The sequence below is a fragment of the Qipengyuania sp. S6317L1 genome, assembly GCF_023015615.1.
In the GTDB taxonomy this organism is placed as follows: domain Bacteria; phylum Pseudomonadota; class Alphaproteobacteria; order Sphingomonadales; family Sphingomonadaceae; genus Erythrobacter.
The window spans coordinates 112,117-167,382 of record NZ_JALKAJ010000002.1 but is presented as its reverse complement, the minus strand read 5'-3'; the positions used below and the strand labels follow the sequence as shown (position 1 = coordinate 167,382).

Genomic DNA, 55,266 nt, shown 5'->3' with positions numbered 1-55,266 from the left:
GAAGATTTCCCATGCGACATTGCCATGCGGTTTGGAATGGGTGAGGCCGGCGATGATCGCGCGGTGTTTGTAATCCCATTTGGCAATCGTAATGCCTGCGCCGTCGCGTGTGGGCGATTGCCGCCCTTCGGCTGCAATCATCAGGCGGCCTTTCAATTTGCGACCATCCTCAAGAACGGCGGCAACGCCAAATTCGCTGCGCTGACGCTCTGCGATTTCGGCCCTGGACACCCAATGGATCAACGGCTCCTCTGCCGCCGCTTCAAAAAGCGCCAGGCGCAAGCGCCGGTTCGGGAACATCCGCCCCAATGTGCCTTCGTGCGGTTCAGGCGTGAAATCGAGACGCCCCGGCTTGTTCTGGTCGGTCACCGCAATGCTCGCGATGTCACAGGCGAAGGGTTCAAGATATTCGGCAATCCCGATGTTTTCGAACAGGTGCCAACTCGCGGTCGAGATCGCCGTTGCGCGATCATCGAACCCTTCCTTGGTGAGTTCAGCCGGGTCCGCGCGGTCGATCACATGGCTCGAAATGCCTTGTTTCGCGGCTGCAAGCGCGAGCGCCATGCCGACAAGGCCGCCTCCCAGAATGAGGAGATCGCGGGTTTCGTTTTCTGCTGATGTGCTCATTGCGCCTTCGTGTAACTCTTCAAGTGGCTCTTGCGAAGACTATTTACCTCGCTAGGGACTACCATGGTCGACCACCTTTTGAGAGGCAAGCCAAACTCCGTGACATTCGCTGCATCCTATCTTGTGCGGGGCGCATGGGTAAATGCGTTTCTGCTCGCGCTTGCGGCGTTGTTCCTGCTTCCCGTTGCGGCGTTTGCGCAAGATACGGACGCAGAGCGGGAGCGCGCGCTCACGCGGATTGAGCGGGCCGGCGATGAACGCATTTCGGTCGATTTGTTTGCCGACGGGGCTCCGCAGGCTGGCGGGACATGGATGCTGGCCCTGCGCTTCACGCCAAGCGCGCCCGAATGGCATGGCTATTGGGAAAATCCGGGCGATGCCGGGCTGGGGATGCAACTTACGCTTGATCTGCCGCAAGGTTGGGAGGCGGGCGACCCGCTGTATCCGGTGCCCAAACGGCTGCTCATCGCCGATCTGATGAACCACATTTACGAGGGCGAATATGCGGTTCTCGTGCCTGTCGAAGTGCCAGCGGGTGCAGTGATCGAGGGCGTGCCGCAAGTGACCGGAGTGGTCGAATATCTTGCCTGCACCGATGAGATCTGCGTGCCGCAAGGTGCGGTCTTGAACGCGGGCCAGATCGGCACATCGGGCGGTGACTTTGCCAAATGGCGTGCGCAGGTGGCGCCCATGCTGGATGCAGCGGCACGTTTTGCAACCGATGGCGAGGTTGTGCGCCTTGGTATCCCGCTTCCTCAAAGCGTCAGGCTTTCCGACCCTTACGTCTTCATCGCGAACACGCAGCTGGTCGATTATGCCCCGTTCCAATACTTTTGGCGCGATGGCGACCGATTGGTGGTCGAAATCCCCCTGAGCGAATTTGGCACAGGTGAAGCTGACAGGGTCGAGGGTATCTTGTCCTTCGGCAGTGAGACAGGCGTGCGTTTCGTGGCACAGGCAGGAGAGGTTGCCATCGGTGGTGAGCGCATCGTCACCATGAACAGCGCCGATGGTGTCACGCCCCCGCTTTGGACTTTGATTTTGGGCGCGCTCCTTGGCGGGCTCATTCTCAATGTCATGCCGTGTGTTTTCCCGATCCTCAGCCTCAAGGCGCTATCGCTGGCCCGCGCTGGCGGGAGCGAGCAAAAAGCCAAGGCAGAAGGATTGGCCTACACCGCTGGCGTGGTGCTTGCCTGTGTGGCGCTGGGCGGTGTGATGCTCGCGCTTCGGGCTGCGGGCGAGCAGGTGGGCTGGGCGTTCCAGTTGCAAAGCCCCACTGTGGTCGTGCTGCTCCTGGTGCTGGCGACCGTCATCACGATGAACTTTGCAGGCATATTCGAGCTGCCCAGCGTCGACACCGGCAGTGGGCAAGGGCGCTCGGGTGTTCGGGGCGCCTTTGCCACCGGCCTGCTCGCCGCTGTCGCTGCAACGCCGTGCACCGGCCCGTTCATGGCCGCTGCCTTGGGAGCCGCGCTTCTTTTGCCGACGCCGCTTGCATTGATGCTATTTGCGACGCTGGGGCTGGGTCTTGCGCTGCCGTTTCTTGTAATCGGATTTAGCCCGGCGCTTCGAAAGCGACTGCCAAAGCCGGGGCCGTGGATGAACACCTTCCGCCGCGCGATGGCGATCCCGATGGGGCTGACCGCAATGGCTCTCATTTGGCTGACGGTGCAGCTTGGCGGGCGCGGGTTTGGCCTGTTTGCACTGGTGATGCTGTTCGGCATCGTGCTCGCGCTGTTCGTGGTCGGACGGCTGCAACAGGCAGGCAAGATGGCATGGCCGGCCTTTGGCCTTATTGCCGCACCGTTCCTCATTTTCGGTGCGTTCGCGCTGCCAAGCTCCTACGCGCCGGAGGCCCGCGACCTTTCCGCATCCCTGCTCGAACCCAAAGCCTTCAGTCGTGAGACACTCGCCGAGGCGCGCGCCAGCGGACAGCCGGTCTTCGTGTGGTTTACCGCCGATTGGTGCGTGACCTGCAAGGTCAACGAAAGCGTCGCTATCGAGCGCGAGGCGACCGCCGAGGCTTTCCAAAACGCGGGCGTGGTGGCCATTGTCGGCGACTGGACCGTGCGCGATGAAGAGATCACTCAGTTCCTGACCGAGCAGGGCGCAGCAGGCGTGCCGCTTTATCTGTGGTATGAACCCGGAGAAGAGGCGGAGCAATTGCCGCAGGTTCTGACCCCCGACATGCTGACCGAACGTGCCCGAAGAAATCGTTAGCCCGCGAGCGGTAGCGGTGCGGGTTCTTCTTCTGGTTGTTCGGGCTTGTCGGGCGATGCAGGATCAAACGCTTCGCCGCTGCGACAGGCCCTGATAAGCGCGCCGGGAAGAGGGCTTGCGTGAAGCTCCACCGTGCCAGCACCCGGAACCGTCGCGATCAATTCGCGCGAACCGGCGAGAGGCTCCCACACATCGCTTGATGCAGGTTCTTCACCGACCCAGAAGTAGCGCCCAGTCACTCTGGTCGCATCAACGGGAAGCCGCCCGATATGGCCATTGCCAACCATCGCCAGCATCGCTCCTGCACCCTCGTCAGCGGGCGAATGGCGGATGATCTGAATGGATGACCCCAGACATTCCAGCGCCAAGAGCGCAGGTTCGCTCGGCACGCCGTAGATAAGACGGCTCTCCGACCGCTGGCTCACCGCCCATAGCGCGCCTGTGGCATCGGGCGAGGGCAGAGGGGCAGAGGCGAAGTTTTCCAATTCCACCTCGCGCACCATATCCGCATCGGTCGGAGGTGGCTTGCACGCGGCCAGGGCCAGGAGCGGGAGAAGGGCGATTGTCCTCAAGGTTTCCCGCCCATCTTCTTGTAGCGTGTCTTGCCGTAACGGGTCTTGCGCGTGCCCGGCTTGCCCTCGTTCGAACGGCCAACGCGCGGCGCTTTCTTCTGCTCGTCAGGAAGGCCCAGCTCGTCATTCTCAAGCCGACGGATTTCATCGCGCAATCGGCCCGCTTCCTCAAACTCAAGGTTCGCCGCGGCGTTGCGCATCCGTTTTTCGAGGTCTTCGATATAGCTGCGAAGGTTGTGGCCGACGAGGTTGTTGACCTCGTCATCGCCCGTATCGACCGTGACGCCGTCCTGCGATGCGGTGTGCGCAACGATGTCGGCAATGTCGCGCTTGATCGTTTGCGGGGTGATGCCGTGCTCTTCGTTAAAGGCCTTCTGCCTTTCGCGGCGGCGGTCGGTTTCGGCCATCGCGCGCTCCATGCTGCCGGTGATGCGGTCGGCATAGAGGATCACGCGGCCATCAACGTTACGTGCCGCGCGGCCGATAGTCTGGACAAGGCTCGTCTCTGAGCGAAGGAAGCCCTCCTTGTCAGCGTCGAGTATGCACACGAGGCCACATTCAGGGATATCGAGCCCCTCGCGAAGCAGGTTGATGCCGATCAGCACGTCATAGACCCCCATGCGAAGGTCACGGATAAGCTCGATGCGCTCTAGCGTCTCGACGTCGGAGTGCATGTAGCGCACCTTTACACCTGCCTCGTGCATGAACTCGGTGAGGTCTTCTGCCATGCGCTTGGTCAAGGTGGTGACGAGCGTGCGATAGCCCTTTTTGGCCGTTGCAAGGCATTCCTGGATGCAGTCCTGCACCTGATCTTCGACCGGGCGGATTTCGACAGGTGGGTCGATAAGGCCGGTGGGACGGATGACCTGTTCTGCAAACACGCCGCCGGTCTGCTCCATCTCCCACGGACCCGGAGTGGCCGAGACGCAAAATGTCTGCGGGCGCATCGCGTCCCATTCGTTGAAGCGCAAAGGGCGGTTGTCGATGCAGCTTGGCAGGCGGAAACCGTATTCGGCCAGCGTGATCTTGCGGCGGTGGTCGCCTCTTGCCATCGCGCCGATTTGTGGCACGGTCTGGTGGCTTTCATCGACGAAAAGCAATGCGTTTTCGGGCAGGTATTCAAACAGGGTGGGGGGTGGCTCACCCGGAAGGCGTCCGGTGAGGAACCTCGAATAATTCTCGATCCCGTTGCACGAACCCGTTGCCGCAATCATCTCAAGATCGAAATGGGTGCGCTGTTCGAGGCGTTGGTGCTCAAGGAGTTTGCCCTCTGCCTCAAGCTCTTTCAAACGCTCGGCCAGTTCGAATTTGATCGCCTCGCTCGCCTGTTTCATCGTCGGGCCCGGCGTCACATAGTGCGAGTTTGCATAGACCCGCACCTTGTCGAGTTTCGCGCCGGTCTTTCCCGTCAACGGGTCAAATTCCGCTATCTCTTCAATCTCATCACCGAAAAAGCTGATACGCCATGCCATGTCTTCATAGTGGCTCGGGAAAAGCTCCAGATTGTCTCCGCGAACGCGGAAGCACCCGCGCGTGAAGGCGGCATCATTGCGCTTGTACTGAAGCGCAACGAGCTTGCGGATAAGCTCGCGCTGATCGACGCTCTCATCCTTCTTGATATCGAAAATCATCGCCGAATAGGTTTCGACCGAGCCGATACCGTAAAGGCATGAAACCGACGCGACTATGATCACGTCGTCGCGTTCCAGAAGTGCGCGGGTTGCCGAGTGGCGCATGCGGTCGATGGCCTCGTTAACGCTCGACTCCTTCTCGATGTAGGTGTCGGAGCGCGGGACATAGGCTTCGGGCTGGTAATAGTCGTAATAGCTGACGAAATACTCGACCGCGTTCTCCGGGAAGAAGCTCTTCATCTCGCCGTAGAGTTGAGCTGCGAGAATCTTGTTGGGCGCAAGGATCAGGGCAGGGCGCTGTAACTCCTGAATGACGCTCGCCATGGTGAAGGTCTTGCCTGACCCTGTGACACCCAGAAGCGTTTGCGTCTGCTCGCCCTCTTTCGTGCCCGCGACAAGTTCCGCAATCGCGGTGGGCTGGTCGCCTGCGGGCTTGTAATCGGAGACAAGCTTGAAGGGCTTGCCCGGCATCGACTTTTCAGGTCGGGCCGGGCGGTGCGGGGTGAAATCTTCGCCGGTTTCAGGCTCTTCCAGCCCGCGTCTTATGACTAGCTCGCTCATGAGCACAGATATGGGACGCGACATGCCGCTTGTGAAGCGTTGATGAGGGCACTATCCCTGCCGGACATGCAATGAGGGAAGGAATTATCCGAAATGTCGATCGTTAAATTCACTGGCGCAGCCACTCTGGCATCAGCAATCGCGCTTGCAGCGTGCAGCAGCGAGCCCGCCGCGGATGCCGACGGTGATGGCACCATCACCCAGGACGAGGTTGAAACCGTGCTCGCCAATTCGGACCTCACGCTTTCGCCGGGTCAGTGGGAAAACACGGTCGAGTTTGTCGATATCGAATTTGATGATAGCCAATTGCCGCCAGAGGCGCGCGGTATGATCGGACCGATGCTGGACGCGATGCGCGGGCAAAAGAACACGACCAACACCTGTATCACCGAGGAAGAGGCCAAAGAGCCTGCGGCAGAAATGTTTTCGGGCAGCGATGCCGCCGATTGCGAATATTCCAAGTTCGAATTTGGCGGCGGCTCGATTGATATGGCGATGACGTGCAAGGACCCCCAATCGGGCTCGGCGACGATCACCAACACCGGATCTTATGACGAGACAAGCTATTCGATGGAGATGAAGATTTCCATGGACGCATCAGAAATGGGGCCGATGCAGATCAACGCAAAAGCGGGCGGTAAACGCGTGGGTGATTGCGCCGAATAAACTTCACCCTGTGTTCAACCGTACTCTATAGCCTTTGGTGGCCATGTCGAAGATCGAACATTTCCTGGCTTCATCAAGGGCAGCTCTCACTCAAACGGAGCTTGCGCGCCGCATCCAGCTTGCCTCGGGTAATTACGCTGAAGAAGAGATGGGCAAGCCCAGCCTTCTGAAATTCATGGGCGAGGCCGATCTGTTGATCGAGCCTGCCCGTCGCCTGGTTCGCAGATTCGAGGTTCCCAAGGCTGAGCGCCCGCAAACCGTGATCCTGTTCCCCGGCTTTGGCCACGGCCCCTCGCGCATGCGCTATATGGCGCAGCTGCTCGAAGAGGCGGGGCACACGGTCAAGGATTGGGGGCAGGGCCGCAATTGGGGCGTCGCCGAGGAAACGTTGCAAGGGCTTGAGGACAGGTTGCTTCAGGTTTGCGAGCAAAGCGGCGGGCAGGTGGCCCTTGTCGGCTGGAGCCTTGGCGGGCTCTATGCGCGCGAACTGGCCAAACTGCACCCTGATTGCATTACCAAGGTTATCACCATGGGTTCGCCTTTTTCCGGCTCGCGGCGCAGCAATAATATCTGGCGGTTGTATTCGGTGATCACGGGCGAAAGCGTGGATGAGCCGGGCATCGATACGGACGCCTCGGAAAAGCCGCCGGTAGAGACAATCGCCTTCTGGAGCGCCAATGATGGCGCAATCGGTCCGCGCTGCGCTGCGGGCAAGCCGGGTGAGCGCGATCGCGCCATACCGCTGCGTTGCACCCATTCCGGTTTTACCTACGATCCGCAATCAATCAGTGCGGTGATCGGTGAACTCGATCGGCAACCGGTTTAGCGGATCGCGCCGGTTTCTCTTGCGATTCGTCGTTAACGCGTTTCGCAAACTCCGGTAAATCACAAGGCGTCCTTCTCGCAGAACACGGATTTCTCCGGAATGAAATGCTCGATATTGGACCAAAATACATAGGGGTAATCAGCGTTTTGGGGATTTCACGGACAGTATGACTCCATATCGGCGTTAGAGGTGCGTGAATTCAAACCGTGGTGGCTGCACCAAGATACGCATGTCACGCAAAGCCACCCTCCATTTCATCGATTCCAATAGCCGTCATCGCGCTGAATTGGCACGCATAGGGTTTTCCCTGGGCCACCATTCGGAAGTGTATGGCGACATTTCGGAATTATCCATTCACCCCCCACGCGAAGGGATCATTATCGCGCGCGATCTGCCCGATCAGGGCGGAGTGTCGATGATCCTCGACCGGCTCGGCCGATTGGGCATCTGGTTGCCCTTGATCGCGGTCGAAACGGACCCGCGACCGGGCCGAATTGTCGAGGCTATCAAGGCCGGCGCATTGGATTATCTCTCCCTCCCACTCGATCCAGATCGGTTTGAAAGGTGCCTTTCACGGATCGAAAAAGAAGCCGAAGTGTTCGGCGCAGCCCGCCGTCGCATGATCGAAGCGCGCGACCGTATCGCCAGCCTGTCGGTGCGCGAACGCGAAGTGCTCGAATGGCTCGCCGAGGGCAGTTCGAACAAGGTGATCGCCCGCGAGCTTGAGATATCCCCTCGCACGGTTGAAATCCACCGCGCCAATATGATGCACAAGCTTGGCGCGCGCCACGCAGCCGAAGCGGTGCGTCTCAAGCTCGAAGCCAAACTGGAGCCACAGATTGAACCGCAGATGAGTGCCTGATGGCGGCACGGTTTGAGAGCTAAGGCTCTCAACCCTTACTGACCCTTCGAAGGGCGATGCCATCCCGCCCTTGGTACCCGCGCGGCCTCGGCAACATTCCAGTTGCAGGGGCCGCGCCACCCATTGGCGAGCAATTCGCCGCCATTGCACAGCCGCTATCGCGCCGCGCTCTGCGTCAGGGCAGTTCCTCTGCCACTTGTTCCCAAAGTTCAATCTTCACCCCGTTGGGGTCAAGGATCCATGCAAACTTGCCGTAACCTTCGTCCGCTGTATCGAGCACTTCCACATCGCGCGACTTCAACTGCTCGACAAAGCCATCGAGATCGGCAACGCGCAGATTGATCATAAAGCCGCCTTTGCCAGGCTTGATGTACTCATCATCCTTGAAATGACTGATCAGCGAATAGGGGTTCGCCTTGGGCTCGTCTGACCAGGCAAACTGCGGCCCATATTCGCCATCCACACCCAGCTTGTCGCGGTACCATGCGCGTGTCGCTTCCGGGTCGCTCGCCACATAGAAAATCCCGCCCAATCCGGTCACCCGCGGACCACTGGCCGCCGCTTTGTTCGTGTCACTCATCGTCCCCGTCCTCCTCATCGCTTTCCGATGTACCTTGGACCCGTCCCCCATGCAAAACTGATCCTTTGCGAGGAGGCCAGAGCCATGCAATAAGCCGCGCATTCAAATTGACGATACTCAAAGGAACAGACCCCCATGACAAATACTCAGCGCTTCGCAGGCAAGACGGTAATCGTGACGGGGTCCTCGACCGGCATCGGCGAGGGGATCGCGCGGCGCTTTCACGCCGAAGGCGCCAATGTCGTCATCAACGCCCGCAACGCCGACAAATGCGCCGAGACCGCCGCGAGCCTTGATGCAGACCGCACTCTTGTGGTCGCAGGCGATGTGTCGAAACCGGATTTCGCGGATGAGATCGTTTCCAAGACGGTGGAGCGCTTTGGCGGCCTCGATTGCCTGGTCAACAATGCCGGCGTCGGCGGCGGGGGCATCCTTCACAAGACCGACGATGCAGAGATTGACCGCATCATCGACATCAATGTGAAAGGCGTCATCTATCTTAGCCGCGCAAGCATACCGCATCTGATCAAAAGCAAGGGTTCAATCGTCAACATTTCCAGCGTGTCAGGCATTGGCGGAGATTCCATGCTGCCGATCTATAACGCGTCGAAAGGGGCGGTGACGAACCTTACTCGCGGGCTCGCCTTACAGATCGGTGCGAAGGGCGTACGGGTCAATGCGATCAACCCTTCGATCACGCGCTCTGACATGGTGGATGGCGTATTGTCGAATGACGACACGATGAAGGCATTCATGAACCGCGTCGCGCTTGGCCGCATTGGCGAGCCTGAGGATATCGCCGCTGCCGCCGCCTTCCTTGCAAGCGAGGATGCAGCGTTCATCACCGGCGTCAACCTGCCGGTCGATGGCGGGGTCAGCGCGAGCAATGGCCAGCCCAATCTGGCGGGCTGAGCGAGCGCATTGCAGGGGGTGTAGTTGTGTCGGGAGAAGGGCCTGCGGCCCTCTTCGGTATCGTCTGGCCCTGATAAAGAAAACACAAGGCGCTCTTGCTTTCGTCTCAAATCAAGACTTCGCCGATGCAATTTTCTTCCTCAGGAGATCAATCGATGTCTGGATGTCACGGATATCCTTTTCAATAAGGGCAAACTCAGGATGACTAACGTTGAATTCTTTCAGTTCATCCTGAAGACCCTGAACGATTGGAAGCGCGTTTGCATAATCAGTTGGGTCAATGGCCACTCCCGCCAGCAAAGCCCTCGAGCGAATTGCCGCGATATGCCAGACCGCGTTATCTGGGTCTGCGTCCAAGAGTTGCTCATCTAGCTCGCTCGCTTCGGTGATTTTCTCTTTGGCCGCATCTAGCTCTCCAATAGTATGGTCCAAGGCGCCCAGCGATAGAAGTACCACAGATAGATCGCGTTTATATCGCCATTCATCCGGGTAAGACCGAACCAAATCTCGTCGCAGTTCAAGGGCTTTTTCCAAAGGTTCCCTGGCTCTGAAGATTTCCTTTCGTCCAGCATCATCATCTTCATTCTGAAAATGAACACCCGCACGCGTCAAGTGAACTTGACCAAGTCTCATCAGATCGATGGAATATCCACGCGCGATGACGGGATTTTCGCCATGCTCGGAAAGAAGCAACCGGCTTGTTTCTGCGCTTCTGCGGTGGTGCAACTCCGCCTTATCGAAATCACCGCGCAGAGAGGACAACTCTCCTAGCTTGCTATCGCTGATCGCCAATTCAAATTTCAGATCGGGGTCGTCGGGATTGGCTTCGATTTGCTTTTCAACGAAATCCAGCCCTTTGGTGTAGAGCCGCTCGGCTTCGTCAAAGTTTTGGCTCTCCAATGCGAGTGTGCCAAGGCCGTTATAGAGAGCCGTCTTTTCGAAAGGGTCCGTCGCTGATGGGACCGCTTCGACCAACAGCTTTTTTGCCACGGAAAGCCTGCCTTTGGAATAGAGAATTCGGCTAAGCTGTATCCGCGACCAAACCATGTGATCGCTTTGGCGAATCGCTTCAGCGAAGTGTTCTGCAGCTTTGTTCGGATCGAAGGGCAATGCAAGATAACCGGCCGATTCAAATGCGGCAGCTGCGCTTTCTTTTTGCTGTTGTAGGATCTTCTGGGCGAGTTCGGCTTTGAGGCTTGCGGCTTCGACGATCTTTCCCTCATCGAAGAGCCTTGCAATTTGACGCGATGCCGGATCTGAAGAATTTTCCGCCTCCTGTGCAGCAATGGCAATCTCACCAGCTTGTCGGTTTGAAAGCTCTGAGCCGTCAAACCGTTTAAGTCCCAAGGCCCGTTCATACCTCCTGCGCAATTTTTCTTCGGCGCGTCCAGCGATCAAATCGGCAAGAGCTTGCTCGTGTTTGTCTCGTCTGACAACTTCGATAATCTGTCCGCTGCGCGCGTCGTTTCGTTTGTCGAGAACCTTAAATGACGCGTTCTGGTGTTTTCGATCGCCTCTACCCTGCTTGGCAGTGTAAGGATCATCGAAGGCTAGCTGGTAGAAGGTTGCAAGGGTCCCGGCGCCGGCTACGACCGCTGCCATCAAAGCGCTAATATCACTGCCGCTCAATACCCATGTGATAACATCCAGGAAATCTGGGTTTCGTGGTTGCTCAATGGATGAGCGGGCCGTTTGATAACTTGTTATGCCACCCACGCTGGCTACGCCTACGAAGCTCAGTGTTTTTACAATCCATTTTGTCGCAATTTTTCGAATAGATCGCCCCCTCGATCAACTTGAAACCCTAAGCCATCCAAGCACCTTTTTTGCATCTAAGTCTAGTGCTCGGTCATGATGCATGGCCTAACCCCCAACAGCCCTCTCCCGCTCCAGCAATTCATCGACCAGTCCGTCGAACTTCTTCTTGCGATCAGCGATGCCGTTGGTGCCTCCGTTGATGCGGCGGGTTTCGTCGGCGATGCCGGGCGTGTCGGCCAGGCGGTTGATGTCGTTTTCATCCCAGAACCATGCGGCCGATTGAATGCCGCCTTCAACCGTAAGGATGAGCGCCTCGGCTTCCTCAAGCGCGATACCCAGATGATCGGCAAACGCGGTGAAATTGTCGCGACCCGTCAGCTGGATCGGGCCAGTTCCACGAAAACGCCAGCCATCACCTGACGACGCAGGGCCATTGCCCATGCGATTGGCATAGACGTCATTGGCGATGGCTTCGGGATTGCGGTCAAGGGACTTTGCTTTCTGGTTGGGGCCACGCCGCCCGTATCGGTGGGGCCACACTTGGCTCAGGCGCTTGGCGGAATAATTCATATTCTCGCGCGCGCCGACTTTGAAACCGGCCTCATGCGCGAGCGTTGTGATAAACGCAGCCACACGGCGGATCGTCGTGATTTCGTAATTTGCACAGGCCGCCTGGATCGGGGCGACCCATTGTTCTAGCTCGGCGGCGGACTTTGATGACACCAGCGCCAACAGATCAGCGTCAATCGCTGCCACCGGAAAGGCGTATTGCGTTTCGGCGGGGGCTTGTGCCGCCTCCCAGCTGTCGATGATGCGATCAAATGCCGCGATATTGCCCTCCACATTCCAGACACCGGGCAATTGGGTTGCAAGGCTGGCAAATATTGGCGCTCTGTCCATCGGCATGTGACGTCCCCCCCATTCTTTCACAGCGCGAGCAGAAGCCACCCCATGGGCACTGGGTTGTGTCGTCTTGCGGCTCGCATGATACCATTACTTGGCCCGGCGAAGTTGAGGTGTGGCTTTTTGCACGTGTGACGCGGCTTTGCTCCTTTATGAAGGGTGTTGTGCAAAGACTGTTCGGGGTTAGGGGCCCTTTGTCCTTTGGCCGGGTGCAGCGCATAGTGTTGAATTGCGGGGGGAATTATGACGACACTCGAAGTGCAGAAAATCTTGGCGCGCCTTGGCTACAAGCCGGGGCCGATTGACGGGATCTGGGGGCGCAGAACCGCAGCAGCCGTCAGAAGTTTTCAGATTGCCAGCGGGCTCGATCCCGATGGAGTGGTGGGGCCGCTTACCACCGCTGCTCTGGTCGCTGCTACCGACCTTGATGTGTCGGATGAGCCAATGACGGTCTGGTATGAAGAGGCCGCGCGGCAATATGGCACGAAAGAGGTGCCCGGCCCTGCGAGCAATCGCACCATCATCGACTGGGCCGACGATCGCGGCATTGCCTATCGCAGCGACGATATCCCGTGGTGCGGCCTGTTCGTGGCGCATTGCATCGGCTCGACGCTCGATCTGGAGCCGCTGCCATCAAGCCCGCTGACCGCGCGGCGGTGGAGCAGCTTTGGCATCCCCATCGAGCCGACGATGGGCGCGGTTCTGGTCTTCTGGCGAGGGTCGCGCAGCGGCTGGAAAGGGCACGTCGGCTTTTATTCAGGCGAGGACGATGGCGCCTACCGGGTGCTTGGCGGCAACCAGTCGGACATGGTCAATTTCGCATGGATCGCAAAGGATCGCCTGATTGGTGCGCGTTGGCCCTCAACCGTGCCGCCGCCGATCAAGCCTGATGTATTCAGGGTTGCGCGAAATTCTCACGCATTGTCGCGAAATGAGGCGTAGGCGAGCGGATTAGCTCGCCTTCGCGCGTTTCAACCGCTTGCGCTCATGCGGGTCGAGAGCGGTTTTGCGCAGGCGGATCGATTGCGGCGTCACTTCGACCATTTCATCATCGTCGATATAGGCAATCGATTGTTCCAGCGTCATCCGGCGCGGCGGGGTGAGGCGGATGCTATCGTCCTTGCCGCTTGAACGGATGTTGGTGAGCTGTTTCGCCTTCATCGGGTTGACTTCAAGGTCGTCTGGCTTGGCATTCTCGCCGATGATCATGCCCTCATACAGCTTCATCGACGGGCCTACGAACAATTCGCCGCGTTCTTCGAGCATGTTGAGCGCGTAGGCGTTGGATTCGCCGTCGCCGTTGGAGATGAGGACGCCATTGTTGCGGCCTTCGATGGGGCCTTTGTAGGGGCCGTATTTCTCGAACAGGCGGTTCATGATCCCGGTGCCGCGCGTGTCGGACAGGAATTCACCGTGATAGCCGATAAGGCCGCGCGATGGAGCCGAGAAGGTGATGCGGGTCTTGCCCTGGCCCGACGGCTTCATCTCGGTAAGGTCGGCCTTGCGGCGCTGCATCTTCTCAACGACGGTGCCCGAGTGTTCGTCGTCCACGTCGATCACGACGGTTTCGTATGGCTCCATCTTCTGTCCGTCTTCTTCGCGAAGAAGCACTTTGGGACGGCTGATGCCAAGCTCGAAGCCTTCGCGGCGCATGGTTTCGATCAGAACGCCCAGTTGCAATTCGCCGCGGCCCGCGACTTCGAAGCTGTCCTTGTCGGCGCTTTCCGTAATGCGAATGGCGACGTTGGTTTCGGCCTCGCGGAAGAGACGGTCGCGGATCATGCGGCTCGTTACCTTGTCGCCTTCGCGCCCTGCAAGCGGGCTGTCATTGACGGCAAAGCGCATGGCGAGCGTCGGCGGGTCGATCGGCTGTGCTTCGATGGGCTCTTTGACCGATGGGTCGCAAATGGTGTTGGCAACGGTTGCTTTCTCAAGGCCGGCGAGCGCGATGATGTCGCCTGCCTGCGCGCTATCAACCGGCACGCGCTCAAGCCCGTCAAAGCTCATGAGCTTGGTAGCGCGTCCGACTTCGACGACGTTGCCGTCCATGTCGATTGCGTGGATCGGATCGTTCACCTTGAGCGTGCCCGACTGGACCCGGCCCGTCAGAACGCGGCCCATGAAGTTGTCGCGGTCAAGCAGTGTCGCAAGAAAGCTGAACTTGCCCGAGGTGTCGAGGCCCGGCGCTGGCACGTGCTCGGTGATGAGTTTGAACAGCGGGTTGAGGTCGCCTTCGCGTGCGCTCTCGTCTTCGCTGGCGTAACCATCGCGGCCGCTTGCGAAGAGGGAAGGGAAATCCAGTTGTTCGTCGCTTGCATCAAGCGATGCGAAAAGGTCGAACACCTCGTCCAGCACTTCTTGAGGGCGGCCATCGGGACGGTCGATCTTGTTGACGACCACGATGGGCTTCAGGCCAAGGGCAAGCGCCTTGCCGGTCACGAATTTGGTTTGTGGCATCGCCCCTTCGGCGCTGTCCACCAGAAGGATGACGCCGTCGACCATCGACAAAATGCGCTCAACCTCGGCGCCAAAGTCGGCGTGGCCGGGGGTATCGACGATGTTGATGCGTGTCGTGGTGCCTTCATGCTCCCATTCAACGCTGGTGCATTTGGCAAGGATGGTGATCCCGCGCTCTTTTTCCAGATCGCCGGAATCCATGGCCCGTTCTTCAACGCGCTGGTTATCGCGGAAAGTGCCGGATTGGCGGAAAAGCTGGTCAACCAGAGTGGTTTTACCATGGTCAACGTGCGCGATAATCGCGATGTTTCTGAGGTCGCGAGACATAAGTGGGCTCAATCTTTATAAAGCGTGGGGAAATTTTGCGCGTCCTTAGACGCTGTGGTGCGATGCAACAAGAGCGTATATTTCGCAGCTGTGGGGGAAGGGGCAAGAGATCGGATGCCCGCACAAACGCAGCTTGACGCAACGTCAGCCGTTTTCATGCGTTTTTTTGCTGTGCAAAATCTTTGACACTGCTGCATGCAATGCAAGTGTGACTCCTTGGCAACAGAGCTGCATATCTGCGCTGAATCCTTGCGTTTCTGCGCTTGTTAGCTTGCAAACAAGCGAGTAGATCACGCGGGCGATCACAAGCGAACAGGCCAAATGCATCTGGGGATGCAACAAAATTGGCCGACGCTTTGACGAGAGAGACGAGGAGAAGGATTCCCATGCGTTCATATGCTTCCGGCGTAGCCGGTCCCCTGCGCACTGCACTTTTGGCAGGCGCTGCCGGCTTTGCCATCACCGCACCAACCACCGCTTTCGCTCAAGACAGCGATTTGCCAGAGCTTGCAGACGAAAATGACAGCAGCGTCATTATCGTGACCGCTTCCAAGCGTGAGCAAACGCTTCAGGAGACGCCAATCTCGGTTAGCGTTACCACCGGCGAAACACTTGAGAATGCGCAAATCCGCGACGTTCTCGACCTGCAAACCGTGACCCCGTCGCTGCGCGTCAGCCAGCTGCAAACATCGTCGGCATCGACGTTTATTATTCGCGGCTTTGGTAACGGCGACAACAACTTCGGTATCGAGCCATCGGTCGGCGTGTTCATCGACGGCGTGTTCCGTTCGCGTTCTGCGGCGGCTCTGGGCGATCTTCCCAATGTGCAACGCATCGAGGTTCTGAACGGCCCGCAATCGACCCTGTTCGGTAAGAACGCATCAGCCGGTGTGATCTCGGTTGTCACCCGCGAACCACAATTCGAGTTCGGCGGCAGCGTCGAGGCAGTTTACGGCAACTTCAATACCATGGTGCTTAAAGGCGACCTCACCGGTCCGCTGAGCGACACGGTCGCATGGTCGGTCGATGGTAACTACCAACGCCGCGACGGTTATGCCGATATCGTCAACCTTGATGAAGAACAGAACGATCGTGACCGTTACTCGGTTCGTGGTCAGCTTTTGTTCGAACCAACGTCCGATTTCCGCGCCCGCGCGATTGTCGATTATTCGAAAATTGATGAAATCTGCTGTCAGGTCGGCGCACTGGTCAATGGCCCAACCGCTGCCGGCATCGCAGCAGTCGGCGGTCAGATCGCTGATCCGGCTGACTTTTACGAATACAACGCTTTCCTGAACGTTGTTCCAACGAACGAAGTCGAAAACTACGGCGCTTCGCTCCAGATGGACTACAACGCTGGTCCGATCGCCTTCACGTCGATCACCGCCTATCGCGAACTGCGCAACTCGTTCCTGTCGGACATCGATTACAGCAGTGCCGATATCGCCAATGAACGGCGCGCTCAGGAGGTTGACACCTTCACGCAGGAAGTCCGTATCACGTCGGATTTTGATGGCCCCATCAACTTCCTGCTTGGCGGTTACTACTTCGACGAGAAAATCTCGCAGGACAGCTCGATCGAGAACGGCGCGGACATCCGCAACTTCTTCGAAATTCTTGCTGGCCAGGATCCCGTCGCGGTTCTGACCGGGCAACCAACCCTGTTCAACCAGCTCGAAGCACCTGTTGCAGCGGGCGGTTTCGGTTTTGGTCAGGAAACGATCTTCAACACGCCGCTTCTGACCTCAGAAACTTTCGCCATGGACAACACCAGCTGGTCGATCTTCGGCACGGTTGATTTTGAGCCGGTTGATGGCCTCGTTCTCACCGGTGGTTTCAACTACACCGATGACAAGAAAGACTTCGCGCTGAGCCAGACGTCGTTTGACCCGCTGGCGCAAGTCAACTTTGTCGATGCCTTCATTACCGGTGCGACGATGGGCGGGGTCACTACCCGTGACCAGTTCCAGGCGCTCCCGGCTGCAAACCAAGCGGCTCTGCTCGCGGCGGCAACCGATCCTTCGATTAACCCGCTGCTGGGTCTGGCTGCGTTCCAGTTCCAACCACCGTTCCTTGCAATCCCGAACGCAGTTGAAGACGGCCGGACACGCGACGATAAACTGACCTATCTCGGTCGTATCGCCTACGAAGTGTCACCGGAAGTCAACGTGTATGCAAGCTATGCAACCGGCTTCAAGGCGAGCTCGGTGAACCTTTCGCGTGACAGCCGTCCGCTGGCTACCGACTTTGTCGCAGGGCCGGGCGGTTCGACTTTCGCTGCGCCGGATTCGCCGATCATCAACGCAGGGCTGGCTGTGCCAAACCTTGTGTCGGGTTCGCGTTTTGCCGGTCCAGAGGAAGCCGAGGTTTATGAAATCGGCATCAAGGGTCAGTGGGACGGCTTCGGCTTCAACCTTGCGCTGTTTGACCAAACCATCGACGGTTTCCAAAGCCTTGCATTCACCGGCACCGGCTTTGCGCTGCGCAATGCAGGCCGCCAATCGGTCAAGGGTTTCGAATTCGATGCAACGGTCCAGCCTACCGATGGCCTGGTCCTGACCTTCGCGATGACCCATCTCGATCCGCTTTTCGACAGCTTCCCCGGAAGCGTGAACGGCGATCTTTCGGGGCAGCGTCCGGCAGGTATTCCTGCATGGTCGATTGCAACAAGCGCGACCTACACCCACGAGTGGGACAGCGGTACGCGTCTGATTACGCGCATCGACTACAACCACGAAAGCAACACCGACATCAACAACGGTCTGCCAACCTTCAACACGGCGCTGGGTAACACCCGCATCTTCCGTCGCGAAGTGAACCTGGTGAACACCTCGATGACGCTGGCTTTGAACAATGGTCTGGAAGTGGGCGCCTTTGCCCGTAACCTGTTCGATGACCAGTACATCCTGACCGTGTTTGACGCTGTTGCGCAGGCGGGTTCGGTGTCTGGTTACCCAAGCCAGCCGCGCACCTATGGCGGCGTGGTTCGCTTCAAGTTCTAATCATCGCGATTAGCTGAAAGAATTGGCCCCGCTCGCAAGGAAACTTGCGGCGGGGCTTTTTCGTGGAGCAACGCAAAGGCGCGCCCTTCTTGGTCTTGTGTTGCGCCTGCGCTCGTGTAGTTTTGCATCCCTACAAGGGGTTAGGGGCAATATAATGAATTATGGTGGTTTTTGGCTTCGCGTCGTTGCCTATCTGATCGACTTCGTCATTTTGATGGTCGTGCAATTCGCGCTGCTGTTTGCTTTTGGTGAGACGGTCACGGACACCACTGCGGGCGGATTTTCCGCCAACACACAATCGGATTCGCCGCTTCTCAACCTCGTGCTTTTCATAATCGGCATTGCTTATTTTGCGGGCTTTGAATCGTCTGCGCGCCAAGCGACACCGGGCAAAGCTGCATTGGGACTGGTTGTGACCGACCTTGATGGCCGCCGGATTTCGCCCTTGCGCGCAATTGGCCGCTATTTTGCGAAAATCCTGTCAGGGCTACTGCTGTTGATCGGATACATCATGGTCGCGTTCACCGGTCGCAAGCAGGGCCTGCACGACATCATCTGCAGCACTCTGGTCCTGCAGGCGAAACCGGGTGAAAGCCACATCGACACCGACGTTTTTGAGTAAGGGGCGGCGGCGCTGAGGGGCGCTGCTTGCCGCATTGAGGGTTAAGTTGAAGGGTCGAATTGGAGCGACCACACGAAAGGGGATCACGTAATGGAATGGATGATTTTACCGCTTAAGCGCTATGCGCAGTTTTCAGGCCGCTCGCGCCGCAAAGAGTTCTGGATGTTCATGCTGTTCACCACCCTCGTGGCGGTGGTTCTTGCAGGTCCGACCTTCTTCTCGATCATGAGCACATCGGTCACCGATCCCTATGCGGTGGACGCTGATCCGTTTGCCGGCGTCGGCACTCTGGGTATGGCAGGGCTTGGCCTTTATGGCCTGTTTGCCCTTGCCATTGTCATCCCGAGCATTGCCGTGACCGTGCGGCGCCTCCACGACCGCGATATGTCGGGCTGGTGGTATCTTGGCTTTATCTTGGGCGGCATGATCCCGCTCATCGGCTTCATCATCTCGATCGCTTTTATCGTGATTATGGCATTGCCGGGAACCGACGGGCCGAACCGCTTTGGCCCGGATCCCAAGGACCCGCATAACGCGCAAGTTTTCGAGTAACCCGGCCAATCGGCAGGCGCTAAGCGGGGTCTCAAAGCTCCCTTAGCGCCTGTGCCGGTTTTGCGCGCAGCAGCGGGAGCGATCCGCCAAGCGCAAAGGCGAGCACCATCGCCAGCCCCATGCCAAGCACGGCGAGCACCACGCCCCAATCGGGCAACCAGTCAAATTCGAACAGCTGGGTGATAATTACCCACGCAAGGCCGGAGCCGAGCGCCAGCGCCACAAGCGCCAGAGCGCCCGCGATAAGCCCGTATTCGGCCAATTGCAGGCCAAGGATCTGACGGCGGCTTGCGCCCATCACCCTCAAAACCACCGTGTCATACGTCCGCGCCGCACGCGCAGCCGCGATGGCTCCCATCAGAACAGCAAGACCAGCGAGCACTGCGACCGCAGCAGCGGCAAGGGTCGCAAGACCCACCTGTTCAAGCAATGTCGCCGCCTGGACCAGCACATCGCCGACTTCGACGACAGAGCTTGACGGATATTCGCGCACCATCGCGCGCAGCAGTTCGGCCCGCTCCTGCGTGCTGGCGCCATCAGGCAGGTCGATGGTCGCAGAAAGCTTGTGCGGGACATCGGAAATGGCGTTGCGGGAAAAGACCATGGTGAAATTGAACCCCATGGTTTCCCAGTCGATTTCGCGTAAGTTTGCAATGCGCACATCGCGGGTTTGGCCAAGGATACCCATGGTCAGCATATCGCCCACCTCAAGCCCTGCGGCGTCGGCAAATTCCTTGTCGATGGAGACGAGCGGCTCACCGGTATGGAACGGGCTCCACCACGATCCTTCGACCACGCGGCTGCCATCGGGGGCGGTGTCGGAATAGGTGATGCCGCGCTCCCCGCGAAGCGCCCATGCGCCATCGGGGATCTCCTCAAGATCGGCGGTGCGTTGCATGTCCCCTTCAGGACCAAAGGCGAGAACCGCGCCGCGCATCGTGGGGACCGTGCGAACGACGGCATCGGGGAAAGGTGAGGTTACGAGCTCGGTAAACTGCGCCTCGTTTTCGGGCGCCAGGTCAATTACGACATAATCCGGCGCCTCTTTGGGGACGCGGGATTGGATATTGCCGTCAATCGCGCTTTGGATCGCGGCAAGCAGCACAAAGGCGGCAAGCCCGAAGCCGAGCGCTGTTACAAGCGCGCTGGTCGGTGCGCCGGGGCGGTGAATGTTCGCAAGCGCAGATCGCAGGAGCGGGTTGGACGGGCGTGGCAGTTTGCGCGCCGCATATTGCAACCCGAGGCCAAGCGCCGCGAGCGCCAGAAGAGCGAGCCCGGCGCCCACAAGGAACCCTGCGGTCAGAAGAACCTGGCTCGATGTGACAAGCGCCAACACACAGATTGCGACAAGCCCGGCGGCAGTGGCGAAGAGCGCGCGCTTGTCACGCGACAGCGGCACGATGCGGCTGCGCATCAGGGCCATTGCCGGGAAAGAACGCGCACGTAGCAGCGGCGCGGAGGCAAAGGCAAAGGCGACGAGAATGCCATAACCACCCGCAAGCAGCAGCGGCGCAGGCTCGATCACAAAGCCGCCCTCGACAGGCAAAAGCCCTTCCAAGGCCATACCGAGAAACGGTGTGACCAGAACGCCGGTGGCAAGGCCAAGCGCGCTGCCCACGACTGCGGCAACGGCAATCTGAAGCGCGTAAATGCGCACAATGTCGCGGCTTGATGCGCCGAGCACTTTCAATGTCGCAATGCTCGCGCGGCGCTGGTCGAGATAGGAGGAGACGCCTCCTGCAATCCCGATCCCTGCGATCACCAGAGCGGCAAGCCCGACAAGCGTCAAAAAGTCGCTCATGCGCGTCACGAACCGGTCAGCGCCGGGCGAGGCGCGGTCGCGGTTGCGGAAATCAAATCCGGCATTGGGAAACGCCTCGGTGAGGGCTTCCTCGACCCCTTCGGGATCGACCCCGGCATCGTCAAAAGCGATGCGGTATTTGCTCTGATAGAGCGATCCGGGCTGTAGGAGGCCAGCATCAATCGGCACGTTTTTGTCAACGATCACCGTCGGCCCAAGCTGGAACCCTTCCGACAGACGATCAGGCTCGTTCGCGATCACACCAGCGGCCACCATGCTCATCGTGCCTACGCGAAAACTGTCGCCCACTTCGATGCCGAGGCGATCCAATGCCCCTTGTGCGAGATAGGCGTTGTTGCCGCTGGGCGCCGTGGCCTTGGTGCCATCGGTCAGGGTGAGTGTCCCGAACAGCGGATAATTGTCTTCAACCGATTTAAGTTCAACCGGCGCGGCGGCGTCATCGGTGCTGGCCATGGCTTGCAGGCGGTAACCGCCGGACACTTCGCCATATTCGCTTAAAGTGGCCAGTTCGTCGGATGACAGGTCACGCTGCCAGACTTCAACCTCAAGATCGCCGCCGAGAAGTTCGCGCCCCGAGCTTTCAAGCTCGCGCTCGATCGAGGCGGTGAGCGTGCCGATCGCGGCGAGCGCCGCCGTGCCAAGGAATATGCACACCAGCAGGAGCCGCAATCCCTTGAACCGCGCATTCAGATCGCGCCGGGCGATGTTCCACGCATCGGCCCAGCCAAGACCGTGCGTGGCCGCGCTATCCGCGCTCATTCCGCGGCCTCAACCGCTGGCGCTGCGTTGGTGGTGCGGCGGTCCGATACGATTACGCCGTCCGCCATGGTGAGGACGCGCTCGCATCTTTCGGCAAGGCTCGCATCGTGGGTGATAATCAGCAAGGTCGCACCAGTTTCCGCGCGGCGGGTAAAGAGAAGTTCGACGATCTCCTCTCCCGTCGATGCGTCTAAATTGCCGGTGGGCTCATCGGCGAAGATCAGCGTGGGGCGAGGCGCGGTGGCTCTGGCAATGGCGACGCGTTGCTGCTCGCCGCCGGAAAGCTGTGTGGGGTAATGGTCGGTGCGGTGGGCAAGGCCAACGGCGGTCAATTCCTCTCGGGCGCGGGGGCTTGCATCCTTGCTTCCCGCAAGCTCCATCGGGGTCGCCACGTTTTCTGTTGCGGTCATGGTGGGCAAAAGGTGGAAGGCTTGCAGCACAATGCCGATCCGCCCCCGGCGCGCGGCGGCCAACCCATCTTCATCGAGCGAGGCAAAATCCTGTCCTGCAACGGTCAGCGACCCGCCGCTTGCGCGCTCCAACCCTGAAAGCACTGCCATGAGCGAGCTTTTGCCCGATCCCGACGGGCCGAGCAGGGCCACCACTTCGCCCACTTCGATATCGAGGTCGATGCCCTTGAGGATCTCGACCGGGGCGCTGGACGAACCGAGCGTGAGGGCCAATCCACGCGCGCTGATTGCGAGCGGGGCATTGTGCGCGGGGGCATCGTGAGCGGGGGCAGGGGTGGGCGCGGGGGCTGGCTGTGTTGCGGCTTTTGTCATTGGGTTCCAGATGGGATAGAGGCAATTTTCAAACAAGTAGCAATTCAAGAGGTTCGCAGATGCTCATGCGCTTCTGGCAGAGTAATACACTACGTGTGAAAACCATACTGGGTCCCGTCGCTGCGCTGGCACTGGTTGCTTGCGGGGCAGAAGTGCCCGTCGAAGACGCACCAGAGGCGAGCGGCGATGCAGCTTTTGAAGAGGGCGCCATGCCCGTTCCCGTAATGGGCGAAGAGGTGCGGATCGTCGCCTTCGGGGACAGCCTTTTTGCAGGCTACAATCTTGCAGAGCCGGAAGGGTATCCGGAAAAACTCGAAGGCGCGTTGAGAGCGCGCGGGATCAATGCGCGGGTGATTGACGCAGGCGTTTCGGGCGATACGAGCCGTGCGGGCCGCGACCGGTTGGCCTTTACGCTGGAAGGGCAGGAGGCGACGCCGGACCTGTTCATCCTTGAACTGGGCGGCAATGACCTGCTGCGCGGTATCTCGCCAGAGGAAACGCGCGCCAATTTCGAAGCGATGCTGACCACCTTGCGCGGGGCCGATGTGCCGGTGCTCATTATGGGGATGCGCTCTCCGCCCAATTATGGCGCTGAGTATCAGGAAGCTTTCGATGCGATCTATGCCGATTTGGCCGAGCAGTATGATACCGCGCTGATCGATTTCTGGCTCGAAGACATCTACACGCGGCCAGAATTGTTCCAGGATGACCGCATCCATCCCACCGCCGAAGGGATAGAGGCGCTGGTCGCTTCGACTGTCGATGAGGTGGCGGCGGCCCTGCCAGAGGACGAGGCCGAACAATAGCGTCAGAGCCTCTCCAACGTCCCGCCGCTGACCCGCCAGATGGCGGCTTCTTCCTGAATGTCGGCAAAAGGCGCAAGCTCTGTTCCGGTCATCCACACCTGTGCCTTGCCCGCGCGCAAGCGGTCAAACAACGCTTTGCGCCGCACCGGATCGAGGTGGGCGGCGACTTCATCGAGTAACAGCACGCTGGGGCGGCCAGACGATGCCAGAACGCCGTGCGCCAGCGTGATCGCGATCAGCATCGCCTTTTGTTCGCCGGTCGAACAGCTGGCGGCAGGCGGGCCGGGGGAACGGTCCTTGGTGGCCATCACCACTTCCAGTTCATCGCGGTGCGGGCCGGTGAGGGCTCTGCCAGCGGCTCGGTCGCGTGGACGGCTGCGCGCAAATTGAGCGAGCAATTCCTCCGGACCCGTCGGGCCGCCGGGGCGATAGGTGAGGATAGGGCGCGCAAACGGTTCTGCGGGGAGGGCGGAAAGCTCATCCGAAAGGCGCGCAACAAGCGAGGCTCGCGTCTCGGCCACCATGCTGCCGTGCTGCGCGGCCTGCGCCTCTATCGCGTCGAGCCAGCGGGCATCGCTGCGTTCTTCGAGCAGGCGATTGCGTTCGCGAAGAGCCGTTTCCAACTGGTTGACGTGGCGCGCATGAGTGGGCTCAATCGCCAGCGCCATACGGTCGATATAGCGGCGCCTTGCGCCCGCGCTATCAGTGAAAAGGCCGTCCATTGAAGGGGTCAGCCAGGCCACGGCGTGCCATTCGCTGAGCGCAGAGGATTTTGCTTCCGCCCCGTTGATCCGCACAAGCCGGCGGGTGGGTCGCTGGCTTTCGGTGTAGGTGCCGATGCGCGCCGACGTCTGGCCCTGCTCGATCAGGGTCGCACCGATGGCGAATGCTCCGGGTGCTGCATCAGGGGACGTCTTGCGTGCCAAATCCGCCAAATGCGCGCGCCTTAGCCCGCGACCCGGCGCAAGCAGCGAGATCGCCTCCAGGACATTGGTCTTGCCAGCGCCATTCTCGCCCACAAGCAGGTTGAAATGCGCCGTGTCCCCCAGCTCGCTTGCGGCATGGTTGCGGAAATTCTGCAAGGTGATTTTCGAAAGCGCCATAGCTGCAAAATTGCCTAGCAGGGGCGGGACGAAAGCACAGCCTTGGTGAGCGTAAAATCACCGATACTAACTCTTGGTGAAAAATCCCAACCTTTCGGAATGATGAACGGCGCGCAAGGATTGTAACTTCGCGTAAACCGCAGAGTTCCGCCATTTTTCAAGTTTGGCACACCTCCTGCAATGTCTTTGGTGTCCCCGGATTAGCCGGGAAAACGAACCAAAACTTGAACTTAGGAGACCAATCATGACTGCCAACAACACCGCAAACCGCTTCGTCGCTGCTGCTTTCTCACTCGTCGTATCAGCAACCCTGTTCGCTTACGCCATCGTGCCTGGATCGCCAGCGATCGCATAACGACCACACGCTTTCCTCCCGAAAGCTCTCACCCTACTCACGAAAGGCCCCACCCATGTTTTCCAACGAAACCACAACCCGCTTCTTCGCCGCCGCCTTCAGCCTGATGGTGACCACCGGTGTTGTTGCCACCGCTTATGCGATGATCCCCGCAAGCCCCATCGCATAAAGCGCGGGCACGAGAACAGCGCTTCAAAAGCTGTCCGCAAATTCCACTGACAGGATAGGATAATGTACTCGTTTTTTGATCTTTCCAGCACGAAAGCGGCCAGGGTGATGGCCGGTGCCGGAGCCCTTTTGATCACCGTAATATTGGTCGCAGGAACCTACGCTGCCAATCAATCCATCGTTTCACCCGACGCCGCACTTTCGACCATAGGAGCCCTTGCATGAGCAATCTGACCCGCAACAACAGCCAACCACCCGCAGGCGGCGGCTTTCGCCTGGACAAAGCCAACGGCAAGCTGTTCGGTGTTTGCGCAGGGCTAGCCAACTGGTCGGGCGTCGACGCGCTGATCTGGCGCATCGGATTTGTCGGCGCGGTTCTTCTGGGGATGGGTTTCCCGATCCTGATCTACCTCGCAATTGCGTTGATCGCCGAATAGGTATCGCTCAAAAGCGAACCGCTGAACCGCAAGCGTAAAGGGGCCCTTCTGCAAGGCCCCTTTTGTTTTGCCTACATCGCCGAGATACCGCCATCCAGCTTGATCTCTGCGCCGGTCATAAAGCGGCTTTCATCGCTCGCGAGATAGACCACCGCATTGGCGATATCGTTGGGTTCGCCCACAAATTTCAGCGGGATTTGCCGCGCGAGTTTTTCCAGCAGAACGTCCTTGTCAAGCTGCGCGGACTTGGCCGTTCCATCAAGGATCGGGGTATCGACAAAGGTCGGGTGCACCGAATTGCAGCGGATCTGCATATTCTTCTTCGCGCAGTGCAGGGCGATGGATTTGGACAGCATCCACACGCTCGCCTTGGAGGCGTTGTAGGCGGGCATGGTGTCGCTTGCGATAAGGCCGGCGATCGAGCTGATGTTGATGATCGAACCCGGCGCGTGCTCGCGCATCAGGGGCAGCGCCTTCTGGCAGCCGTGAAAAATGCTGTCGACATTGATTGAAAAGCACCGCTGCCAATCGGCAAAGTCGCAATCCTCGATATTGCCCGGAACGCCGATGCCAGCGTTGTTGACCAGCACATTAAGTCCGCCCATCTGCTCGCGCGCCGCGTCCACGGCGGCTTCCCATGCGGCGGGGTCGGTGACATCGTGGCTGATCGAAAAAGCGGTGCCAGCGCCCATTTCGGCGTTGACGATTTTCGCGGTTTCCGCAGCCCCTTCGCCGTTGATATCGGTGGCAAGAACGCGCGCGCCTTCCTGCGCCAGACGGATGCAATGCGCGCGGCCCAACCCTTGAGCGCCGCCGGTAACGAGTGCGAGTTTGCCTTCGCAGCGTTTAGTCATTTCGTGTTCTCTCCCAATTATTCCGGTGCCAGATATTCCGGCGTAAGCAGCATCGCGATGCGCACATCGACGCCGTGGCCGGCCTCGCGCCATTCGGCAACGAAATCGGACAGCTTGTCTAATGCCACGCGGTGTACGGTAATGTTTTCGCCCTCAAGGCCTCCGCCTTCGCTGACCTTTTCAAGGTCGCTGGCGCGCAGCAGGGTGAAGCATTCGGACACCATGCCGGGCGAGGAATAAAATTCGCCCAACACTTTCAACTTGCCCGCTTTGTAGCCGGTTTCTTCCTCAAGCTCGCGCGCCGCGGCATCATAGGCGGCCTCGTCTTCTGCACCATCGTCATCGCCGACCAGCCCCGCGGGGATTTCGAGGCAGAAACGGCCCAGCGGAACGCGGTATTGGCTGACGAGAATTACATGGCGCGTGCCATCCGCATCCTCATCAATCGCGATGATGGCGGCGGCTTTGATCCCGCGTGTGCGCCCGACATATTCCCATCGCCCGCGCGTTTTGGCGGCGATGAATTTGCCTTCCCAGCGGATTTCCTCCGGCTGGTCGGCATCGGCGTCTTTGGTATAGTTTGCATGGCTCATATGAGCGGCGGGCTTAGACCTCAATCAGCCGGTCGGGCAACTCGTTTTCGTCGTCCTCGCCGCGTGGAAAGTGCTCTGACAGGACAAAACCCACATCGCGCACCCCTGCGGCCATGCCTTGGGCCACCTGGCCCTTGCGGATGCGCACGATCATATCGCCCATCGCCTCGCCCCAGACTTCCGCATTGACCTTTTCAGCAATGCTGTCGTCGGCGACGATTTCCGCGCGGTGTTCGCGCATGGAAAGGTAGATTAGCACGCCCGTTGCGCCGATTGTGCGGCGTTCTGCGCCGACCTTGAAGTGTTTGATCGCCTGATCGTGGGCACGCGATGCCTTGACCGGGGCGGGGATGAGGAAAAACTTCAAGGGCTGCCATTGCTGGAGCCCGAGCGCGATCAGGAAGGTGAGGAGACCCAGGCCGATGGTCATGCTGACCAGTTCGCCCGTGGTCCATTCATGACCCCAACCGCCGATAGCCGCGTCCCACAGGTTGAGAAATGGCGACGGGAAGGCTGCGAACAGGCTCATCACGGTGAAACTGAGGCCAAGCGACCACCACAGCGCGACATCGGTGTATTCGTCCGAGCGATCGGCAAGCACCGTCACGATCTCGCCAGAGGTGGTGAGTTCCGCCTCTTTAACGGCGCTCGACACAATTTTGTGCTGGTCTTCGTTTAGATAAGCCATGTGTCACCACCCCGCATTTTACCAGCCTCCCGAGGCGCCGCCGCCTCCGAACGAGCCGCCACCGCCGGAGAAACCGCCGCCAAAGCCGCCTCCGCCGCCCCAGCCTGAGCTTCCGCCACCGCCGCCAGACATGGCGCCGCGCGCAATGGCCGAGCCGATTTCCCACAGGATGATATTGCCAACCGCGCCCCTCATGCCGCCGCCGTAATCGTCGTCATCATCATCGCGCCGCTTGCCCCAGGGGCCTTTCCCCTTGGAGCGATATTTCCGTCTGCGCCCCGCGCCGCGCATGATGGGCAGCACGAAGAAGAAGAACATGAAGCCGATCCAGATGAGGAAGCCGAAGGGAAAGCCGCCGTCGCTCTGGCGGGTCTCGGTCGCTTCTTGCGCAACGCGCGCGGCCTCGTCCGGTGGGAGAACCAATTGCGATATGATCGCGTCGGTCCCTGCAACAACCCCGCCCGGCATATCGCCATCGCGAAACGCCGGGAGGATCTCGTTCTGGATGATGAGCGCGGACAGCGCATCGGTGAGATAGCCTTCGAGGCCATAGCCCACCTCAATGCGCACCTTGCGTTCGTTGGGTGCCACGATCAGCAGCGCGCCGTCATTCCTCTGCGCATCGCCAAGCCCCCATTCGCGGCCCAGCTGATAGCCATAGTCGGAGATATCATAGCCCTGAAGGCTCGGCACGGTTGCGACGACCAATTGGCGCTGGGACTGTGTCTCGAGCGCCTCAAGCTTGGCGGTCAGCTGCGCCTCAACGTCGGCAGGGATGATATCTGCTGTATCGACGACGCGGCCGGTAAGGGCGGGAAATTCCGGCTGGGCGAGGGCTGGAGACGCGATCAGCGCCCCCAGCATCGCCAGGATGAGAAGAAATTGGCGGAGCACGGTCGCTTGCTTAATCCGACGTCATGTCGAGCGTGGGGGCAACTTCTGCACCTTCGGTGACCGAGGTGTAGGGCTCAAGCGGCTCTGCGCCGTGGATGATGTTGGCGCCAATCGTATCGGGGAAGGTGCGGATCGTGGTGTTATATTTGCGCACTGCCTCGTTATAGTCGCGAATGGCGACCGCGATGCGGTTTTCCGTGCCTTCGAACTGGCTCTGGAACGCGAGATAGTTCTGGTTCGATTGAATTGTCGGATAGGCTTCAAAACTTGCCAGCAGGCGGCCGATGCCTTGGCTGATCTGCCCTTGTGCGGCGGCATATTCCTGCATCGCGTCTGCATCGCCAAGATTGTCGGCGGAAATGTTGACGCTGGTTGCACGCGCGCGCGCTTCGGTGACTTCGGTCAGGATTGCACGCTCATTTTCAGCAGCACCCTGAACGATTTCGGCAAGGTTGGGGATGAGATTGGCGCGGCGTTGAAACTGTGCCTCGACATCGGCCCATTTCGCCTTGGCTTCTTCCTCGGCAGTGGGGACCGAGTTGATACCGCAGGCAGCCAGCGTCAACGAGATGGCTGCGACGACGAAGCCGCGCCCGATCATGCGAAAATTCATGGGTTTCCCTTCCAAACAACTGCGTCGGCACACGCGCCTCGGCAGCGAAAATCACGTGTATTGGTGACATAGGGCACCTGTGCAACCGTTTCAAGCTATGCAAAGACTTGTAACGCGCCCTTTCCAAAACCGGATGAGCCATTAGGAGGCGGCGCCAACGAACGTAAAACTGGGGATCACAATGCTTAACGAATTCAAGGAATTTATTGCCAAGGGCAATGTCATGGAACTTGCCGTCGCGGTTATTATCGCGGGCGCTTTTGGCACTATCGTTGCCTCGCTTACGGGCGATGTCATCATGCCGATTGTCGGCTATATCTTTGGCGGCGCGGATTTCTCCTCGCAGTTCATCCTGCTTTCCGCACCCGAAGGTTATGAAGGCTCGATGACCGATTATGCGGCATTGAAAGAAGCGGGCGCGGCGATGATCGGTTACGGTGCGCTTATCACGACGATCATCAACTTCGTCATCCTGGCGTTCATCATCTTCCTGCTGGTGCGTTATGCCAACAAGGTGAAGGCCTCGATGGAGAAACCCGAAGAGCCCGCAGAAGAAGCGCCGGCCGGTCCAAGCGAGATCGACCTGCTGATCGAAATCCGCGACTCTTTGAAAAAGTAAGTCACACCGGCCCCGTCGCCCAAGACAATCCTTGGGGGCGGGGTCAATTATTACGGGAACTCCCTGTTTCTGGTATCCGTTCATGAACGGTCACCGGAAACAGGAGAACCCCTTTGAATTTTATCGCAGAATTTCGCAAATTCATTGCGCGCGGCAATGTGCTCGATCTGGCCATCGGTGTCGTGATCGGCGCAGCCTTCGGAAAAATCGTCACCTCCCTTACCGAAAGCATCATCATGCCCTTGATCGGGTGGGTGTTCGGTGATGTCGATTTTTCAAACTATTTCCTGCAGCTAGGCCCGGTTCCCGAAGGGTATTCGGGCAGCCTCACCAACTATGGCGAGCTCAAGGAGGCAGGTGTTGCCATGCTCGGCTATGGCGATTTCCTCACACAGCTTGTCAATTTCCTGATTATCGCCGTTGCTCTGTTCCTGCTTTTGAAGACAGTGAACCGGGTGATCGACGAAATGCAGGAACTTCAGGGCGAGGCCGAAGACAGCGCCAAGCAAGAGAACATCCCGACCGACCCGCAGCTTGATGTGCTCAAGAAGATTCTTGCTGAAATGCGCGGGGAGCAAGCGGCGTGAACTGCGATCACGCATCCGGAACGGGGTGGATCGCCAACGGTGCCGCAATCGGTTTTTACGTGGATAACGAGCGCGATTTGAAGAAATAAGGCGTTTTCGTGGCAATAATGTTGGATTTGATGGAACCTTTGGCCTATTGCGCTCTTTCTTCAAACGTGGGGTCGCGATTTCCCGGTCCCCATCAACCATTTGAGGGGTATTATTATGCGTAAGATTTTTGTTGCCGTCACTGCTGCTGCGTCGCTTTCACTCGTCGCTTGTGGTCCTGAAGCTGCTAACGAGCAGCAATCGGACATGCTTGAAGACAAAGCCGATGCGGTCGACGACATGGCTGAAGAAGCACCGACCGAAGCTCAGGAAGACGCTATTGAAGACGAAGCGGATGCCATTGACGATATGGCTGATGAAGTCGACACCGTCGGCTAATCGCTTCGCGATACTTTAGTGCGTTTCATCGCACACGATTTGGGCGGGCCGTAATGGTCCGCCCTTTTCATTTGGGTTCGCCGTCCCTATATATCACTCGTCCGTTTCGGCGGACTATGGCGATAAATTGCTGTGTGCAATAGGTACAACGGACCCGGGGGCAGTACCCGGCGGCTCCACCATAAAGCCCCGAAAGCCAATTGGTGAACGGGGAGTTTTGACGGGGCCGAACTAGGATCGACGTGGACTGAAAAGCGTAGTTTTTGCCCGGGCTGAGTAACCCGTAAAACTGTTCATCTTTATAAGTGCAAACGATAACGAAGCACTCGCAATCGCAGCGTAATGTGACGGCCTAACGGCCTGAATTTACAAAGCCTATGCGCGGTTGGACCCACCGGGCAACAGAAGCGGATTCCGGGGCTCCGGGGGTAGCTAGCAACAGAAACCCCCACCTGCCTTTGTCGAGGGAAACCTGTGATCAAACCCGCCTTGTTTGTTGCCGCCGCATCGGCGCTCACACTTCTCACTCCTTCCACCTCCAAAGCGGAAAGCTATCAACAATATCTTGAACGCCTGCGCGACATCTGCTCGGTCGAATGCCTTGAGCCGCGCCGTTTCCAGATCGCTGCGCGCAAACGTTCGAGCGAGGCGGTGGACGACATGGCGCTCGTCATGGATGTGGTCGAAGTGCGCGCATCGGGCGACAAGTTCGAGCTGCACAATATCATCTCCGATTCTTCCGCTCTGGTTGAGCTTGACCTGCTCGCTTCTGCCGGGATCGACACGAGCTTTGGTTCAGGCGTGGGCGGGCGCACCCGCAACCGCGTCGCCGGGCGCAGTCCGGAAGTTGTGGTGATCGAGCTGGACAAGGCGACATTCACCGACATTCTCAACACGAAAAACCTGCTTGCGCCGCAGACCGGGCGTGCGGCGTCAGAAAGCGGTGAGAGTGAAGGCAAGGGGATCGTCGTTGAACGCGATGGCGAAACCAAAATGGTCGAAGCAAGCCTGCCGCGTCTGCGCTCCTATTTCCGCAATCGCCGCGTGGTCGTGCGGGGCCAACCGCGCCTCACCCCGGTATATGTCGGGGCGCGCCTTGATCGCCGGCGCAAACAGGTGACGTTGATGGTCGACAATGCCGAAGATATCGCCCTACTGCCGGTGTATGACGAGAATGGCGAAGCGGTCATCGTGGACCCGCTTAACAAGTAGGCGTCAGTCGCGCTTTTCGCCGCGATCGGCGGCCAGCTCTGCCTTCAATTCCTCAAGCTCGTTTTTCGTCTTGAGCGAATCCAGAATAGCCGCGCCACCCATCAGGACCGCCAGGCACGCCGCCAGGAACAGCGCCTCACCCCAATAGGGCGGGAAGCTTTCGAGATAGGCATAGCCGCGGTTGGTCGCACCAAGAGCAAGCGCATAAATAATCGCGAACGCTTCAAAGCGGTTCTTGATCACAAACAGTCGCCCGATCTTGTTTAGCATAGTTGCTCCTTGGTGCCCATCTTACAGAGCAAGCCCCATGCCAAGCACGCAAAGCTGGGGCTCTCGAAGGTTAATGGTTACCTGAGTGTAAACACCTCCGACAAGGCGGCGCAATGGCGTTAACCGTCTTGCGTGGTCAGACTTGGGAAAACTACGCAAGAACCCCAAGGTCGAGCGCGTCGAGCAGTGCCGCACGCGCGTCGATCACGCTCTTGGCGAGCGCCTCGCTGCCGATATCGGCAGGGTCGATCTGTTCAGGCCAGCAAGCGGCGATGACCGCTTCAATCCTGTCGGCCTTGGCCTCATCGAGCTGGAAGCGCGGATCAACCGTGGCGGGATCGCACACCACGCGCAGGCGCAGGCAGGCTGGACCGCCGCCATTCGCCATCGACTGGCGCACATCGACGGGCACGACTTTGTGGATTGGGCCGCCCCCTGATTTCGCGCTGGCCATCATTTCTTCGCAATAGGCCCACACGCTCGGGCTTTCGCGGCATTCTTCGGGGACGATAAGGTTCATCGTGCCATCGGGCAGGGTGATAAGCTGCGCGTTGAAGAGATAGGTGCGGATCGCTTCGGCCATTGTGACCTTGGCGGACGGCACCTCAACCACTTCCAATGCAGGGAATTTCGCGCGGATTGCCTCGTAGGCGCCTTCTTGGTCGGCGAAGGCTTCCTGGTGGGTGAATAGCACCCGCTCGTTTACCACGCTCACCACATCATTGTGAAACGCGCCCGCTTCGATTGCCTCGGGGTTTTGCTCGATAAAGACGCATTTGTCGGGACTAAGCCGGTGCTGGCGCGCGACGAGGCGGCTGGCCTGTTCGTGCTGGCGCGCGGGGAATTTGCCGCCCGGCCTGCCATAGACAAAAAGCTCGACGCCGGCTGCGCCGTGCGTGTCGCAAAAGCGCCCGTGGTTAGCCGCACCCTCATCGCCGAAGGTGGGGGGCACTGCATCGTGCACGGTAAAGTGGTCCCGATCGCCAAACGCAATGTCGAGCTGCGCCTTGGTGTCTTCCCATTCCTGCGCGCGGTGGAGCATGGTGATGAGGTTGGCCGGCGTCAGGTGACATTTGCCGTCGGCTGTGTCCGGCGCGGGTGAGACCGTCGCGGCATTGGCGGTCCACATACTAGACGCTGACCAGGGCGCTGCGCGCAATGGTGCGGCCTCGGTGCCGTCGAAGCTGAGTGCGTTTTGCAATGCGCGATTGGGGCGGGGCAGGGGCAAGAGAAACCCTTGCACGCCCAGCGCCGACAGGTTGCGGCGCATCTTCGCCATCCCCTGAAGCGCGGCGGCGCGCGGGTAGGAGGGATCGCCCTTGTGGCTGGCGCTCGCGATATTGCCGAGGCTGAGGCCAGCGTAATTGTGACTTGGCCCAACGAGCCCGTCGAAATTGATTTCTGTAAGGCTCAACGCGCAACGCTCCATACCGTGTCGCCTTCGGAAACATCCAAAGTGTCCGCAGCGGCCGCATCAATCGCGATGCCGCCGTCTTTATCCAGAACGCGCGCGCCATAGCACGAGCGGAAATCGGACAGCGTGCCGGTGGCCAGAATGGCGCGTTCGCCTTCGCCAACGTCCATCTTTGTCACCTTGGCGGCAACGCTGTCCTTGACGCTTGTCACCTGATCGGTGCGTGCGGTCATGGTCGGGCCGCCGTCGAAGATGTCGACATACCCTTCATACGCGAAGCCTTCGTTTTCGAGCATCCGCATCGCCGCGCGGCCTGAAAGGTGCGGCACGCCGATGACCTTGCGCGCTTCTTCGGCGAGCATGGCGACATACACCGGGTGCTTGGGCATCAGATCGGCGATGAACTGGTTGCCATTGATCGCGTTGAAATAATCCGCCTCGTTAAAACTCATCCCGAAAAAGCGTCCGGCAACATTGTCCCAGAACGGGCTGTCGCCGCGCTCGTCGATAATACCGCGAAGCTCTGCGATGACGCGGTCGGCAAAACGCTTTCGATGCATGGCGATGAAGAGATAGCGGCTGCGCGCAAGAAGCAGCCCGTGGCCACCGGCGCGTTCATTGGGGTGAAGGAAGAGGCCGCCGACCTCGCTCGACGCTTCAAGGTCGGTGACGAGATTGAGCATCTCGGTGCGAACCGTGCGGTCGAGTTCCTGACTGTATTGGGTCAAAGTGTTGAGGCGGTAGGAATAGAACGGCCATTGCTGGCCCACCATTGTCATCAGCTGGCACGTGCCGCGCACTGCGCCTGATTTCGTATCTTCGAGGACCAGAACGAATTGCTCATCGACCAGTTCATCTTCGGTGTTATCAAAGGCTTCAACCGCGCGGGTGAGCTTTGCTGTCAAGGCGTTGCGATCCGCAGGCAGGTTGGTGAAACCGCCGCCGGTCAGCTTTGCCATCTCATAAAGATGCTCAAGATCAGAAAGGCGCGCAGGCCGAAGGCGAAAACTCAAGAGATGGCCCCTTCATCAAGACGTTGGATCACGCGTGCAGAGAGTGCGGCGCGTTCGGCCAGACTTTCGGTGATCATAAATTCCTGCGGGGAGTGGATTGAACCCCCGCGAACGCCCATGGTGTCCACGACCGGAACCCCGCAAGCGGCGATATTGTTGCCATCGCACACGCCGCCTGTCGACTTCCATTTGATTGTCTGGCCAAGTTCTGCACCGCATTCGCGCACGAGGTCGAACAGCTTTTGCGCCTTCTCATCAACGGGCTTGGGCGGACGGCTGACCCCGCCGTGGGTGTGAGTGGACACCTCGTGGGCCGTTTCAATGCTGACAAGCAGCTGCTTGAGATCGCGTTCGAATTTCTCGCCTGCCTCGATGGACTGCGGGCGGATGTTGAAGCGCAGGATGGCATGATCGGGCACGACATTATTGGCGCTCCCGCCTTCGATCTTGGCAGGGTTCACCGAGATATCGGGGCAATGCATAGCTTTGAGCCTTACCGCCAGATCAGCGGCAGCCACGATGGCGTTGCGTCCATCATCGGGATTGCGGCCCGCATGGGCCGATTGCCCGGTGATGATCACCGAATAATTGCCGCTGCCGCCGCGCGCATGGGCGAGTGTCCCATCAGGAAGCGCAGCCGGCTCATAGGTGAGCGCCGCCAGCTTCCCGCGCGCGAGTTCTGCGATAAGGCCGGCGCTTGCAAGCGATCCCGTTTCCTCATCGGAATTGAGCAAGACGTCATAGCCAAGCGAGCCCGCTCCAGCGCCGCGCTCAAACGCCATCAGGGCATGAAGCATGACCGCAATCCCGCCCTTCATATCGGCAACGCCCGGCCCGCCAAGCACCCCGTCCTCAAGCCAGGTCACATCCTGAAAGAAATAGTCCTTGGGAAAGACGGTATCCATGTGTCCGGTGAGCAGGATGCGGCGATTGGCCGTGGGGCGAACGCGCAACACCATGTGCTTGCCGTGGGGCTTTTCAACCTCTTCGCCGCTTGCGTTCACCACGGTCACGGGCGCGGGATCGACATACTCTATCTCGCCCGGAAGCGCGGAGAAGGCCTCAGCCAAAACGTCGATCTGGCGCGCGAGGCCATCGAGATTGGCGGTTCCGGTGTTGATCCTGGACCAGGCGATCACCTGGCTTAGCATTGTGTCCTGATCGATATCGGAAAGGCTGGTTGGTTTCATAAGAAACCGTCTAGGCCGCGCCCCTGTAACTATCAAGGGGACCGGGCGACGGCGGGATTGCAATATGCGGCAAGCTTCGCCATAGGGCGCTCACGTCCTCCTCCCCAGGATCCAACCCACTTGGTATCTGAGGACTTCTATGCACAATTACACCACCCGCGCTGGTCTTTCTGTGGACGCTCCACTTGCTGAGCTTCTCGAAACTCAGGTCCTCGCGCCCCTTGGCCGCGATGTGGACGCCTTTTGGCGAGGGTTCGCCGATCTTCTTGCCGCCCATGCGCCGCGCAACAAGGCGCTGCTGGAAAAGCGCGAAGACCTGCAATCCAAGATTGACGCCTATCACACGGAGCGCGCCGGCAAGCCGCACGATGCAGCCGAATATCAGGCGTTCCTGCGTGACATCGGCTACCTCGTGCCAGAGCCCCAAGACTTCCAGATCGGCACGCAGAATGTGGACGCAGAGATTGCGACGATGGCGGGGCCGCAGCTGGTGGTGCCCATCCTCAACGCGCGCTTCCTCCTGAACGCGGCCAATGCACGCTGGGGTTCGCTCTACGACGCGTTCTACGGCACCGATGCATTGGATGCGCCAGCAGCGCGCCCGGGCGGCTATGACGAGGAACGCGGCGCAGCCGTAATCGCGCGCGGTCGCCAATTCCTCGATGAAACGCTGCCGCTGGTGGACCAGAGCTGGGCGGACCTGAAGGACGAGAACGACGGCAAGCTTCGGGACGAAAGCCAGTGGGTCGGTCACACCGAAAAGGGCCTTTTGTTCCAGAACAACGGCCTCCACATCGAAGTGGTGTTCGATCGCGAAAGTCCGATTGGCAAAACCGACAAGGCCGGCATTGCCGACATCAACCTCGAAGCCGCGCTCACCACGATTGCCGATTGCGAGGATTCCGTCGCCGCAGTCGATGGTGAGGACAAGCATCTCGCCTACACCAATTGGCTTGGCATTATCCGGGGTGATCTGGAGGAAAGCTTTAACAAGGGCGGCAAAACGCTCACGCGCAAACTCAACGGCAACAAGACCTACAAGGATGGCTCGGGCAATGAGCACTCGCTCTCCGGCCGTAGCCTCATGTTCGTGCGCAATGTCGGGCACCTGATGACCAATCCGGCGATCCTGCTACCCGATGGAAGCGAAGTGCCCGAAGGCATTATGGACGCTGTTTTCACCAGCGCAATCAGCACCTTGGACGTGGAAGGTCACGCCAAATATGGCAATTCCAAACACGGTTCGATCTACATCGTGAAGCCCAAGATGCACGGGCCGGAAGAATGCGCCTTCACCAATGATCTCTTCAACGCGGTCGAAGACTTGCTGGGCCTCAAACGCCACACGATCAAGGTCGGCGTCATGGACGAAGAGCGCCGCACTTCTGCTAACCTTGGCGCTTGTATCGAGGCGGTGAAGGACCGGATCGTCTTCATCAACACTGGCTTCCTCGACCGCACGGGCGATGAAATCCACACCTCGATGCGTGCAGGGCCCATGATGCGCAAAGGCGCGATGAAGGGTTCGGATTGGCTCGGCGCTTACGAAGCGCGCAATGTCGCGATTGGCCTCAAGCACGGTCTTTCGGGCAGGGCGCAGATCGGCAAGGGCATGTGGGCCGCGCCCGATATGATGGCCGACATGATGGAGCAGAAAATCGGCCACCTTCGCGCAGGTGCCAACACCGCATGGGTCCCATCGCCCACCGCCGCAACGCTCCACGCGATCCACTATCACCGCGAAAACGTATTCGATATTCAAAAAGAGCTGCCCGAACCCGCAGGCCTCGACGCTCTGCTCACCATCCCGCTTGCAGAGGGCACAAACTGGTCGGATGCAGAGCTTCGCGAGGAACTCGACAACAATTGCCAGGGTTTGCTTGGCTATGTCGTGCGCTGGATCGATGCAGGCGTTGGCTGTTCGAAGGTCCCCGACATCAACGACGTGGGCCTGATGGAAGACCGCGCGACGCTTCGCATTTCCTCGCAGCACCTCGCCAACTGGCTGCTGCACGGCGTTGTCACCAGGGATCAGATCATGGACAGCCTCACCCGCATGGCAGCCAAGGTGGACGAGCAGAACGCGAATGATCCGACCTACCAACCGCTTATCGGCAACGAGGACGCGCCTGCTTTCCAGGCAGCCAAGGACCTGATTTTCAAAGGCGTGGAGCAGCCGAGCGGGTATACCGAGCCGCTGCTGCATGAGTGGCGGCAGGTCAAGAAGGCGGGGTAAACCCTTTCTCCACCATAAGCGGTTACGGTGTTCGATGATTGCAGCGGGCGATCATTGGACACCGGAGGCGTGCAAATGGGCGAGATTATCGAGCAGATATACCTGGCGCTTGTCGGCGCGCTCAGCCTTACCGTATTTGGCGGGATTGCACTCTACATCATGAGCGCGAGCTATTCGCGCTGGCGAGATTTTGAGCGTCACTACGCTACGACGACATTGCCAAAGACATTGGCAAAACGGATGGCGGGGGCGGTCAGGATTTCGCAGCCGGGCGCTCGCTGGGGGCATTTATCGGGCGACCTTAAATCCTATCGTCACCCCCCTGTGCACGTTCGTGTGCACAAAGACGGGCTGAGCCTGTCCATGGTTCAGCCTTTCAAATTCGGCCATCGCGATCTTTTTCTGCCATTCTCCAAAATGACGGTGGAGCCTGCCGCCTGGGATATGCTGAGCAACGAATATGGCATCCAGATGAAAGATGTCGAAGGCATCGAAATCGTCATGTTCTCCAACATTATGCAGTGGGCAGCCGAGCATTCAGAAGTCCTCGACCTGATGCTTCAGCGCGCAGAAGTGGTCCGCGATCTGGAACGCGCGTCTTGACCAAGGGCAAACTCAAGTTTTCGGTTGCGGTTTACGGCGCGCTTATCCTGCTTTCGCTCAGCCCCGTCGCGCCTTTGTTGGGACTGATTGTCGCGCTGGTGTTCGTCGCTCCGGTGCTGGCGCTCTTTGCACTCGCGGGAGGAATTGCAGGCGGATACGACGCGGATCAATTCGTGGCGGCAAGTTTTCTGGCGCTTGGTACCTTGAGCGCCTTCACCGCGCTATTCCTGCTCTACCGCGCAGCAACAGCTGCAGAAGAAGGGGAGCGCGACAGCGCCCGTATGATGGTGAGCTTCGCGATCAGTGTCGTTACCGCGCCGGCGGTGATGTATCTGTGTTACCGCTCGCTCGGTATCGGATAAAGGTCACACCGCTTTCACTGTTGCGGCTCGATGTCGTCCCAATCGATTTCGAAACCCTCCAGATCAAGCTCGAGGCCAAAGGCAGCTGCCTGCTCTTCATTATAGGCTTTGACAGCATCGACGCCTTCTTCTGCGTGCATTTTCAGCTTGGTCAGGTCGTCTTCGACCGCCATGCTCATCATCGCCACTTCCTGCGCGATTTCTTCAACGCTGAGATCGTCGGAGAAGGTCGCTTTGGTAATGAGCTTTAGCGTGCAGCGGTCATCGCCAAGCGGGGTGAGCTGATAATCCTCGACCGATTCGACCAGATTGCCGACAGACGGTTCGATAGCGACTTTCGACGCGTGCCGTTCGTCTTGGACGTATTCAACAACTTGAAAGCGAAAAACGTGGCCTTCCAACTCTTCAATCTTGAGTTCGAAGGACGTCTCGCCCACTTTTTTGACCGTATTGCCAAGCGCAATTTGAGAAAAGCGCGGGTCAGAAAGGTCGACGAGGGCGAAGACATCAGAGGCGGGGCGATCAATCTCGACCGAGAATTCAAACTCGATCGGGCCGTTGAGCATGGGTGAATTCTTGTTGGACTCAAGCATTGGTGCCTCCTTACACTTCACCCCGAGTTAGCCAGAGGGAATTGAGAAGGGCTTAAGGAAAGGCGGATTTCCTAGTTCTTGAGAGCCCGCGCCAGTGCAACAAACTCCTCCACGCTCACCGTTTCGGCACGGCGGGTGGGTTCGATGCCGACAGCTTCCAGCGCTTCCAATGCGCCGGGCACGCCTTTCAAACTCTGGCGCAGCATTTTGCGGCGTTGACCAAAGGCGGCTTCGGTGAGGCGTCCGAGGGTCTTTGCGGATACACCTTCAGGAGCGTCACCCGGTGTCAAATGGACTATCGCGCTCATGACCTTGGGCGGCGGGGTGAAGGCGCTGCGGTGGACCTTCATCGCTAGTTTTGCTCCGCTACGCCACTGGGCCAGCACCGCAAGGCGGCCATAGGCGGACGCGCCGGATGTCGCGACAATCCGTTCGGCCACTTCGCGTTGGAACATGAGGGTGAGCGAGAGCCATTGGGGCGGCCAGTTTTCGCCCGAAAGCCATTTTACGAACAAAGCCGTGCCGACATTGTAGGGAAGGTTGGAGAGGACGTGGAAGGGTTCGCCGTGCATGATCTCTCCATGATCAAGCTTCATCGCATCGCCTTGAATGACGGTAAGCTGGCCGGGAAAGGCGTCCGACAATTCCTCCAGTGCAGGCAAGCAGCGCGCGTCCATTTCGATGGCGGTGACATTCGCGCCCGCTCTCAAAAGCGCCCTTGTGAGCCCGCCGGGGCCGGGGCCCACTTCGAGCACGTTTGCGCCGTTGAGGTCACCGGGAAGCGCAGCGATGCGGTCAAGCAATTGCTCATCCAGCAGAAAGTTCTGCCCAAGAGCCTTGCTGGCCGAAAGGCCGTGTTTGGCGATGGTTTCGCGGATGGGGGGAAGAGTGGTCATTTAAAGCTTGGCCCGAGCCGCTGCCATCTGCACCGCCATGCGGATTGCGGCGAGCATTGCGCCTGCGTCGGCCTTGCCTGTGCCTGCGATGTCAAACGCCGTCCCGTGATCGGGGGAGGTGCGGATGATGGGCAGGCCGAGCGTCACATTGACACCCTGGTCAAACTCCAGCGCCTTGATCGGGATAAGCGCCTGATCGTGATACATGCAGATCGCAGCGTCGAAACTGGGGCGGATGGGCGCTGTGAACAGGGCATCGGCTGGAACAGGGCCGAATGCGCCCACGCCGCGCTCGCGCAGGGCCTCGATGGCGGGTTCGATTACGCGGGCCTCTTCATCGCCGAATTTGCCGTCTTCGCCATTGTGCGGATTAAGGCCGGAAATCGCGATGCGCGGGGCCGCAATACCGAAATCGCGCCTCAGTCCTGCATCCACAATGCCCGCCTTGTGCTCGATCAACTCGCGCGAGATCAGCCGTGGAACCTGAGACAAGGCGACGTGCACGGTAAGGGGCACGGTGCGCAGGGTGGGGCCAGCAAGCATCATCACCGCATCTTCAGGAGCGAGGCCGCAAACGCTGGCGAGAAATTCGGTCTGACCCGGAAAATCGAAGCCCACGCGGGCAAGCTGGCTTTTGCTGATGGGTGCGGTCACGACCCCGCTCGCCTGACCCAGAAGCACGCATCGCACAGCTTCGGCCAGCGATTGCATCGCAAGTGCTGCGCCCTGGTCATCGGGGGTGCCAGGGGTGTAGGCGGCATCGGCCCCGGCCAAGACCGGCAAACCTTCGCGAAAGGCCTCGGTCGCCTCACCCGGATCACCGATTGCGACAATCGGGAAGGTGTGGCCGCGGGCCTTTGCGCAGGCTCGAAGCACGTCAAACCCGCCGACCACAAAGAACCCGCGTTCGCCCGATTGAAGCGCCGCATAGGCGTTCAGAATAATCTCGGGTCCAATCCCGGCGGGATCGCCTAGCGAAAGGGCAAGCGGCAGTGCTGTCACCCTCGTGCGCTACCCTTAGTTGTACTGAACGTATGCGTCGTTGCGCAGGTCGCGCAAGTAACGCTGGGCGCGCTTGTTGATGCGCTCTTCCTCGATCGAGTTCATCACCGATTGGAAGGTGGGCGTGCCGGCTTGCTGAGGATCATCGCGCCCGCACAGCATCAGCACCCGAACACCTTCGTCGGCAGTGCCGAACGGGGGCGTTGCCTGACCCACTTGAAGGTCCAAGAGGATGCCCTGCAATTGGTCGGGGAGCTGGCGCACCTGGATCTCAGGATTGGAGACGACCGAGGCGCCGATGGCGCGGGCGACTTCGTCCGCGTTCGAACATCCGCGCATGGTTTGAACGGCCTCACCGAATTGCTCGATCTGGGCGGTTGCTTCGGCTTGACTGAGGCCGGGGGCAAGCTCGATCGAGATTTGTTTAAGGCTGAGCACCGCATCGCGCGGGTCGGCCATCAGAACCTGACGTTTATCGATCAGGTAAATGATGGTGTAGCCGCCCGGGATGGCGATGGGACCGACCAGTTGGCCCGGCTGCATCCCTTGCACGGCTTCGGCCATGGGGCCGGGCAATGTGCCAAGGCGAAGGAAATCCGTATCGCCGCCTGTCACCGCGGTGGATGCTTCGGAAAACTGGCGGGCATAAGCGACAAAGCTGCCGCCTGCCTGAAGCTGCTCGACGATGCGCTGCATGTTCTGGACCACCGCCTCGCGGTTTTCGTCGGTCGCGCTCATGTAGATTTCGCCGAGGCGATATTCTTCGGTGCCGCGTGAGGCTTCGAGCCTTTCGAGAATGCCGGTCACTTCCTCAGCGGCGACGTTCACGAACGGGCTGATGTTGCGGCGGATAAGATTGTCCCACGCAAGCTCGCCCTCGATCTGACGTTTGAGCGCGTCCGAGGAGGAGCCGATGGACTTGAGATAAGCGTCCATTCCCGCCGGATTGTCGGGGAAGTTTTGCGCGGCAAGCTGGGCAAAGGTTTGCTCAACCTGCGCTTTCTGAATTCCGATTTCCTGAGCCTCTGCGGCCTGGATCTTGATCGTTTCGTCAATCAGATTGCGCAGCACCTGCGCACGCAGACGCTGAAGCTCTTCACCCTCAATCTTGTTTTCCGAGGCATTGGTGACGAGCGCCACGCGCTGGTCGATGTCGGTGCCGGTAATGACGTAGCCATTGACCATTGCAGTCGCACTGCGCTCGTTCGGGCGGCTGCTGCCCAGCAGATTGACACTGTCTGGCAGGCCAAAGGGATTGGCAGGCGCAGCAGCAGGCGGCGCAGGTGCCGCAGCGGCGCCCGATTGCGCAGATGCAGGCGCTGCCAGCGGCAAGGAAGAGGCGGCCATCGCCGCGACGCCAAGCGCCAGAAGAGAGCTACGCATGTAAGAAAAAGCCTTCAAGGTCACCATGTTGATCCCGGTATCTCGCATCATATTTCAATGTGTGTTCGCAAAAGAGTGGGCCAGTGTTGTCGCCAAGCCCGAGGCGCCTTTCGGCTCGCCTGTCCAGTGGCTCCTTTGCCGTGTCCCAACCCCGATACAAACCGCCAGCTTAACGCTGCCTGACGTTGTTTGTCAGGCTCTTTAACGCCTTTTTGGTAAACTGCCAACGTGACCCGTGCTCTTTATCTGAAGCCAAGATTGCGCAGGGCAAAGAACAGGCGGAAGGAGTTGCCCTGTTCGGCATCGCCAAATGTGATGAAGTCGCGCCGCCAGGTTGCTCCAAACTCGATGCAATCATCGCGGTAAGCAATGCCTAACCTTGTGCGGATGGGCTCGAAACCGTCGGGCGCAAAGACCGGATCTTCATCCTCATCGGTGAGGTTGAAAACGCCCGAGCCGAACACCGACCAGTTGCGGCCAATCGTCACACGCGCTGCGGCGCGCACTTCTTCGCGGTCGCTCAAGTCTTCGACAGTTTGAATGTTCCGGTTGAGCCTCAGATAGCCGATTTCGACATAATTGCGCTGCGAGCCGATGGCTGCGTCGATTTCATTGCGGCGCACCGCGAAATTGTCTTTGTCGAGGCGGAAGCGGTGGGTGAACTTCACGAAGTTTTTATAGCGCACCTCGGTCCGGCCAACAAAGTCGGAGAAACGGTCCGACAGGCCCGTCCCGTCGGGGAAGATCTCTTCCTCATTGGTAAGGCGATAGCTTTGCCCGATATTGGTCTTGATCCGCCAGCCGGGGCGATTGAGCTCCCAGTCAAAGCCATAGGTGACCCGCGCGCCGTCCTCGACCCGGTCATAACCGGAGAAACGGTTGAGCGCGAAAAGGTTGGAATCTTCAAGGTCAATCGCGCGCGCATCTTCGTTCGGCACGGCGAGATTGCGGATATTGGGGCTTGCCACCAATTGGACACGCGGGGTCAGCACCTGCGTGCCGCCAAAGGCTTCGCCCACAAATGGCCACTCGACATCGACCGCTGCGGTGGCAATGCCCCTTGTGGTCCAGCCTTCCTGCCCGCGGTAAACCTGTGTCAGGGTCGAAAGGGTGTCCTCGGTGTTGTAAACGTCGCCGCGCACAAGGCCGGTCAGCGTCACCATCTGGCCAAGCCCGGTAAGCGTGCGCAAATCCCACTTTGCACCTGCAAATGCGCGCTGTGTATCCTGCCCCTCGTCGCGGATGAGCGCGAGCGTGTTGGCCTGAAATTCAACCGTTCCGCCAAGCACCTCCTGGTCCAGCCTTTGACGGTAATCGAGCGCGGGGACAGCGAGCGGGATCTGCCCCTGATCGGCAGCAATCCTCAGTGTCTGCGTCGCCCATCCAGCGAGGCTGAAGTAAGAATTGTCGTCGATCCGCTCCAGATTGATGGTCGAACGCAACCGGTCGTCGCGGCTGATGTCATAGCGGCGCAGGAACGTGCGGTCGGATGCGAGCCGGATCGAACCTGTCAGGCTCCATTCGGGCGAAAAGATAAAGCGGCCATTGGCAGCCAGATAGCCGCGCGGATCGCTTTCACTCGTCGGTGCTACGCCAAAGTTCGCCACGCGCCGGCTGTTGGTGGCATAGCCGGTGATCTGATAGGCGCCCTTTTCGGTAAAATGGCGGAACTGCGCACGGGCCATGGGCGCTGCGTCGGTGTAGATATGGGTGCCAAGCGTCAGGTCCTTGTTATCGGCCATGCGCCAATAATATTCGCCAGACACCTCAAGCCCGTTGACCTGATCGAAGCGGATATTGGGGACCAGAAAACCGCTTTCCGCAGCGCCATCGGTGCGAAGCGCAAGGCCGGGAAGGGGAAGGAGCCTCGCTCCGAAAAGTTCGAGCATCGCGCCATCGAAACGGATGCGGCTTTCTTCAGGGTCATAGCGCACCCGGTCGGCGGTGATGCGCCAGCTGGGATCGCGGTCGCAGCCTTCCTCATCGGTCACGGGGCAGGCCGAATAGGCCGCTTCGTTCAGGACCACGACGCCGTCTTCGCCGCGCTCTGCGGAGCGGGCGGCCAACCGTCCGCCGGTGCGAAGCGCAAGCAGCAGATCGTCCATTGCGCCCGCTTCAAAGGCATCGTTCAATTGCACCGTTTCGGTGAAGATCTGATTGCCTGAACGGTCGACAAAGCGCACATTGCCGCGTGCGGTGATTGTGGAGGTGTTGCGGTTCCACTCGACCTCGTCGGCGCGAACGCTTGCGTCTGCATTGCGCAAGATCACATTGCCGCGCGCCGTGATACGCTCGGCAGCAGAATCATAATCGACGCTGTCGGCCTCGAAGGTGATCGTCTCATCGCTCAGCGCGTCGAGGCCCGAGGCGACCTCGTTTGTCTCTGGCGTCTCCTGCAGATTTTCAACCTCATCCTGCGCAGCCAGAGGCGCGCCGAGCGCGCAAAGGCTCAACGTCGCTGCACAAGCAGCACGCTCGAAAGGGACCATCTTGACGCTGAATCTTGCCGCCATGGCTTGCCTATTGCACCGCTCACGCTTAATCGCAATCGAGTTTGGGATGTGAGGAACTTTTGCCCACGGTCAGCTGTTTATCGACCGTGATCAATATCGCAATTCACCCCGTCCTCTCAGAAGCTTAAACAGCCGGAGCACACATGCAAATCGAGTTTAGCGCCAGCGCGCCTTCACAAGTCAGCCTTACCGCGACCATCGTCAACAAGGGCGATATGCCAGCAGGGCTGGACACAGCATTGGTCAAAGGGGCCGAGGCTTCGCGCTTCAAAGGCTCGCCGGGCCAGCTGTTCGAAGGGTTCACCACAAGCGGTGACACGGTTGCCCGTGTGGCTCTCGTGGGTGCAGGCGACAAGGGCGCGGACAATCGCCGGCTTAACCTTGAAAAAGCAGGCGGCGCTGTGATCGCGAAATACCTGCGCTCTGGCGAAGAGGCGCTGGTGCTCGACCTTTCTGCCGCCGGTCTTTCGGCAAGCGATGCGGGCGCGGTTCTGCTCGGCGCGAAACTGCGCAGCTGGGCGCACGACAAATATCGCACCAAGCTTTCGAGCGACAAGCAGATTTCGCTCAAGACCGTCCACGTCGTGGGCGCGCCCGATGGCGCGGATACCGATTGGGAGCGTCAGGCGGCGATTGCCCGCGGCGTCGAATTCACCAAGATGCTCGTCACCGAGCCTGCGAATATCGTTTACCCTGAAAGCTTCGTCGAGCTTTGCAAGGAAGCGTTCGCTGGCACGGGCGCCGAAATCACCGTGCTGGGCGAGAAGGAAATGGGCGAGCTTGGCATGGGCGCGCTTTTGGGCGTTGGTCAGGGCTCGCGGCGCGAATCCAGGCTGCTTGCGATCAAGTGGAACGGCGGAAACGATGGCGACAAACCATCGGTCTTTGTCGGCAAGGGCGTGACCTTCGACACCGGCGGCATTTCGATCAAACCGGCTCCGGGTATGGAAGACATGAAATGGGACATGGGCGGCGCTGGCGCGGTTGCTGGCGGCATGCTCGCGCTCGTTTCGCGCAAGGCAAAGGCGAACGTCGTTGGCGTTATGGGCCTTGTCGAGAATATGCCCGATGGTAACGCGCAGCGCCCGGGCGATGTTGTAACCAGCATGAGTGGCCAGACGATCGAAGTGCTCAACACCGATGCCGAAGGCCGCCTCGTGCTGTGCGATGCGCTCCACTGGGCACAGGAAGAGTATGATCCTGCCCACATCGTTGATTTCGCAACGCTCACCGGGGCGATGATGGTCGCGCTTGGCAATGAATACGGCGGATTGTTCGCCAATGACGATACGCTGGCCGACGGCCTCGTTTCAGCGGGCAAGACCACTGATGACAAGCTGTGGCGGATGCCTTTGGGGCCAGAGTATGACAAGCTTATCAATTCACCCATCGCCGATATGAAAAACATCGGCGGACGCTGGGCCGGATCGATCACGGCGGCACAATTCCTTCAGCGTTTTATCAAGAAAGGCGTTGCTTGGGCGCACTGCGACATCGCTGGCATGGTGTGGTCGGATAAGCCGGGCGCAACGCATGAGAAAGGCGCAACCGGTTATGGCGCGCGTTTGATCGACCAGTTCGTTGCGGACAACGCTGAGTAGGCTCGCCCGTCCTCAAGTAGCGAAGCGGTAGGACATAAAAAATGGCGCGGATGCGGAAGAAATCTGACCTTCCCTCCAAGGTTTGTCTGAAATGCGGGCTCCCGTTTAGTTGGCGCAAGAAATGGGAGCGCGACTGGGACAATGTGAAGTATTGTTCCGAGCGGTGTAAGCGCAATAAGGGCTAGCTCCCGGGCCACCCGCGCCATCCCCCTTCCATCCGGATCATGCTCCGGTGTGAAAATCGGGGTGTAAGGGTGGAGGGCGCGGGCGGCTTGGTCTATCGTCGAGACATGAAAGTCGATTTCTGGCAACTCTCGCGCGATCCGGTCGAAAAGGTCGTCGCCCTGATCGCAGGGCGCGTGCTTGACGGAGGCGACCGCTTGCTGGTTGTCAGCAAGTCCGCAGAACAACGCGAAGCCATTTCAAGGGCGCTATGGAAGGCGGGCCCGGAAAGCTTCCTTGCCAATGGCGAAGCGAACGCAGCAGGGGCAGGGGATCAACCGATCCTGCTCTGTGACACGCCCGAGCCTGCGAACAGCGCGAGCCATGTGATCTATGCCGATGGTGAATATCGCGAAACGGACGGTTTTGCCCGCGCATTCCTCCTGTTCGATGATGCGACGGTGGAGGCCGCACGCGGCACCTGGCGCTCGCTCGATGGGAAAGAGGCGCGCGAACGATCATTTTTTCGCCAAGACGGCGGGAAATGGGTTAAGGTCGCGTAAGACACCAATTGAGGGACGAATGATGAGATTCTTCACTGTGGCCGTAACCGCGAGCACGCTTGCGCTTGCCGCTTGCGGATCGGAAACCGAAGGGGATTTGGCCACCGGAGACGGCGATACCGGCGAATATCAAATCGACCGCAGCACCGGCGAAAGCTCGATGACGGTCGAAACCGATGACGGCACGGTCAGCATGGTCACCAACACCGATGCGCCTTCCGATCTGCCAGCGGGCTTTACGTTGGTCAGCGGGGCCGAAGTGCTCTCCAACACCATGATCGACAATGGCGAGACGAAAGGCAGCCTGACCACCTTTCGCAGCGATAAATCGCCCGAGCAAATCGCGGACCACTACCGCGCCGAGGCGGAAAACGCCGGCATCACGATCCAGATCGAGACCAATATGAACGGCGGCAAGATGATCGGCGGCGAGAACGAGAAGACAGGCACGACATTTTCGGTCAGCGCGTTTCCGGATGAAGAAGGCGTCGTCAAAGGCCAGTTGACGATCAGTGAAGAGCCGGGCTGACGCGCGCGAGGCAGCACACAACGCTTGAATTTATAAGTCGTGACGAGTAAGCGCGCGCGAGCGAATTCTGGCGCACGCAGTTCAAGTGCCCCTCTCTTCAAAACAAGGAATATATATCATGGCGGTTACCCGCACCTTTTCGATCATCAAGCCTGATGCCACCAAGCGCAACCTCACCGGCGCTGTCACCAAGATGCTGGAAGACGCCGGCCTTCGTGTTGTCGCATCCAAGCGTATCCACATGAGCCGCGAGCAAGCCGAAGGCTTCTACGCCGTCCACAAAGAGCGCCCCTTCTTCGGTGAACTCGTCGACTTCATGATGAGCGAGCCGGTTGTCGTGCAGGTTCTCGAAGGCGAAGACGCTGTGAAGCGCAACCGCGACATCATGGGCGCAACCAACCCGGCAGAAGCCGAAGAAGGCACGATCCGCAAGGAGCACGCGCTTTCCATCGGTGAAAACACCGTCCACGGTTCGGACAGCGAAGAAAACGCCGCGATCGAAATCGCCTTCTTCTTCAACGACGACGAAATCGTCGGCTAAGCGGCATTTATCCTGCAGCTATTTTTAAAAGGGTCGTCCTTGCAGGGCGGCCCTTTTTCGTTTTGGAGCGGGGTTACCCTTGGGCTGCGAAGCGTTGGAGCTGCGCCGAATGTGCGTGGTGCGCGCTTTTCGTGCTGTCGGCCATCGCCTTGCGCATCGCGGCGAGCGCCTCGACGCTGAGCGGCAGGTCGAGGTCGGAATAACACCGCCTGATTGCAGCTTCCCAATCAGTGTTGAGCTCATCGAAATGCAAATGCGCTATCGGGCCAATCCAACCTTTGAGCGCGTGCGCCATCCGCTGCTCGCGCATGGTGATCTTGTGCTCCCACAAGGCCTCGATCCGCGAAAGATCGCAAGCATCCGATTGCACCGCCATCTGGTTCGCGCATAGCGAAACCGCGCTGCGCAAAACGGCCTCGCGGTCCCGCGTCGCAATCACAAGGCGTGCGCCCGGAAACTGCTCGAGCAGTGCGGGCAAGTCCTCGCTAAAGGCGGGCACTTTCATAATGCGCGGCATATGCGCATTCCTGCGGGTTGCGGCATCGGTGCGCAGGATCCGCGCGAACTCGCGATAGATCGGCTGGGGATCGCGCGCTTCGCTGAAGGTGCTGTAGTCAGGGATGTGCCATTGCGATTCGTAGATTGAGTGGTGGAGCGCCGCTGAAATCCACGCCAGTTCCTCCTCCACCTCGCGCGGGCCCATCGGATGGATGGATTGCAGCCACGGGTTAAGCGCGCCAAGCATCGCCAGATCAAGCGCCGAGCGCACCCGGTTTATGCCAAGCTTTGCGGGAACAGGGTGAAAGGCATCCTGATAGCGCGTGTGCGAATGTGCCGGGTCGCTGGCCAGAAGCTTGTGAATGCGCGTCGTGCCGCTGCGCATATGGCCGATAACGATAATCGGCGGGGCAAGCTTCGTCGCAAGGATTTGCGGGCGCCCATGCCACAGCAGGCCAAGTGCGAGGCGGTTCTTGATGACGCGCGTAAGCTGGCCATAGGCCATCGCTTGCCCCAGCGAGTTGAGTTTGGCTTCGGCGTTGATCGCACCGCAAAGCTGTTCGAGCCGGAGCCTGAAATCAGCCACATCCTCTGCCGAACGGCCGCCTGTTTCGCTTATTTGAGGATTGGAAAAGCCTTTTGAGACGGTGTCCCACAAGACTTCGGGTGAAAGCGGCGGCGTCGGCAGCCATCCGCGCTGCCATGCGTGGCTCAGGAAATCATTGGCCCGTTGCGCCATTGGCCCGCGGGCCAGCAGGTGTTCTCGCTCAGGGATTTTCCACTTTGTGGCCATTATGGGTCCGAACCCTAGAACATATCCGCAGCATCGTGCAATTTTGTTAATCGTGCAGGAGCGACCTCGCGCCAACTGCGCATCAGCCAATCCTGAACATGGTCCCAATCTAGGCCGGGACGGTTAAGAATTACTCCAACCCATCCGCTCGCTCCGTAATAATCGGGTTTGTAATAGGTTTCGGGCTGGGTTTCGACGAGCGCGAGAAGTTCGTCCATGCTGCTGGTTTTGACGAGCACGGCGATATGCTGCGATCCGTGGTGCATCTGGCTGAAATGGGCGAAGAACTTGCCCGATTTTACGGTTCCGACCCGAAAACCGGGGGAGCCGTGGCTGGTCTTTTCGTGCGTTTCAGGCAGGGCCAGAGCAAGCTCGCGCAACCTGGCGTACAGATGGTCGGGATCATTGCCCCGGCTGACATAATCCGCAACCGCGCGCGGGTAGAGCTGGTGTTCGGCAATCTTGACCCGCGCGGCAAGGCTTTCTGCTGTGTCATCGGCTGCAATCGCGACTTTGACCTGCGCCAGCACCTCGCCTGCGTCGAGTTCGTGCGTGACGATATGGACGCTGGAGCCTGCATGACTGTCCCCCGATTCGATGGCGCGGGCAAAAGTGTTCAACCCTTTGTATTTGGGGAGCAAGGAAGGGTGGATGTTGAGCATCCGTCCTTCCCACCGCTCGACGAAACCTTGGGACAAAATGCGCATGTAGCCTGCGAGCACGATGTAATCTGCGCCAGCTTCAACGGCGGCTGCCTCCATCGCGGCGTCCTGCTCTTCGCGGGTGATGCCCTTGTGCGAATGGGTGAAGGTGGCAAGCCCCTCTGTCCTGGCGAGGGTCAATCCCTCGGCGCCTTCGACATTGCTGGCGACCAGCACGATCTCGAAGGCGGCATCTTTCAGGCGGCTGGCATAAAGGAGCGCGGCCATATTGGTGCCGGTTCCCGAGATAAAGACCGCGATGCGCGCCTTGGATTGCGAGCCGTCAGGCAAGGTGGGTGGCCTCCCACTCCTCGCGCCCGCCCCAGGTGCCTTGTGAGCCGCGAACGGTGCAGCCTCGTGCTCCTGCTTCGATCCGGCCCACTTGCACGACGGTTTCGCCCGCCGCTTCCAGCCGCTCGGTCACCGCCGCAACCCGATCCGCGTCCACGGCCAGCACCATGCCCACGCCGCAGTTGAAGGTGCGCGCCATTTCTTCGGGCTCAATTGCGCCTTGCGCTTGCAGGAAGGCCATCAGGCGCGGCTGCTCCCACAGGTCTGCGTCGACCCGCGCATGAGCGCCTTGGGGCAGGATACGCGGGATATTCTCAAGAAGCCCGCCGCCTGTGATGTGGGCAAGGCCGTGCACCAGCCCCTCGCGGATAAGCGGCAGGAGGGATGCTACATAAATTCGCGTCGGCTCGATCAGGGCGTCGATCAGCAAACGGTCGGGATCAAACAGGGCAGGGCGCTCAAGTTTCCACCCTTTATCCTCAGCGAGTCGCCGCACCAGCGAATACCCGTTGGAGTGCACGCCAGAGCTCGCAAGCCCGATCAGGACATCGCCCGGCGCGACCTTGTCGCCGGTCAGCTGCTCCCCGCGCTCCACCGCGCCCACACAAAATCCCGCAAGGTCATAGTCGCCATCGGCATACATTCCCGGCATCTCTGCCGTCTCGCCGCCGATCAGCGCGCAGCCTGCCTGTTTACAGCCATCGGCAATGCCCGCCACCACGCGCTCGGCAATGCCGTTTTCCAGCTTTCCGGTTGCGAAATAGTCGAGGAAAAACAACGGTTCTGCGCCTTGGACGATCAAATCGTTGACGCACATTGCGACCAAATCAATGCCTACGCAATCGTGCCGGTCGTGCTCAATCGCGAGCTTCAACTTGGTGCCAACCCCGTCATTGGCCGCGACCAGAAGCGGGTCTTTGTACCCTGCTGCCTTGGGATCGAAAAATCCGCCGAATCCGCCAAGCTCGCTGGTGGCGCCGGGGCGCGCGGTTGCTTTGGCCAAGGGCGCGATTGCCTTGACCAGGGCGTTGCCCGCTTCGATAGAAACGCCTGCATCGGCATAGGTATAGGGTGAGTTTTTTCCGTCCATTTGAAGCCCTTTACCCCTTTAGGCTTGGAATTCCACGCCGGTTTGGGCAAAGACCGTCGAGATTTCCCCGATGGCGGCAATTTCGCACCCTCTTGGCCCAAGTTTGAGAGCCCCGTTTCGCGCCCGCTGGCTGCTGGCGAGCGTCATTGCGCTCGTGCTGCTTGCGGGCGGTTATGCGCTTGTGCTTGCACAGGTTTCCGGGGACCGCGGAATCGCTCCCACCGCGTCGAGCACCGATATCGAAGTGCGCGGGGTTGAAGTCGACGTCACCGGAGACAGCGCAGAAGACGCACGCAACAATGGCTGGAAAGAGGCTGCACGCAAGGCATGGGCAAAGGCGGGTGGCCCCTCGGTGTCCGACGGGCAGCTCAACGGGCTGGTCACGGCCATCGTTATTCAGCGCGAACGGGTCGGCCCCAAACGCTATGTCGCAACGCTTGGCGTAACCTTTGATCGCCAGCGGGCGGGGCGCTATCTTGGCGGGGGGCGCGCGGGACGTTCGTCTGCGCCGATGCTGCTTATTCCCGTCACCTTCAGCGGGGGCACTTATACGACATTTGAAGTGCGCAACCCTTGGCAACGCGCATGGGCCGAATTCAATCCGGGCACAAGCCGCATCGACTATGTGCGTCCCACGGGCGCTGGCGGCGATTCGCTGCTGCTCAATTATGGGCAGGTCGGGCGGCGAAGCCGTGCGTGGTGGCGTTTGACCCTCGACCAATATGGCGCAGCCGATGCGCTTGTGCCGATCGTCCAACTCGACCACCAATTTCCCGGTGGACCAATCACCGGAACCTTCACTGCGCGCTATGGTCCCGACAGTCTGAAACTTGATAGCTTCACGCTTGAGGCAAGCGGGCCGGGTGAGCTATCCGAAATGCTCGGTGAGGCTGTGGACCGGATTGACCGCATCTACGAGCAGGCGCTCGCCGATGGAAAGCTGCAGCCTGATCCCACCTTGCGTATCGGCGGTTCGGGAGAGGTCGATCCGGCGATTGCTCGCCTCATCGAAATCGGGCGGGCAATCAGGGCACGCAATGCGGCCCAGAGTACGGCTGTTGATGCAACCGTTGCACCAGAAGCGGTCGCCGCAAACCCAGAGACGCCCGCCGCAGCGCCCGCCACCGTGCGTCAGATTACCGTGCAATTCGCAACGCCCGATCCGGGCAGCTTCGACGCAAGCCTCACAGCGGTCCGCCAAGTGCCCGGCGTTCAGGGAATCGCAGTCACAAGCACGGCTATGGGCGGGACCTCGGTCATGCGCGCAAGCTTTGCCGGCGATGTCGCAACACTGGCCGCTGCCCTGCGTGCACGCGGCTTCAACGTGCGCGAGGGCGCAAACGCGCTCGCGATCAGCCGTTAACGAGCCCTTGGCTATGGCTGAGGCGACAAATCCCCCCTCCCAAATCGCTCTGCCGCTTGTGGTCGAGGCCACCGGCGAGGCGCAGCGCATCGTGGTAGGCAATGCCAATGAGGCGGCGATCACCGCATTGCGCGAGCCGTCACGCTGGCCGTTTCGCACCGCCGTTCTCACCGGTCCGCCGCGCTCTGGCAAATCGCTTCTGGGCCGCTGGGCAGCGGGGCAGGGGATCGAGGTGCTCGACGGCGCGGACGCGATGGAGGAGGCGGAGGTATTCCATCGCTGGAATTCGGTGCAGGATGGCGGGTCAAAGGCGGGCACGCCGCTGCTGTTGATCGCTGACAAGACCCCTTGGGAGGTTCGCCTGCCCGACTTGAAATCGCGCCTTGGCGGATCGCTGCAACTGGCAATCGGCGAACCCGATGACGTCATGGCAGCACAACTGATCGAAGCTCACGCTGAAGCGCGCGCGCTCACCTTGGGGCAGGGGGCAACGGATTATCTGGTGCCCAGAACACGGCGCAGCTTTGCCGACCTTGAACGGCTTGTCGCAGCGATTGATCGGATAAGCCTTGAACGTGCAAGTCCTGCCACCATGTCTGTCTGGCGCGCGGCGCTGGAAGCTTTGCATGGTCCACCCCAAGCAAAACTGCTCTGAGCAAATTTGCAAAATTGCCCGTTTGGTGGGAGAATCACGGAATGTTCACAAAGCTCAAAGCCTATCTGGACTCGGTCAAGGCAAGAGATCCTGCGCCTCGGTCACGCTGGGAAGTGTTGTTCTATCCGGGCGTTCTGGCGCTCGGCTTTCACCGCGTGGCGCATTGGCTGTTTGAAGCAAAGCTTTTCCTGCTCGCACGCTTTGTGAATAATCTCAGCCGGTTTCTGACCGCGATTGATATTCATCCCGGCGCAACGATTGGCAAAAACTTCTTCATCGACCACGGCTTCACCGTGATCGGTGAGACCGCCGAGATCGGCGATAATGTGACCATCTATCAATGCGTAACGCTGGGCGGGACCAATCCGACCAATGGCAGGGGCGGCAAACGCCATCCCACGATTGAAGACAATGTGATCATAGGCTCGGGCGCTCAGGTTATAGGCCCCATCACCGTGGGTGAGCGAGCGCGGATTGGCGCGAATGCCGTGGTGATGGAAGAGGTGCCCGCAGGCGCGACGATGGTCGCTGTGAAAGCGCGCTCAACTCTTGTTCCGGCAGAGGAATGGATCAGGGAATTCATCCCCTATGGAACGCCGCTCGCCATGGAGTGCGAGGATGAAGAGGGGAACCGCGTCGATTGCATCGAAAAGCTTCAGAGCGAGCTTGCCGAAATGAAGGCCGAGATCGCGGCATTGAAAGCATCAGGTGCACACGGCGCCGAGCCCGTCCAAGGCAATTTTGACCTCGGCAAGAAAAGCGGAAGCGTCTGAGAATGAGTTCGGGTTTGGGATCGGGATCAAGCGGCCAGATCGTCGCATTTCCCGGTGGTAAGCATCAAGGCCAGGTCGGTTTTGACCGAGGCGAATTGTCCCGCATTCTCGATCTGTATGGGCGCATGGTGGCAAGCGGTCAGTGGCGCGATTACGCGATGGATTTCGACACGCGCGCAGCCACATTCGCGGCATTTCGAAGGGCCGCCGAACGCCCGCAGGCCCGCATCGAAAAACGCCCTTCCTTGCGTAACAAACAGGGCATGTACACGCTGTTCGGAGAACACGGGCAAGTGCTCAAACGCGGCTCGGAACTGGCAAATGTGCTCGCCCCGATTGAGCGACGATTGCTGAAGGCTGTCGAGGAATAATCCCTGCCAATAAGAAAAGCCCCCCGCACATCGCTGTGCGAGGGGCTTAACTTTTGTGTCGCTC

The 55,266-nt window shown here is 59.6% G+C and carries 56 protein-coding genes and 1 other RNA gene (1 of these 57 only partly in view); 30 read left to right on the top strand and 27 right to left on the bottom strand.

What is annotated here, in order from left to right:
• Window positions 1–627: the 5' portion of an FAD-dependent monooxygenase gene (locus MWU38_RS02210; RefSeq protein ID WP_247270199.1), read on the bottom strand. Its footprint begins 603 nt before the window's first position; the window shows 627 of its 1,230 coding nt (coding positions 1–627); it begins with the start codon at window positions 625–627; its stop codon lies off the left edge, out of view.
• Between the two features lie 99 nt (window positions 628–726).
• On the opposite strand from MWU38_RS02210, the gene MWU38_RS02205 reads away from it, so the two are divergent.
• Window positions 727–2,847, top strand: coding sequence for a protein-disulfide reductase DsbD (locus MWU38_RS02205; protein ID WP_247270198.1), 2,121 nt, complete (start codon window positions 727–729; stop codon window positions 2,845–2,847).
• Here MWU38_RS02205 and MWU38_RS02200 read toward each other — a convergent pair.
• Both MWU38_RS02200 and uvrB read right to left on the bottom strand, forming a co-directional pair.
• The gene (locus MWU38_RS02200; RefSeq protein ID WP_247270197.1) at window positions 2,844–3,419 is read right to left on the bottom strand and encodes a hypothetical protein; all 576 of its coding nucleotides are present in this window, start codon (window positions 3,417–3,419) and stop codon (window positions 2,844–2,846) included. The genes MWU38_RS02205 and MWU38_RS02200 overlap by 4 nt on opposite strands.
• A complete protein-coding gene (uvrB, locus tag MWU38_RS02195) occupies window positions 3,416–5,611 on the bottom strand; it encodes an excinuclease ABC subunit UvrB (protein WP_247270196.1) in 2,196 nt (731 codons plus the stop codon). Before uvrB ends, MWU38_RS02200 begins: the two co-directional genes overlap by 4 nt.
• 93 nt (window positions 5,612–5,704) lie before the next feature.
• Here uvrB and MWU38_RS02190 point away from each other — a divergent pair, with 93 nt between their 5' ends.
• The 3 genes from MWU38_RS02190 (at window position 5,705) to MWU38_RS02180 (ending at window position 7,965) form a co-directional block, all read left to right on the top strand.
• The gene (locus tag MWU38_RS02190) at window positions 5,705–6,277 is read left to right on the top strand and encodes a DUF3617 domain-containing protein (protein ID WP_247270195.1); all 573 of its coding nucleotides are present in this window, start codon (window positions 5,705–5,707) and stop codon (window positions 6,275–6,277) included.
• Window positions 6,278–6,320: 43 nt separating this feature from the next.
• Window positions 6,321–7,103 (top strand): alpha/beta fold hydrolase, encoded by a 783-nt coding sequence (locus MWU38_RS02185; protein WP_247270194.1) that lies wholly within the window; start codon window positions 6,321–6,323, stop codon window positions 7,101–7,103.
• Between the two features lie 229 nt (window positions 7,104–7,332).
• On the top strand, window positions 7,333–7,965 hold the full coding sequence (locus MWU38_RS02180) for a LuxR C-terminal-related transcriptional regulator (protein WP_247270193.1): 633 nt from the start codon (window positions 7,333–7,335) through the stop codon (window positions 7,963–7,965).
• Window positions 7,966–8,140: 175 nt separating this feature from the next.
• Here the strand turns inward: MWU38_RS02180 and MWU38_RS02175 are convergent, their stop codons facing one another.
• The gene (locus MWU38_RS02175) at window positions 8,141–8,545 is read right to left on the bottom strand and encodes a VOC family protein (protein WP_247270192.1); all 405 of its coding nucleotides are present in this window, start codon (window positions 8,543–8,545) and stop codon (window positions 8,141–8,143) included.
• A 135-nt stretch (window positions 8,546–8,680) separates the two neighbouring features.
• Between MWU38_RS02175 and MWU38_RS02170 the strand changes: the two genes are divergently transcribed.
• The gene (locus MWU38_RS02170) at window positions 8,681–9,457 is read left to right on the top strand and encodes an SDR family oxidoreductase (RefSeq protein WP_247270191.1); all 777 of its coding nucleotides are present in this window, start codon (window positions 8,681–8,683) and stop codon (window positions 9,455–9,457) included.
• A gap of 111 nt (window positions 9,458–9,568) precedes the next feature.
• Here MWU38_RS02170 and MWU38_RS02165 read toward each other — a convergent pair whose 3' ends face one another.
• Entirely contained in the window at window positions 9,569–11,173 is a 1,605-nt protein-coding gene (locus tag MWU38_RS02165; RefSeq protein ID WP_247270190.1) for a hypothetical protein, read from the bottom strand.
• A gap of 147 nt (window positions 11,174–11,320) precedes the next feature.
• Window positions 11,321–12,121: a hypothetical protein gene (locus tag MWU38_RS02160; protein WP_247270189.1), complete on the bottom strand. Its 801-nt coding sequence runs from the start codon at window positions 12,119–12,121 to the stop codon at window positions 11,321–11,323.
• 240 nt (window positions 12,122–12,361) lie between these two features.
• On the opposite strand from MWU38_RS02160, the gene MWU38_RS02155 reads away from it, so the two are divergent.
• A complete protein-coding gene (locus MWU38_RS02155) occupies window positions 12,362–13,060 on the top strand; it encodes a TIGR02594 family protein (protein ID WP_247270188.1) in 699 nt (232 codons plus the stop codon).
• Between the two features lie 9 nt (window positions 13,061–13,069).
• Here MWU38_RS02155 and typA read toward each other — a convergent pair whose 3' ends face one another.
• Entirely contained in the window at window positions 13,070–14,902 is a 1,833-nt protein-coding gene (typA, locus tag MWU38_RS02150) for a translational GTPase TypA (RefSeq protein WP_247270187.1), read from the bottom strand.
• A gap of 386 nt (window positions 14,903–15,288) precedes the next feature.
• Here typA and MWU38_RS02145 point away from each other — a divergent pair, with 386 nt between their 5' ends.
• The 3 genes from MWU38_RS02145 to MWU38_RS02135 all read left to right on the top strand — a co-directional run bounded on the left by MWU38_RS02145 (window position 15,289) and on the right by MWU38_RS02135 (window position 19,078).
• Window positions 15,289–17,904, top strand: coding sequence for a TonB-dependent receptor (locus tag MWU38_RS02145; protein WP_247270186.1), 2,616 nt, complete (start codon window positions 15,289–15,291; stop codon window positions 17,902–17,904).
• 154 nt (window positions 17,905–18,058) lie between these two features.
• A complete protein-coding gene (locus MWU38_RS02140; protein ID WP_247270185.1) occupies window positions 18,059–18,526 on the top strand; it encodes an RDD family protein in 468 nt (155 codons plus the stop codon).
• A 90-nt stretch (window positions 18,527–18,616) separates the two neighbouring features.
• Entirely contained in the window at window positions 18,617–19,078 is a 462-nt protein-coding gene (locus MWU38_RS02135; protein ID WP_247270184.1) for a DUF805 domain-containing protein, read from the top strand.
• A gap of 31 nt (window positions 19,079–19,109) precedes the next feature.
• On the opposite strand, the gene MWU38_RS02130 is transcribed toward MWU38_RS02135, so the two are convergent.
• Both MWU38_RS02130 and MWU38_RS02125 read right to left on the bottom strand, forming a co-directional pair.
• Window positions 19,110–21,659, bottom strand: coding sequence for an FtsX-like permease family protein (locus MWU38_RS02130; RefSeq protein ID WP_247270183.1), 2,550 nt, complete (start codon window positions 21,657–21,659; stop codon window positions 19,110–19,112).
• On the bottom strand, window positions 21,656–22,441 hold the full coding sequence (locus MWU38_RS02125; protein ID WP_247270182.1) for an ABC transporter ATP-binding protein: 786 nt from the start codon (window positions 22,439–22,441) through the stop codon (window positions 21,656–21,658). The genes MWU38_RS02130 and MWU38_RS02125 overlap by 4 nt, the downstream gene beginning before the upstream one ends.
• Window positions 22,442–22,536: 95 nt before the next feature.
• Between MWU38_RS02125 and MWU38_RS02120 the strand changes: the two genes are divergently transcribed.
• Window positions 22,537–23,247: an arylesterase gene (locus MWU38_RS02120; RefSeq protein ID WP_247270181.1), complete on the top strand. Its 711-nt coding sequence runs from the start codon at window positions 22,537–22,539 to the stop codon at window positions 23,245–23,247.
• 2 nt (window positions 23,248–23,249) lie between these two features.
• On the opposite strand, the gene recF is transcribed toward MWU38_RS02120, so the two are convergent.
• Window positions 23,250–24,350 (bottom strand): DNA replication/repair protein RecF, encoded by a 1,101-nt coding sequence (gene recF / locus MWU38_RS02115; protein WP_247270180.1) that lies wholly within the window; start codon window positions 24,348–24,350, stop codon window positions 23,250–23,252.
• Window positions 24,351–24,594: 244 nt separating this feature from the next.
• On the opposite strand from recF, the gene MWU38_RS02110 reads away from it, so the two are divergent.
• From MWU38_RS02110 to MWU38_RS02100, 3 genes are all read left to right on the top strand, one after another.
• A complete protein-coding gene (locus MWU38_RS02110; protein ID WP_247270179.1) occupies window positions 24,595–24,705 on the top strand; it encodes an enoyl-CoA hydratase in 111 nt (36 codons plus the stop codon).
• Window positions 24,706–24,936: 231 nt separating this feature from the next.
• Window positions 24,937–25,098, top strand: coding sequence for a hypothetical protein (locus MWU38_RS02105; protein WP_247270178.1), 162 nt, complete (start codon window positions 24,937–24,939; stop codon window positions 25,096–25,098).
• Complete coding sequence (locus MWU38_RS02100) at window positions 25,095–25,310, top strand: PspC domain-containing protein (protein WP_247270177.1); 216 nt, start codon at window positions 25,095–25,097, stop codon at window positions 25,308–25,310. Before MWU38_RS02105 ends, MWU38_RS02100 begins: the two co-directional genes overlap by 4 nt.
• Before the next feature lie 71 nt (window positions 25,311–25,381).
• Here MWU38_RS02100 and MWU38_RS02095 read toward each other — a convergent pair whose 3' ends face one another.
• Genes MWU38_RS02095 through MWU38_RS02075 form a run of 5 tightly spaced genes read right to left on the bottom strand, consistent with a single transcriptional unit; the run spans window position 25,382 to window position 28,952 of the window.
• On the bottom strand, window positions 25,382–26,164 hold the full coding sequence (locus MWU38_RS02095) for an SDR family oxidoreductase (protein ID WP_247270176.1): 783 nt from the start codon (window positions 26,162–26,164) through the stop codon (window positions 25,382–25,384).
• A 17-nt stretch (window positions 26,165–26,181) separates the two neighbouring features.
• The gene (locus MWU38_RS02090) at window positions 26,182–26,757 is read right to left on the bottom strand and encodes an NUDIX hydrolase (protein ID WP_247270175.1); all 576 of its coding nucleotides are present in this window, start codon (window positions 26,755–26,757) and stop codon (window positions 26,182–26,184) included.
• Between the two features lie 13 nt (window positions 26,758–26,770).
• Window positions 26,771–27,445 (bottom strand): hypothetical protein, encoded by a 675-nt coding sequence (locus MWU38_RS02085; RefSeq protein WP_247270174.1) that lies wholly within the window; start codon window positions 27,443–27,445, stop codon window positions 26,771–26,773.
• A gap of 18 nt (window positions 27,446–27,463) precedes the next feature.
• On the bottom strand, window positions 27,464–28,309 hold the full coding sequence (locus tag MWU38_RS02080) for a TPM domain-containing protein (RefSeq protein WP_247271221.1): 846 nt from the start codon (window positions 28,307–28,309) through the stop codon (window positions 27,464–27,466).
• A 40-nt stretch (window positions 28,310–28,349) separates the two neighbouring features.
• Entirely contained in the window at window positions 28,350–28,952 is a 603-nt protein-coding gene (locus MWU38_RS02075) for a LemA family protein (RefSeq protein WP_247270173.1), read from the bottom strand.
• A 181-nt stretch (window positions 28,953–29,133) separates the two neighbouring features.
• Between MWU38_RS02075 and mscL (MWU38_RS02070) the strand changes: the two genes are divergently transcribed.
• The 5 genes from mscL (MWU38_RS02070) to MWU38_RS02050 all read left to right on the top strand — a co-directional run bounded on the left by mscL (MWU38_RS02070) (window position 29,134) and on the right by MWU38_RS02050 (window position 31,796).
• A complete protein-coding gene (gene mscL / locus MWU38_RS02070) occupies window positions 29,134–29,571 on the top strand; it encodes a large conductance mechanosensitive channel protein MscL (protein WP_247270172.1) in 438 nt (145 codons plus the stop codon).
• 113 nt (window positions 29,572–29,684) lie between these two features.
• Complete coding sequence (gene mscL / locus MWU38_RS02065; protein ID WP_247270171.1) at window positions 29,685–30,158, top strand: large conductance mechanosensitive channel protein MscL; 474 nt, start codon at window positions 29,685–29,687, stop codon at window positions 30,156–30,158.
• Window positions 30,159–30,362: 204 nt separating this feature from the next.
• On the top strand, window positions 30,363–30,584 hold the full coding sequence (locus MWU38_RS02060; protein ID WP_247270170.1) for a hypothetical protein: 222 nt from the start codon (window positions 30,363–30,365) through the stop codon (window positions 30,582–30,584).
• A gap of 60 nt (window positions 30,585–30,644) precedes the next feature.
• Window positions 30,645–31,001: a transfer-messenger RNA gene (gene ssrA, locus MWU38_RS02055) on the top strand.
• Between the two features lie 57 nt (window positions 31,002–31,058).
• Window positions 31,059–31,796, top strand: a complete 738-nt coding sequence (locus tag MWU38_RS02050) for a hypothetical protein (protein ID WP_247270169.1) — start codon at window positions 31,059–31,061, stop codon at window positions 31,794–31,796.
• 3 nt (window positions 31,797–31,799) lie between these two features.
• Here the strand turns inward: MWU38_RS02050 and MWU38_RS02045 are convergent, their stop codons facing one another.
• From MWU38_RS02045 to MWU38_RS02030, 4 genes are all read right to left on the bottom strand, one after another.
• Window positions 31,800–32,066, bottom strand: a complete 267-nt coding sequence (locus tag MWU38_RS02045) for a hypothetical protein (RefSeq protein WP_247270168.1) — start codon at window positions 32,064–32,066, stop codon at window positions 31,800–31,802.
• Between the two features lie 151 nt (window positions 32,067–32,217).
• Entirely contained in the window at window positions 32,218–33,480 is a 1,263-nt protein-coding gene (locus MWU38_RS02040; RefSeq protein ID WP_247270167.1) for an N-succinylarginine dihydrolase, read from the bottom strand.
• Window positions 33,477–34,493 (bottom strand): arginine N-succinyltransferase, encoded by a 1,017-nt coding sequence (locus MWU38_RS02035; RefSeq protein WP_247270166.1) that lies wholly within the window; start codon window positions 34,491–34,493, stop codon window positions 33,477–33,479. Before MWU38_RS02035 ends, MWU38_RS02040 begins: the two co-directional genes overlap by 4 nt.
• Window positions 34,490–35,683, bottom strand: a complete 1,194-nt coding sequence (locus tag MWU38_RS02030) for a hydrolase (RefSeq protein WP_247270165.1) — start codon at window positions 35,681–35,683, stop codon at window positions 34,490–34,492. The genes MWU38_RS02035 and MWU38_RS02030 overlap by 4 nt, the downstream gene beginning before the upstream one ends.
• A gap of 139 nt (window positions 35,684–35,822) precedes the next feature.
• On the opposite strand from MWU38_RS02030, the gene MWU38_RS02025 reads away from it, so the two are divergent.
• The 3 genes from MWU38_RS02025 (at window position 35,823) to MWU38_RS02015 (ending at window position 38,884) form a co-directional block, all read left to right on the top strand.
• On the top strand, window positions 35,823–37,919 hold the full coding sequence (locus tag MWU38_RS02025) for a malate synthase G (protein WP_247270164.1): 2,097 nt from the start codon (window positions 35,823–35,825) through the stop codon (window positions 37,917–37,919).
• 75 nt (window positions 37,920–37,994) lie between these two features.
• Window positions 37,995–38,522: a hypothetical protein gene (locus MWU38_RS02020; RefSeq protein ID WP_247270163.1), complete on the top strand. Its 528-nt coding sequence runs from the start codon at window positions 37,995–37,997 to the stop codon at window positions 38,520–38,522.
• A complete protein-coding gene (locus MWU38_RS02015; RefSeq protein WP_247270162.1) occupies window positions 38,519–38,884 on the top strand; it encodes a hypothetical protein in 366 nt (121 codons plus the stop codon). Before MWU38_RS02020 ends, MWU38_RS02015 begins: the two co-directional genes overlap by 4 nt.
• A gap of 14 nt (window positions 38,885–38,898) precedes the next feature.
• On the opposite strand, the gene MWU38_RS02010 is transcribed toward MWU38_RS02015, so the two are convergent.
• The 5 genes from MWU38_RS02010 to lptD all read right to left on the bottom strand — a co-directional run bounded on the left by MWU38_RS02010 (window position 38,899) and on the right by lptD (window position 45,271).
• Window positions 38,899–39,477, bottom strand: a complete 579-nt coding sequence (locus MWU38_RS02010; protein ID WP_247270161.1) for an SRPBCC family protein — start codon at window positions 39,475–39,477, stop codon at window positions 38,899–38,901.
• A 71-nt stretch (window positions 39,478–39,548) separates the two neighbouring features.
• Complete coding sequence (rsmA, locus tag MWU38_RS02005) at window positions 39,549–40,373, bottom strand: 16S rRNA (adenine(1518)-N(6)/adenine(1519)-N(6))-dimethyltransferase RsmA (RefSeq protein WP_247270160.1); 825 nt, start codon at window positions 40,371–40,373, stop codon at window positions 39,549–39,551.
• Complete coding sequence (pdxA, locus tag MWU38_RS02000) at window positions 40,374–41,375, bottom strand: 4-hydroxythreonine-4-phosphate dehydrogenase PdxA (RefSeq protein ID WP_247270159.1); 1,002 nt, start codon at window positions 41,373–41,375, stop codon at window positions 40,374–40,376.
• Window positions 41,376–41,390: 15 nt separating this feature from the next.
• Window positions 41,391–42,809 (bottom strand): peptidylprolyl isomerase, encoded by a 1,419-nt coding sequence (locus tag MWU38_RS01995; RefSeq protein WP_247270158.1) that lies wholly within the window; start codon window positions 42,807–42,809, stop codon window positions 41,391–41,393.
• 191 nt (window positions 42,810–43,000) lie between these two features.
• On the bottom strand, window positions 43,001–45,271 hold the full coding sequence (gene lptD, locus MWU38_RS01990; RefSeq protein WP_247270157.1) for an LPS assembly protein LptD: 2,271 nt from the start codon (window positions 45,269–45,271) through the stop codon (window positions 43,001–43,003).
• A gap of 143 nt (window positions 45,272–45,414) precedes the next feature.
• Here lptD and MWU38_RS01985 point away from each other — a divergent pair, with 143 nt between their 5' ends.
• The 5 genes from MWU38_RS01985 to ndk all read left to right on the top strand — a co-directional run bounded on the left by MWU38_RS01985 (window position 45,415) and on the right by ndk (window position 48,667).
• Window positions 45,415–46,872 (top strand): leucyl aminopeptidase, encoded by a 1,458-nt coding sequence (locus MWU38_RS01985; RefSeq protein ID WP_247270156.1) that lies wholly within the window; start codon window positions 45,415–45,417, stop codon window positions 46,870–46,872.
• 41 nt (window positions 46,873–46,913) lie between these two features.
• The gene (locus tag MWU38_RS01980) at window positions 46,914–47,057 is read left to right on the top strand and encodes a DUF2256 domain-containing protein (RefSeq protein WP_247270155.1); all 144 of its coding nucleotides are present in this window, start codon (window positions 46,914–46,916) and stop codon (window positions 47,055–47,057) included.
• Between the two features lie 105 nt (window positions 47,058–47,162).
• Window positions 47,163–47,597, top strand: coding sequence for a DNA polymerase III subunit chi (locus MWU38_RS01975; RefSeq protein ID WP_247270154.1), 435 nt, complete (start codon window positions 47,163–47,165; stop codon window positions 47,595–47,597).
• Window positions 47,598–47,616: 19 nt separating this feature from the next.
• On the top strand, window positions 47,617–48,126 hold the full coding sequence (locus MWU38_RS01970; RefSeq protein ID WP_247270153.1) for a hypothetical protein: 510 nt from the start codon (window positions 47,617–47,619) through the stop codon (window positions 48,124–48,126).
• A gap of 118 nt (window positions 48,127–48,244) precedes the next feature.
• The gene (ndk, locus tag MWU38_RS01965; protein ID WP_247270152.1) at window positions 48,245–48,667 is read left to right on the top strand and encodes a nucleoside-diphosphate kinase; all 423 of its coding nucleotides are present in this window, start codon (window positions 48,245–48,247) and stop codon (window positions 48,665–48,667) included.
• Between the two features lie 73 nt (window positions 48,668–48,740).
• On the opposite strand, the gene MWU38_RS01960 is transcribed toward ndk, so the two are convergent.
• The 3 genes from MWU38_RS01960 to purM are packed head-to-tail and all read right to left on the bottom strand — an operon-like array spanning window position 48,741 to window position 52,040.
• Complete coding sequence (locus MWU38_RS01960) at window positions 48,741–49,958, bottom strand: sulfotransferase (protein ID WP_247270151.1); 1,218 nt, start codon at window positions 49,956–49,958, stop codon at window positions 48,741–48,743.
• A 14-nt stretch (window positions 49,959–49,972) separates the two neighbouring features.
• Window positions 49,973–50,950: a phosphoribosylglycinamide formyltransferase gene (gene purN / locus MWU38_RS01955; protein WP_281494503.1), complete on the bottom strand. Its 978-nt coding sequence runs from the start codon at window positions 50,948–50,950 to the stop codon at window positions 49,973–49,975.
• The gene (gene purM, locus MWU38_RS01950) at window positions 50,943–52,040 is read right to left on the bottom strand and encodes a phosphoribosylformylglycinamidine cyclo-ligase (protein ID WP_247270150.1); all 1,098 of its coding nucleotides are present in this window, start codon (window positions 52,038–52,040) and stop codon (window positions 50,943–50,945) included. Before purM ends, purN begins: the two co-directional genes overlap by 8 nt.
• A gap of 70 nt (window positions 52,041–52,110) precedes the next feature.
• Between purM and MWU38_RS01945 the strand changes: the two genes are divergently transcribed.
• From MWU38_RS01945 to MWU38_RS01930, 4 genes are read left to right on the top strand one after another with little or no spacing between them, the layout of a single operon-like run.
• Complete coding sequence (locus tag MWU38_RS01945; protein WP_247270149.1) at window positions 52,111–53,403, top strand: heavy-metal-associated domain-containing protein; 1,293 nt, start codon at window positions 52,111–52,113, stop codon at window positions 53,401–53,403.
• Between the two features lie 13 nt (window positions 53,404–53,416).
• On the top strand, window positions 53,417–54,058 hold the full coding sequence (locus MWU38_RS01940) for an ATPase (RefSeq protein ID WP_247270148.1): 642 nt from the start codon (window positions 53,417–53,419) through the stop codon (window positions 54,056–54,058).
• 41 nt (window positions 54,059–54,099) lie between these two features.
• The gene (gene epsC / locus MWU38_RS01935) at window positions 54,100–54,831 is read left to right on the top strand and encodes a serine O-acetyltransferase EpsC (protein WP_247270147.1); all 732 of its coding nucleotides are present in this window, start codon (window positions 54,100–54,102) and stop codon (window positions 54,829–54,831) included.
• 2 nt (window positions 54,832–54,833) lie between these two features.
• Window positions 54,834–55,202 carry a DUF2794 domain-containing protein gene (locus MWU38_RS01930; RefSeq protein WP_247270146.1) on the top strand — a complete coding sequence of 123 codons (369 nt, stop codon included), beginning with the start codon at window positions 54,834–54,836 and terminating at the stop codon, window positions 55,200–55,202.
• Window positions 55,203–55,266 lie beyond the last annotated feature (64 nt).

What these genes read in the sequence shown, in the direction of transcription:
- uvrB (WP_247270196.1), bottom strand. Translation starts at nt 5,611, where the DNA reads ATGAGCGAGCTAGTCATAAGACGCGGGCTGGAAGAGCCTGAAACCGGC.
- MWU38_RS02190 (WP_247270195.1), top strand. Translation starts at nt 5,705, where the DNA reads ATGTCGATCGTTAAATTCACTGGCGCAGCCACTCTGGCATCAGCAATC.
- MWU38_RS02185 (WP_247270194.1), top strand. Translation starts at nt 6,321, where the DNA reads ATGTCGAAGATCGAACATTTCCTGGCTTCATCAAGGGCAGCTCTCACT.
- MWU38_RS02180 (WP_247270193.1), top strand. Translation starts at nt 7,333, where the DNA reads ATGTCACGCAAAGCCACCCTCCATTTCATCGATTCCAATAGCCGTCAT.
- MWU38_RS02175 (WP_247270192.1), bottom strand. Translation starts at nt 8,545, where the DNA reads ATGAGTGACACGAACAAAGCGGCGGCCAGTGGTCCGCGGGTGACCGGA.
- MWU38_RS02170 (WP_247270191.1), top strand. Translation starts at nt 8,681, where the DNA reads ATGACAAATACTCAGCGCTTCGCAGGCAAGACGGTAATCGTGACGGGG.
- MWU38_RS02160 (WP_247270189.1), bottom strand. Translation starts at nt 12,121, where the DNA reads ATGCCGATGGACAGAGCGCCAATATTTGCCAGCCTTGCAACCCAATTG.
- MWU38_RS02155 (WP_247270188.1), top strand. Translation starts at nt 12,362, where the DNA reads ATGACGACACTCGAAGTGCAGAAAATCTTGGCGCGCCTTGGCTACAAG.
- typA (WP_247270187.1), bottom strand. Translation starts at nt 14,902, where the DNA reads ATGTCTCGCGACCTCAGAAACATCGCGATTATCGCGCACGTTGACCAT.
- MWU38_RS02145 (WP_247270186.1), top strand. Translation starts at nt 15,289, where the DNA reads ATGCGTTCATATGCTTCCGGCGTAGCCGGTCCCCTGCGCACTGCACTT.
- MWU38_RS02140 (WP_247270185.1), top strand. Translation starts at nt 18,059, where the DNA reads ATGAATTATGGTGGTTTTTGGCTTCGCGTCGTTGCCTATCTGATCGAC.
- MWU38_RS02135 (WP_247270184.1), top strand. Translation starts at nt 18,617, where the DNA reads ATGGAATGGATGATTTTACCGCTTAAGCGCTATGCGCAGTTTTCAGGC.
- MWU38_RS02130 (WP_247270183.1), bottom strand. Translation starts at nt 21,659, where the DNA reads ATGAGCGCGGATAGCGCGGCCACGCACGGTCTTGGCTGGGCCGATGCG.
- MWU38_RS02125 (WP_247270182.1), bottom strand. Translation starts at nt 22,441, where the DNA reads ATGACAAAAGCCGCAACACAGCCAGCCCCCGCGCCCACCCCTGCCCCC.
- recF (WP_247270180.1), bottom strand. Translation starts at nt 24,350, where the DNA reads ATGGCGCTTTCGAAAATCACCTTGCAGAATTTCCGCAACCATGCCGCA.
- MWU38_RS02110 (WP_247270179.1), top strand. Translation starts at nt 24,595, where the DNA reads ATGACTGCCAACAACACCGCAAACCGCTTCGTCGCTGCTGCTTTCTCA.
- MWU38_RS02105 (WP_247270178.1), top strand. Translation starts at nt 24,937, where the DNA reads ATGTACTCGTTTTTTGATCTTTCCAGCACGAAAGCGGCCAGGGTGATG.
- MWU38_RS02100 (WP_247270177.1), top strand. Translation starts at nt 25,095, where the DNA reads ATGAGCAATCTGACCCGCAACAACAGCCAACCACCCGCAGGCGGCGGC.
- MWU38_RS02095 (WP_247270176.1), bottom strand. Translation starts at nt 26,164, where the DNA reads ATGACTAAACGCTGCGAAGGCAAACTCGCACTCGTTACCGGCGGCGCT.
- MWU38_RS02090 (WP_247270175.1), bottom strand. Translation starts at nt 26,757, where the DNA reads ATGAGCCATGCAAACTATACCAAAGACGCCGATGCCGACCAGCCGGAG.
- MWU38_RS02085 (WP_247270174.1), bottom strand. Translation starts at nt 27,445, where the DNA reads ATGGCTTATCTAAACGAAGACCAGCACAAAATTGTGTCGAGCGCCGTT.
- MWU38_RS02080 (WP_247271221.1), bottom strand. Translation starts at nt 28,309, where the DNA reads ATGCTGGGGGCGCTGATCGCGTCTCCAGCCCTCGCCCAGCCGGAATTT.
- MWU38_RS02075 (WP_247270173.1), bottom strand. Translation starts at nt 28,952, where the DNA reads ATGAATTTTCGCATGATCGGGCGCGGCTTCGTCGTCGCAGCCATCTCG.
- mscL (WP_247270172.1), top strand. Translation starts at nt 29,134, where the DNA reads ATGCTTAACGAATTCAAGGAATTTATTGCCAAGGGCAATGTCATGGAA.
- MWU38_RS02060 (WP_247270170.1), top strand. Translation starts at nt 30,363, where the DNA reads ATGCGTAAGATTTTTGTTGCCGTCACTGCTGCTGCGTCGCTTTCACTC.
- MWU38_RS02045 (WP_247270168.1), bottom strand. Translation starts at nt 32,066, where the DNA reads ATGCTAAACAAGATCGGGCGACTGTTTGTGATCAAGAACCGCTTTGAA.
- MWU38_RS02030 (WP_247270165.1), bottom strand. Translation starts at nt 35,683, where the DNA reads ATGAAACCAACCAGCCTTTCCGATATCGATCAGGACACAATGCTAAGC.
- MWU38_RS02025 (WP_247270164.1), top strand. Translation starts at nt 35,823, where the DNA reads ATGCACAATTACACCACCCGCGCTGGTCTTTCTGTGGACGCTCCACTT.
- MWU38_RS02020 (WP_247270163.1), top strand. Translation starts at nt 37,995, where the DNA reads ATGGGCGAGATTATCGAGCAGATATACCTGGCGCTTGTCGGCGCGCTC.
- MWU38_RS02010 (WP_247270161.1), bottom strand. Translation starts at nt 39,477, where the DNA reads ATGCTTGAGTCCAACAAGAATTCACCCATGCTCAACGGCCCGATCGAG.
- rsmA (WP_247270160.1), bottom strand. Translation starts at nt 40,373, where the DNA reads ATGACCACTCTTCCCCCCATCCGCGAAACCATCGCCAAACACGGCCTT.
- MWU38_RS01995 (WP_247270158.1), bottom strand. Translation starts at nt 42,809, where the DNA reads ATGATGCGAGATACCGGGATCAACATGGTGACCTTGAAGGCTTTTTCT.
- lptD (WP_247270157.1), bottom strand. Translation starts at nt 45,271, where the DNA reads ATGGCGGCAAGATTCAGCGTCAAGATGGTCCCTTTCGAGCGTGCTGCT.
- MWU38_RS01985 (WP_247270156.1), top strand. Translation starts at nt 45,415, where the DNA reads ATGCAAATCGAGTTTAGCGCCAGCGCGCCTTCACAAGTCAGCCTTACC.
- MWU38_RS01980 (WP_247270155.1), top strand. Translation starts at nt 46,914, where the DNA reads ATGGCGCGGATGCGGAAGAAATCTGACCTTCCCTCCAAGGTTTGTCTG.
- MWU38_RS01975 (WP_247270154.1), top strand. Translation starts at nt 47,163, where the DNA reads ATGAAAGTCGATTTCTGGCAACTCTCGCGCGATCCGGTCGAAAAGGTC.
- MWU38_RS01970 (WP_247270153.1), top strand. Translation starts at nt 47,617, where the DNA reads ATGATGAGATTCTTCACTGTGGCCGTAACCGCGAGCACGCTTGCGCTT.
- ndk (WP_247270152.1), top strand. Translation starts at nt 48,245, where the DNA reads ATGGCGGTTACCCGCACCTTTTCGATCATCAAGCCTGATGCCACCAAG.
- MWU38_RS01960 (WP_247270151.1), bottom strand. Translation starts at nt 49,958, where the DNA reads ATGGCCACAAAGTGGAAAATCCCTGAGCGAGAACACCTGCTGGCCCGC.
- purM (WP_247270150.1), bottom strand. Translation starts at nt 52,040, where the DNA reads ATGGACGGAAAAAACTCACCCTATACCTATGCCGATGCAGGCGTTTCT.
- MWU38_RS01945 (WP_247270149.1), top strand. Translation starts at nt 52,111, where the DNA reads ATGGCGGCAATTTCGCACCCTCTTGGCCCAAGTTTGAGAGCCCCGTTT.
- MWU38_RS01940 (WP_247270148.1), top strand. Translation starts at nt 53,417, where the DNA reads ATGGCTGAGGCGACAAATCCCCCCTCCCAAATCGCTCTGCCGCTTGTG.
- epsC (WP_247270147.1), top strand. Translation starts at nt 54,100, where the DNA reads ATGTTCACAAAGCTCAAAGCCTATCTGGACTCGGTCAAGGCAAGAGAT.
- MWU38_RS01930 (WP_247270146.1), top strand. Translation starts at nt 54,834, where the DNA reads ATGAGTTCGGGTTTGGGATCGGGATCAAGCGGCCAGATCGTCGCATTT.